Origin of the sequence: Bradyrhizobium sp. AZCC 2230 (assembly GCF_036924495.1) — a bacterium.
GTDB classification, from domain to species: Bacteria; Pseudomonadota; Alphaproteobacteria; order Rhizobiales; family Xanthobacteraceae; genus Bradyrhizobium; species Bradyrhizobium rifense.
This window is the reverse complement of record NZ_JAZHRS010000001.1, coordinates 5,805,618-5,860,537: the sequence shown is the minus strand read 5'-3', so window position 1 is coordinate 5,860,537 and position 54,920 is coordinate 5,805,618. Positions and strand designations below refer to the sequence as shown.

The 54,920-nt window shown below is 63.7% G+C and carries 60 protein-coding genes, 1 tRNA gene and 1 pseudogene (2 of these 62 cut by a window edge); 39 read left to right on the top strand and 23 right to left on the bottom strand.

Annotation, left to right across the window (positions count from 1 at the left end; genetic code table 11):
- Together V1280_RS28095 and V1280_RS28090 are read left to right on the top strand one after the other, a co-directional pair.
- Window positions 1-421, top strand: the final stretch of a protein-coding gene (locus V1280_RS28095) for a LysR substrate-binding domain-containing protein (RefSeq protein ID WP_334531774.1). 467 nt of this gene lie to the left of the window's left edge; the window shows 421 of its 888 coding nt (coding positions 468-888); the start codon falls outside the window, past its left edge; it ends in the stop codon at window positions 419-421.
- Between the two features lie 148 nt (window positions 422-569).
- Entirely contained in the window at window positions 570-845 is a 276-nt protein-coding gene (locus V1280_RS28090; RefSeq protein ID WP_334531771.1) for a hypothetical protein, read from the top strand.
- Window positions 846-972: 127 nt separating this feature from the next.
- On the opposite strand, the gene V1280_RS28085 is transcribed toward V1280_RS28090, so the two are convergent.
- Genes V1280_RS28085 through cyoA form a run of 7 tightly spaced genes read right to left on the bottom strand, consistent with a single transcriptional unit; the run spans window position 973 to window position 7,874 of the window.
- Window positions 973-1,506, bottom strand: coding sequence for a response regulator transcription factor (locus V1280_RS28085; protein WP_334531769.1), 534 nt, complete (start codon window positions 1,504-1,506; stop codon window positions 973-975).
- The gene (locus tag V1280_RS28080) at window positions 1,496-2,881 is read right to left on the bottom strand and encodes an ATP-binding protein (protein ID WP_334531766.1); all 1,386 of its coding nucleotides are present in this window, start codon (window positions 2,879-2,881) and stop codon (window positions 1,496-1,498) included. Before V1280_RS28080 ends, V1280_RS28085 begins: the two co-directional genes overlap by 11 nt.
- Complete coding sequence (locus V1280_RS28075) at window positions 2,853-3,701, bottom strand: SURF1 family protein (RefSeq protein ID WP_334531763.1); 849 nt, start codon at window positions 3,699-3,701, stop codon at window positions 2,853-2,855. Before V1280_RS28075 ends, V1280_RS28080 begins: the two co-directional genes overlap by 29 nt.
- Window positions 3,698-4,078: a cytochrome o ubiquinol oxidase subunit IV gene (cyoD, locus tag V1280_RS28070; RefSeq protein ID WP_334531760.1), complete on the bottom strand. Its 381-nt coding sequence runs from the start codon at window positions 4,076-4,078 to the stop codon at window positions 3,698-3,700. Before cyoD ends, V1280_RS28075 begins: the two co-directional genes overlap by 4 nt.
- Window positions 4,075-4,704, bottom strand: coding sequence for a cytochrome o ubiquinol oxidase subunit III (gene cyoC / locus V1280_RS28065; RefSeq protein ID WP_334531757.1), 630 nt, complete (start codon window positions 4,702-4,704; stop codon window positions 4,075-4,077). Before cyoC ends, cyoD begins: the two co-directional genes overlap by 4 nt.
- Window positions 4,705-6,702, bottom strand: coding sequence for a cytochrome o ubiquinol oxidase subunit I (gene cyoB / locus V1280_RS28060; RefSeq protein WP_334531755.1), 1,998 nt, complete (start codon window positions 6,700-6,702; stop codon window positions 4,705-4,707).
- Between the two features lie 8 nt (window positions 6,703-6,710).
- Window positions 6,711-7,874: a ubiquinol oxidase subunit II gene (cyoA, locus tag V1280_RS28055; RefSeq protein WP_334531752.1), complete on the bottom strand. Its 1,164-nt coding sequence runs from the start codon at window positions 7,872-7,874 to the stop codon at window positions 6,711-6,713.
- Window positions 7,875-8,056: 182 nt separating this feature from the next.
- Between cyoA and V1280_RS28050 the strand changes: the two genes are divergently transcribed.
- Both V1280_RS28050 and V1280_RS28045 read left to right on the top strand, forming a co-directional pair.
- Window positions 8,057-9,394, top strand: a complete 1,338-nt coding sequence (locus tag V1280_RS28050) for an MFS transporter (RefSeq protein WP_334531749.1) — start codon at window positions 8,057-8,059, stop codon at window positions 9,392-9,394.
- Window positions 9,395-9,449: 55 nt separating this feature from the next.
- Complete coding sequence (locus V1280_RS28045; RefSeq protein ID WP_148776094.1) at window positions 9,450-9,851, top strand: c-type cytochrome; 402 nt, start codon at window positions 9,450-9,452, stop codon at window positions 9,849-9,851.
- Between the two features lie 10 nt (window positions 9,852-9,861).
- Here the strand turns inward: V1280_RS28045 and V1280_RS28040 are convergent, their stop codons facing one another.
- From V1280_RS28040 to V1280_RS28030, 3 genes are all read right to left on the bottom strand, one after another.
- Window positions 9,862-11,253 (bottom strand): M48 family metalloprotease, encoded by a 1,392-nt coding sequence (locus V1280_RS28040; RefSeq protein ID WP_148776093.1) that lies wholly within the window; start codon window positions 11,251-11,253, stop codon window positions 9,862-9,864.
- A 133-nt stretch (window positions 11,254-11,386) separates the two neighbouring features.
- Window positions 11,387-12,241, bottom strand: a complete 855-nt coding sequence (locus V1280_RS28035; protein WP_334531742.1) for a thermonuclease family protein — start codon at window positions 12,239-12,241, stop codon at window positions 11,387-11,389.
- The gene (locus V1280_RS28030) at window positions 12,238-12,447 is read right to left on the bottom strand and encodes a hypothetical protein (protein ID WP_334531738.1); all 210 of its coding nucleotides are present in this window, start codon (window positions 12,445-12,447) and stop codon (window positions 12,238-12,240) included. Before V1280_RS28030 ends, V1280_RS28035 begins: the two co-directional genes overlap by 4 nt.
- Window positions 12,448-12,471: 24 nt before the next feature.
- Between V1280_RS28030 and V1280_RS28025 the strand changes: the two genes are divergently transcribed.
- From V1280_RS28025 to V1280_RS28015, 3 genes and pseudogenes are all read left to right on the top strand, one after another.
- Entirely contained in the window at window positions 12,472-13,677 is a 1,206-nt protein-coding gene (locus tag V1280_RS28025; RefSeq protein ID WP_334531735.1) for an ABC transporter substrate-binding protein, read from the top strand.
- 138 nt (window positions 13,678-13,815) lie between these two features.
- Window positions 13,816-14,604, top strand: coding sequence for an enoyl-CoA hydratase (locus V1280_RS28020; protein WP_334531732.1), 789 nt, complete (start codon window positions 13,816-13,818; stop codon window positions 14,602-14,604).
- A 2-nt stretch (window positions 14,605-14,606) separates the two neighbouring features.
- Window positions 14,607-15,354 (top strand): annotated as a pseudogene (locus tag V1280_RS28015) (hypothetical protein).
- A gap of 120 nt (window positions 15,355-15,474) precedes the next feature.
- On the opposite strand, the gene V1280_RS28010 reads toward V1280_RS28015, so the two are convergent.
- Genes V1280_RS28010 through V1280_RS28000 form a run of 3 tightly spaced genes read right to left on the bottom strand, consistent with a single transcriptional unit; the run spans window position 15,475 to window position 18,550 of the window.
- Entirely contained in the window at window positions 15,475-16,293 is an 819-nt protein-coding gene (locus V1280_RS28010) for an enoyl-CoA hydratase/isomerase family protein (protein WP_334531730.1), read from the bottom strand.
- A gap of 15 nt (window positions 16,294-16,308) precedes the next feature.
- The gene (locus V1280_RS28005) at window positions 16,309-17,469 is read right to left on the bottom strand and encodes an acyl-CoA dehydrogenase family protein (protein WP_334531728.1); all 1,161 of its coding nucleotides are present in this window, start codon (window positions 17,467-17,469) and stop codon (window positions 16,309-16,311) included.
- A 16-nt stretch (window positions 17,470-17,485) separates the two neighbouring features.
- Entirely contained in the window at window positions 17,486-18,550 is a 1,065-nt protein-coding gene (locus V1280_RS28000) for an acyl-CoA dehydrogenase family protein (RefSeq protein WP_334531726.1), read from the bottom strand.
- Window positions 18,551-18,811: 261 nt separating this feature from the next.
- Between V1280_RS28000 and V1280_RS27995 the strand changes: the two genes are divergently transcribed.
- Window positions 18,812-19,597, top strand: coding sequence for an SDR family NAD(P)-dependent oxidoreductase (locus tag V1280_RS27995; RefSeq protein ID WP_334531723.1), 786 nt, complete (start codon window positions 18,812-18,814; stop codon window positions 19,595-19,597).
- Between the two features lie 175 nt (window positions 19,598-19,772).
- On the opposite strand, the gene V1280_RS27990 is transcribed toward V1280_RS27995, so the two are convergent.
- Together V1280_RS27990 and V1280_RS27985 are read right to left on the bottom strand one after the other, a co-directional pair.
- The gene (locus tag V1280_RS27990) at window positions 19,773-20,045 is read right to left on the bottom strand and encodes a GlsB/YeaQ/YmgE family stress response membrane protein (protein WP_442895173.1); all 273 of its coding nucleotides are present in this window, start codon (window positions 20,043-20,045) and stop codon (window positions 19,773-19,775) included.
- A 28-nt stretch (window positions 20,046-20,073) separates the two neighbouring features.
- A complete protein-coding gene (locus tag V1280_RS27985; RefSeq protein WP_334531720.1) occupies window positions 20,074-20,685 on the bottom strand; it encodes a YidB family protein in 612 nt (203 codons plus the stop codon).
- A 145-nt stretch (window positions 20,686-20,830) separates the two neighbouring features.
- Between V1280_RS27985 and V1280_RS27980 the strand changes: the two genes are divergently transcribed.
- On the top strand, window positions 20,831-21,838 hold the full coding sequence (locus V1280_RS27980) for a 2-dehydropantoate 2-reductase (protein ID WP_334531717.1): 1,008 nt from the start codon (window positions 20,831-20,833) through the stop codon (window positions 21,836-21,838).
- A 16-nt stretch (window positions 21,839-21,854) separates the two neighbouring features.
- Window positions 21,855-22,070: a hypothetical protein gene (locus tag V1280_RS27975; RefSeq protein WP_334531714.1), complete on the top strand. Its 216-nt coding sequence runs from the start codon at window positions 21,855-21,857 to the stop codon at window positions 22,068-22,070.
- 12 nt (window positions 22,071-22,082) lie between these two features.
- On the opposite strand, the gene V1280_RS27970 is transcribed toward V1280_RS27975, so the two are convergent.
- On the bottom strand, window positions 22,083-22,691 hold the full coding sequence (locus V1280_RS27970; RefSeq protein WP_334531711.1) for a hypothetical protein: 609 nt from the start codon (window positions 22,689-22,691) through the stop codon (window positions 22,083-22,085).
- Window positions 22,692-22,900: 209 nt separating this feature from the next.
- Here V1280_RS27970 and V1280_RS27965 point away from each other — a divergent pair, with 209 nt between their 5' ends.
- The 6 genes from V1280_RS27965 to V1280_RS27940 all read left to right on the top strand — a co-directional run bounded on the left by V1280_RS27965 (window position 22,901) and on the right by V1280_RS27940 (window position 27,780).
- On the top strand, window positions 22,901-23,920 hold the full coding sequence (locus V1280_RS27965; protein ID WP_334531708.1) for an alpha/beta hydrolase: 1,020 nt from the start codon (window positions 22,901-22,903) through the stop codon (window positions 23,918-23,920).
- A 96-nt stretch (window positions 23,921-24,016) separates the two neighbouring features.
- Window positions 24,017-25,534: an AMP-binding protein gene (locus V1280_RS27960; RefSeq protein WP_334531706.1), complete on the top strand. Its 1,518-nt coding sequence runs from the start codon at window positions 24,017-24,019 to the stop codon at window positions 25,532-25,534.
- Window positions 25,535-25,558: 24 nt separating this feature from the next.
- On the top strand, window positions 25,559-26,197 hold the full coding sequence (locus tag V1280_RS27955; RefSeq protein WP_334531703.1) for an RraA family protein: 639 nt from the start codon (window positions 25,559-25,561) through the stop codon (window positions 26,195-26,197).
- A gap of 25 nt (window positions 26,198-26,222) precedes the next feature.
- On the top strand, window positions 26,223-26,594 hold the full coding sequence (locus tag V1280_RS27950; RefSeq protein WP_334531700.1) for a cupin domain-containing protein: 372 nt from the start codon (window positions 26,223-26,225) through the stop codon (window positions 26,592-26,594).
- 48 nt (window positions 26,595-26,642) lie between these two features.
- Complete coding sequence (locus V1280_RS27945; RefSeq protein ID WP_334531698.1) at window positions 26,643-27,599, top strand: tripartite tricarboxylate transporter substrate-binding protein; 957 nt, start codon at window positions 26,643-26,645, stop codon at window positions 27,597-27,599.
- Between the two features lie 104 nt (window positions 27,600-27,703).
- Window positions 27,704-27,780: transfer RNA gene (locus V1280_RS27940), tRNA-Arg, on the top strand.
- A gap of 161 nt (window positions 27,781-27,941) precedes the next feature.
- Here the strand turns inward: V1280_RS27940 and V1280_RS46895 are convergent.
- Entirely contained in the window at window positions 27,942-28,556 is a 615-nt protein-coding gene (locus V1280_RS46895; RefSeq protein ID WP_442895172.1) for a CGNR zinc finger domain-containing protein, read from the bottom strand.
- A 20-nt stretch (window positions 28,557-28,576) separates the two neighbouring features.
- On the opposite strand from V1280_RS46895, the gene V1280_RS27935 reads away from it, so the two are divergent.
- From V1280_RS27935 to V1280_RS27910, 7 genes are all read left to right on the top strand, one after another.
- A complete protein-coding gene (locus V1280_RS27935; protein WP_334531695.1) occupies window positions 28,577-29,296 on the top strand; it encodes an AzlC family ABC transporter permease in 720 nt (239 codons plus the stop codon).
- Window positions 29,286-29,651 carry an AzlD domain-containing protein gene (locus V1280_RS46890; protein ID WP_442895171.1) on the top strand — a complete coding sequence of 122 codons (366 nt, stop codon included), beginning with the start codon at window positions 29,286-29,288 and terminating at the stop codon, window positions 29,649-29,651. The genes V1280_RS27935 and V1280_RS46890 overlap by 11 nt, the downstream gene beginning before the upstream one ends.
- Window positions 29,652-29,800: 149 nt before the next feature.
- Window positions 29,801-30,142 (top strand): ArsR/SmtB family transcription factor, encoded by a 342-nt coding sequence (locus tag V1280_RS27930; RefSeq protein WP_334538440.1) that lies wholly within the window; start codon window positions 29,801-29,803, stop codon window positions 30,140-30,142.
- A gap of 57 nt (window positions 30,143-30,199) precedes the next feature.
- Window positions 30,200-30,679 (top strand): SRPBCC domain-containing protein, encoded by a 480-nt coding sequence (locus tag V1280_RS27925; protein ID WP_334531693.1) that lies wholly within the window; start codon window positions 30,200-30,202, stop codon window positions 30,677-30,679.
- Between the two features lie 67 nt (window positions 30,680-30,746).
- Entirely contained in the window at window positions 30,747-31,166 is a 420-nt protein-coding gene (locus tag V1280_RS27920) for a DoxX family protein (protein WP_334531690.1), read from the top strand.
- Window positions 31,163-31,972 carry an alpha/beta fold hydrolase gene (locus tag V1280_RS27915; protein ID WP_334531687.1) on the top strand — a complete coding sequence of 270 codons (810 nt, stop codon included), beginning with the start codon at window positions 31,163-31,165 and terminating at the stop codon, window positions 31,970-31,972. The genes V1280_RS27920 and V1280_RS27915 overlap by 4 nt, the downstream gene beginning before the upstream one ends.
- 72 nt (window positions 31,973-32,044) lie before the next feature.
- Window positions 32,045-32,614 (top strand): LabA-like NYN domain-containing protein, encoded by a 570-nt coding sequence (locus V1280_RS27910; protein ID WP_334531684.1) that lies wholly within the window; start codon window positions 32,045-32,047, stop codon window positions 32,612-32,614.
- Window positions 32,615-32,664: 50 nt separating this feature from the next.
- Here the strand turns inward: V1280_RS27910 and V1280_RS27905 are convergent, their stop codons facing one another.
- The gene (locus V1280_RS27905; RefSeq protein ID WP_334531681.1) at window positions 32,665-33,258 is read right to left on the bottom strand and encodes a helix-turn-helix domain-containing protein; all 594 of its coding nucleotides are present in this window, start codon (window positions 33,256-33,258) and stop codon (window positions 32,665-32,667) included.
- Window positions 33,259-33,462: 204 nt separating this feature from the next.
- On the opposite strand from V1280_RS27905, the gene V1280_RS27900 reads away from it, so the two are divergent.
- From V1280_RS27900 to V1280_RS27855, 10 genes are all read left to right on the top strand, one after another.
- Complete coding sequence (locus V1280_RS27900) at window positions 33,463-34,695, top strand: dienelactone hydrolase family protein (protein ID WP_334531678.1); 1,233 nt, start codon at window positions 33,463-33,465, stop codon at window positions 34,693-34,695.
- An 84-nt stretch (window positions 34,696-34,779) separates the two neighbouring features.
- A complete protein-coding gene (locus V1280_RS27895; RefSeq protein ID WP_334531675.1) occupies window positions 34,780-36,318 on the top strand; it encodes an ABC transporter substrate-binding protein in 1,539 nt (512 codons plus the stop codon).
- A 30-nt stretch (window positions 36,319-36,348) separates the two neighbouring features.
- Complete coding sequence (locus V1280_RS27890) at window positions 36,349-37,356, top strand: ABC transporter permease (RefSeq protein WP_334531672.1); 1,008 nt, start codon at window positions 36,349-36,351, stop codon at window positions 37,354-37,356.
- Entirely contained in the window at window positions 37,349-38,236 is an 888-nt protein-coding gene (locus V1280_RS27885) for an ABC transporter permease (protein WP_334531669.1), read from the top strand. Before V1280_RS27890 ends, V1280_RS27885 begins: the two co-directional genes overlap by 8 nt.
- Window positions 38,233-39,108 (top strand): ABC transporter ATP-binding protein, encoded by an 876-nt coding sequence (locus tag V1280_RS27880; protein WP_334531666.1) that lies wholly within the window; start codon window positions 38,233-38,235, stop codon window positions 39,106-39,108. Before V1280_RS27885 ends, V1280_RS27880 begins: the two co-directional genes overlap by 4 nt.
- Entirely contained in the window at window positions 39,105-39,959 is an 855-nt protein-coding gene (locus V1280_RS27875) for an ATP-binding cassette domain-containing protein (protein WP_334531663.1), read from the top strand. Before V1280_RS27880 ends, V1280_RS27875 begins: the two co-directional genes overlap by 4 nt.
- Window positions 39,956-40,675 (top strand): SDR family oxidoreductase, encoded by a 720-nt coding sequence (locus V1280_RS27870; RefSeq protein ID WP_334531660.1) that lies wholly within the window; start codon window positions 39,956-39,958, stop codon window positions 40,673-40,675. The genes V1280_RS27875 and V1280_RS27870 overlap by 4 nt, the downstream gene beginning before the upstream one ends.
- 46 nt (window positions 40,676-40,721) lie before the next feature.
- Window positions 40,722-41,324: a VOC family protein gene (locus V1280_RS27865; RefSeq protein WP_334531657.1), complete on the top strand. Its 603-nt coding sequence runs from the start codon at window positions 40,722-40,724 to the stop codon at window positions 41,322-41,324.
- Window positions 41,325-41,559: 235 nt separating this feature from the next.
- On the top strand, window positions 41,560-43,566 hold the full coding sequence (locus tag V1280_RS27860) for an SPFH domain-containing protein (RefSeq protein WP_334531655.1): 2,007 nt from the start codon (window positions 41,560-41,562) through the stop codon (window positions 43,564-43,566).
- A 104-nt stretch (window positions 43,567-43,670) separates the two neighbouring features.
- A complete protein-coding gene (locus V1280_RS27855; protein WP_334531652.1) occupies window positions 43,671-44,810 on the top strand; it encodes an amidohydrolase/deacetylase family metallohydrolase in 1,140 nt (379 codons plus the stop codon).
- A 39-nt stretch (window positions 44,811-44,849) separates the two neighbouring features.
- On the opposite strand, the gene V1280_RS27850 is transcribed toward V1280_RS27855, so the two are convergent.
- From V1280_RS27850 to V1280_RS27835, 4 genes are all read right to left on the bottom strand, one after another.
- Window positions 44,850-46,460: an ABC transporter substrate-binding protein gene (locus tag V1280_RS27850; RefSeq protein WP_334531649.1), complete on the bottom strand. Its 1,611-nt coding sequence runs from the start codon at window positions 46,458-46,460 to the stop codon at window positions 44,850-44,852.
- Window positions 46,461-46,625: 165 nt separating this feature from the next.
- Window positions 46,626-47,168, bottom strand: a complete 543-nt coding sequence (locus tag V1280_RS27845; protein WP_442895170.1) for a TlpA family protein disulfide reductase — start codon at window positions 47,166-47,168, stop codon at window positions 46,626-46,628.
- 34 nt (window positions 47,169-47,202) lie between these two features.
- The gene (locus V1280_RS27840) at window positions 47,203-47,664 is read right to left on the bottom strand and encodes a DsrE family protein (protein WP_334531643.1); all 462 of its coding nucleotides are present in this window, start codon (window positions 47,662-47,664) and stop codon (window positions 47,203-47,205) included.
- Between the two features lie 19 nt (window positions 47,665-47,683).
- Window positions 47,684-48,112, bottom strand: coding sequence for a DoxX family protein (locus tag V1280_RS27835; RefSeq protein WP_334531640.1), 429 nt, complete (start codon window positions 48,110-48,112; stop codon window positions 47,684-47,686).
- 102 nt (window positions 48,113-48,214) lie between these two features.
- Here V1280_RS27835 and V1280_RS27830 point away from each other — a divergent pair, with 102 nt between their 5' ends.
- On the top strand, window positions 48,215-49,099 hold the full coding sequence (locus V1280_RS27830) for a LysR family transcriptional regulator (RefSeq protein ID WP_334531637.1): 885 nt from the start codon (window positions 48,215-48,217) through the stop codon (window positions 49,097-49,099).
- Window positions 49,100-49,120: 21 nt separating this feature from the next.
- Here V1280_RS27830 and V1280_RS27825 read toward each other — a convergent pair whose 3' ends face one another.
- Window positions 49,121-49,846: an alpha/beta fold hydrolase gene (locus V1280_RS27825; RefSeq protein WP_334531634.1), complete on the bottom strand. Its 726-nt coding sequence runs from the start codon at window positions 49,844-49,846 to the stop codon at window positions 49,121-49,123.
- A 158-nt stretch (window positions 49,847-50,004) separates the two neighbouring features.
- Here V1280_RS27825 and V1280_RS27820 point away from each other — a divergent pair, with 158 nt between their 5' ends.
- From V1280_RS27820 to V1280_RS27800, 5 genes are all read left to right on the top strand, one after another.
- Window positions 50,005-50,985, top strand: a complete 981-nt coding sequence (locus tag V1280_RS27820) for a helix-turn-helix domain-containing protein (RefSeq protein WP_334531631.1) — start codon at window positions 50,005-50,007, stop codon at window positions 50,983-50,985.
- Between the two features lie 397 nt (window positions 50,986-51,382).
- Window positions 51,383-52,600, top strand: coding sequence for an ABC transporter substrate-binding protein (locus V1280_RS27815; RefSeq protein ID WP_334531628.1), 1,218 nt, complete (start codon window positions 51,383-51,385; stop codon window positions 52,598-52,600).
- 110 nt (window positions 52,601-52,710) lie between these two features.
- Window positions 52,711-53,322 carry a helix-turn-helix domain-containing protein gene (locus tag V1280_RS27810; RefSeq protein WP_334531626.1) on the top strand — a complete coding sequence of 204 codons (612 nt, stop codon included), beginning with the start codon at window positions 52,711-52,713 and terminating at the stop codon, window positions 53,320-53,322.
- Between the two features lie 128 nt (window positions 53,323-53,450).
- Window positions 53,451-54,551 carry an Ldh family oxidoreductase gene (locus V1280_RS27805; RefSeq protein ID WP_334531623.1) on the top strand — a complete coding sequence of 367 codons (1,101 nt, stop codon included), beginning with the start codon at window positions 53,451-53,453 and terminating at the stop codon, window positions 54,549-54,551.
- 10 nt (window positions 54,552-54,561) lie between these two features.
- Window positions 54,562-54,920, top strand: the 5' portion of a protein-coding gene (locus tag V1280_RS27800; RefSeq protein WP_334531620.1) for a pyridoxamine 5'-phosphate oxidase family protein. 298 nt of this gene lie beyond the right edge of the window; the window shows 359 of its 657 coding nt (coding positions 1-359); its start codon is at window positions 54,562-54,564; the stop codon falls past the right edge of the window.

Genomic DNA, 54,920 nt, shown 5'->3' with positions numbered 1-54,920 from the left:
GGCCTGCCGGCGCGTGCGAACCGACCCGTTGGTCTTCGTCTTTCCAAGGGATCATCGCCTGGCTTCGCGGACCCATGTGGCGCCGGAGGAGGTTGCGGAAGAGACGTTCTATCTTCCGTCGAAATCTGCGCCGGCGGTGCGCCGTATCGTTCTGGAATATTTCAACCGGGCCGGCATCGACCTCAAGCCCGACCGCGAAGTCCACAACGTCGTCCATGCGATCTCGATGATCGCATCGACGCGCGGCGTCATGATGCTGCCGGCCTACACGAAGCGATATTTGCCGGAGACGATCACGACCCGGCCGGTGCAGGGAGAGGCTCCGGTGATCGACCTCGTCGTCGCCTATCACAAGGCGAACAAGTCGCCGATCGTGAAGCTGCTTCTCTCGGAGGTCGGCAAGCTCGTGTCGTCGTCCTGAATTCTTGCGAGACGTGCCGCAAGCAGGCGCGCATTTCACTTTGTAGTGACGGAGACGGTTGTAATTGTCGTGTGAAGCCCAGGTTGTGCTATGGCTTGTAACGCTACAGGGAGGGGAAGAAACTAAGAAAATCTCAAGGGAGCCAACCATGACAAGAAAACTATTCGTCGCTCCTGCAATCCTTTCTCTCTCGGCTTCTGCGGCTTCTGCGGCTTCTGCGGCTTCTGCCGCTTCGGCAGCGCATCGTCATCACCACGCCCTGAACGCACAGGCTGGCGTTCCGGATCCTGCTTCTCCGCCTCCAACGGGTTGGACGGGTGGTCCGAACAGCAGCGATCACGCCACCTATCTCAAAAATTTGCACGATTCCGGCTACAACCCGAAGAACGATTTCGACGCCAACGGGCACATCGCGGGCCAATAGCTATTGCTTGAACAGCGAAGGCGGAAGCGCGACCACAGGCTTGCATTCCTCGTGGATAGCAGGCGGCGCGCTTCCGCTGCCGCGTATGCGTGAGATTGTCGTCGGCCGATCTGCCCGGCGAGAGTGCCTATTTCACCGGCCGCTTCTCGAGCTTCCGTGCCAGCGTGCGCCTATGCATGCCCAGCCGCCTTGCCGCTTCCGAGATGTTGAAATCCGTCTCGATCAGCGTCTGGTGGATGCGCTCCCATTCCAGCGTCTTGATCGATGTCGGCCGCACGTCCAGCGCGACGTCGGCGTTGCCTTCGGCCTTGTTGAAGGCGGCTTCGATGTCGTCGGTGTTGGAGGGCTTTGCGAGGTAGTGGCAGGCGCCGAGCTTGATGGCCTCGACGGCGGTCGAGATGCTGGCAAAACCCGTCAGCACCACGATCAGCATCTCCTCGTCATGGGTGTGCAGCAGCTCGACGCAGGCAAGGCCAGAGGCGCCACCGAGCTTGAGATCGACCACGGCATAGCCAAAGGATCGATCCTCTAGAACCGTCCGAACCTCGTCGATCGAGGCGGCGAGCACGACCTCGTAGCCGCGGCGCTCGAACGAACGCTTCAGCGTGCGCGCAAAACCTTCATCGTCCTCGACGACGATGAGCGAACGGTCAGGCGTCAAAGCTGCCTCCGATCGCGAGCGTGGCGAGCGGCAGCGTCAGGCGCACGGTGGCGCCGCGCTTCCTGTGGTTCTCGGCCGTCACGCTTCCCCCCAGCTTGCGCACCACGTTCACCACCAGGAACAGGCCGAGCCCGCCGCCGGCGCGGCCCTTGCTCGACTGATAGGGCTTTCCGAGCTGCGCCAGCATTTCCGGCGCGAAGCCCGGGCCGCGATCGCTGATCGACAGCACCAGATTGTCGCCCTCGCGCTCGGCGACCAGCTCGACCCACTCGCGCGAGACTTCATAGGCGTTGTCGAGCACGTTGAAGATCACCTGCTTCAGCGCGATGTCCGAGACGATCGCGACGTCCTCGCCAAAGGTGTTGACGAAATACAGTGTGCGCGCCGAGCGGGCGTCGCGCCATTCCTCGACCAGCGCGGTGACGAAGGCGGTCACCGTTGTCGGCGAGGATCCCTCGCCGCGGGCTTCGCCGGCCGACACCAGAATGCCCGTCACGATGGTCTTGCAGCGCTGCAACGAGGTTTCCATCTCGGTGAGGTCCTCGGCGAGCTCCTGATCGGCGGCGAGATCCGGCATGCGGCGCCAGTCGCTGAGGATCACCGAGAGCGAGGCGAGTGGCGTGCCGAGCTCATGTGCCGCGCCGGAGGCGAGCAGCCCCATGCGGACGATGTGGTCCTGCTCGGCGGCGTGCTGGCGCAGCGCCGCCAGATGCGCATCGCGCTCGCGCAAATTCCTGTTGATGCGGGTGACGAACACGACCAGCAGCACGGCGTTGAGGATGAAGCCCAGCAGCATGCCGGTGACGGTGAGCGTGTAGGTCTCGCTCAGCGGATTCGGCGGCAGGTCGAGCGGCCGGTAGGCCATCGTCAGCCACACGAAGCTGGCGCAGCTCAGCGCCACCAGCGACCAGGTCGAGCGGGCATCGAGCAGCACCGCGCCGAGCGTGACCTGGAGCAGGAACAGCGAGGTGAAGGGATTGGTGGCACCGCCGCTCAGGTAAAGTTGCGCGGTCAGTGCGGCGACATCCAGCATCAGCGCGACCAGGAGCTCGTTGTTGGTGATCGCGGCGCGATGGCGCACCCAGACCAGGCTCGAGACATTGAGCAGCACCAGCGCGCCGATCACCGCGCCCATGCGGGTCAGGGGCAGGGGAATGCCGAGCCAGAAATGCACGCCGCCGATGGTCACGATCTGGCCGACCACCGCGGTCCAGCGCAGCTGGATCAGCAGCGCCATGTTCTTGCGGTTGGTCTCGTCGTCGGTGGGGGCCGCGCCGACCAGCTCGCTGCGCGCGTCCGCCTGCGATTGCAGGGTGACGGCCAGCTCGCCGTAAGTGTTCCCGTCGTCAGGTTGATTCGACGATCGTTCCAGCATCTGATCCCGCCCTGCGGGCGGAGGCATCCGAGCCGCCGGCCGGTTCGTGGACGAAGCGATTGCGGCGGAACAGCCCGCCGCCGAATGTGACGAGAAGTCTACCGGCCAGCATGAAAGCCAGGGCAAACCACGTCAGCGCGTAGATCAGGTGGTTATTGGGAAAGCGGATCACGGTCAATCCGCCGATTGGACCGCCGCCGGATTGTGATCCGGCATCGGCATCGACGAAGAAGGGCGCGACGTTCTGGAGATCGCGCGCGGCCGCGATCGCGGCGACATCGCGCGAATACCAGCGGTTGTGCTGGGGCACGTTGTCCCTGAGAAATCCGCCTTTCGGCGCGGTGATGCGCAGGAGGCCGGTGATTTCGACCTGGCCGTCCGGATTGCCGGCCTGGCGCGTCGATGGGTCGCGCAGCTCGGACGGCACGAAGCCGCGATTGATCAGGACAAGCGTGCCGTCGCTGCGTTGGAGCGGCGTCAGCACCCAATAGCCGGGGCCTTCCTCGGTGACGGCCTGAACCAGCGTCTCGCGGTCGTGCAGGAAACGGCCGGAGACGCTGACATGCCGGTATTCGTCGGTTGCGGCCGAGACTGCGGGCCAAGCTGCGCGCGAGGGGATCGGCTGTGCCGGAGCATGAACGCGCTGCTCGACGCGGTCGATCAAGGCGAGCTTCCAGGCGCGGCGTTCGACCTGCCAGACGCCGAGGGCGATCAGGACAACGAAGGCGGCGAGTGAGAGAACCGTGAGCCACAGGGACGGCCGCGCAGCCCTGGCGGGGCTGCGCGGTTCATCGTCCTCGGGGCTCACGAGATCGCTCACTTCATTCCCGTCATCTCGTGGATCGGCATCATGTTGCTGTTGAGGTGGTTCATCACCCACAGCGAACCGGACAGCGCGATCACCACCATGACGATGGTGAAGATCAGCGCCATCATGCTCCAGCCGTTCTCGGATTTGGGGCTCATGTGCAGGAAGTAGATCATGTGCACGACGATCTGCACGACGGCGAAGGCCATGATGACCAGCGCGGTGATCTGCTTGCTCGGCAGCGTGCCGCTCATCACCAGCCAGAACGGGATCGCGGTGAGCACCACCGAGAGCACAAAACCGAGCATGTAGCCCGAGAACGTGCTGTGGGCATGGCCGTCGTCGTGGTGATGGTCGCCCACGTGGGCGGCGTGGGTGTCGGTGTTCATCGCAGAACTCCCAGGAGATAGACGAAGGTGAAGACGCCGATCCAGACCACGTCGAGGAAGTGCCAGAACATCGACAGGCACATCAGGCGACGGCGGTTGGCCTCGATCAGGCCGAAACGCCAGACCTGCACCATCAGGGTCACCAGCCAGATCAGGCCGCAGGAGACGTGCAGGCCGTGGGTGCCGACCAGGGTGAAGAAGGAGGACAGGAAGGCGCTGCGCTGCGGCGTGGCGCCTTCATGGATCATGTGGGCGAACTCGGTGAGCTCGATGCTGATGAAGGCGACGCCGAACAGGCCGGTGATCGCAAGCCACATCTGCGTCTGCGCGATCTTGTTCTGCTGCATCGTCAGCATCGCAAAACCATAGGTGATCGACGACAGCAGCAGCATCGAGGTGTTGACCGCGACCAGGTTGAGGTCGAACAGATCCTTCGGCGCGGGCCCGGCGGCGTAGTTGGCGCCGAGCACGCCGAAGGCGGCGAACAGCATCGCGAAGATGAGGCAGTCGCTCATCAGGTAGATCCAGAAGCCGAGCGAAGTGCTGTAGCCTTCGGGATGCGGGTGTTCGTCGGCGACGTAGAAGATCGGCTCGCCGGTTTGCGAGGGATTGACAGCGACAGTCATTTACTTGGCTCCGGCGAGCAGTTTGGTGCGCGCGTCCTCGGTCCGGATGACGTCGTCAGCCGGAATGTCGAAGTCGCGGTGATAGTTAAAGGTGTGACCGATCCCGACGGCGAGCATCGCCATGAAGCTCGCAGCCGCCAGCCACCAGATGTACCAGATCAGGCCGAATCCCATTGCTGTGGCGAAGCCGGCGAGGATGACGCCGGTGCCGGTGCTGCTGGGCATATGGATCGGCTTGAACCCGATGAGCGGACGCTGATAACCGCGCTTCTTCATGTCCCACCACGCGTCATTGTCGTGAACGACGGGGGTGAAAGCGAAGTTGTAGTCGGGCGGGGGCGAGGAGGTCGCCCATTCCAGCGTGCGCGCATCCCAGGGGTCGCCGGTGACGTCCTTGAGTTGCTCGCGCTTGATGAACGAGACCGCGAACTGCATCAGCATGCTGAGGATGCCGAGGAAGACGAGGCCGGCGCCGATCGCGGCGATGACGAACCAGATCTGAAGCGAAGGATCGTCGAACACGCGCAGGCGGCGGGTCACGCCCATCAGGCCGAGCACATAGAGCGGCATGAAGGCCATGTAGAAGCCGGTGACCCAGAACCAGAACGACAGCTTGCCCCAGAACGGATCGAGCTTGAAGCCGAACGCCTTCGGGAACCAGTAGTTGATGCCGGCGAAAGCGCCGAACACGACGCCGCCGATGATCACGTTGTGGAAGTGCGCGATCAGGAACAGGCTGTTGTGCAGGACGAAGTCGGCCGGTGGCACTGCGAGCAGCACGCCGGTCATGCCGCCGAGCACGAAGGTCAGCATGAAGGCGATCGTCCACAGCATCGGCAGCTCGAAGCGGATGCGGCCGCGATACATCGTGAACAGCCAGTTGAACATCTTCGCGCCCGTCGGGATCGAGATGATCATCGTGGTGATGCCGAAGAACGAGTTGACGCTGGCGCCCGAGCCCATCGTGAAGAAGTGGTGCAGCCAGACCAGATACGACAGGATGGTGATGACCACCGTGGCGTAGACCATCGAGGTGTAGCCGAACAGCCGCTTGCCGGAGAAGGTCGAGGTCACTTCCGAGAAGATGCCGAAGGCGGGGAGAACCAGGATGTAGACCTCGGGATGACCCCAGATCCAGATCAGGTTCACGTACATCATCGGGCTGCCGCCGAAATCGTTCGTGAAGAAGTTGGTGCCGACGTAGCGATCGAGCGAGAGCAGCGCGAGCACGACGGTCAGAACGGGGAACGAGGCGACGATCAGGATGTTGGTGCAGAGCGCGGTCCAGGTGAACACCGGCATCCTCATCATGGTCATGCCGGGGCAGCGCAGCTTGACGATGGTGCAGATCAGGTTGATGCCGGACAGTGTCGTTCCGACGCCGGCGACCTGCAGCGCCCAGATGTAATAGTCGACACCGACGTCAGGACTGTAGCCGATGTTCGACAGCGGCGGATAAGCCAGCCAGCCGGTGCGGGCGAATTCGCCGATGAACAGCGAGGCCATCACCAGCACCGCGCCGCCGACCGTCATCCAGAAGCTGAAATTGTTCAGGAACGGGAACGACACGTCGCGCGCGCCGATCTGCAGCGGCACGACGTAGTTCATCAGACCCGTGACCAGCGGCATCGCCACGAAGAAGATCATGATCACGCCGTGGGCTGTGAAGACCTGGTCGTAGTGATGGGCGGGAAGGAAGCCTTCGGAGCCGCCGAATGCGAGCGCCTGTTGCGCGCGCATCATGAGCGCGTCGGCGAAGCCGCGCAGCAGCATCACGATGCCGAGGATCATGTACATGATGCCGATGCGCTTGTGGTCGACGGTGGTGAACCACTCGCGCCACAGATAGCCCCAGAGGCGGAAATAGGTGACGCCGGCGAACAACGCGCCGCCGCCGAGCGCGACCATCACGAAGGTGCCGACCAGGATCGGCTCGTGCAGCGGCAGCGAATCGAGGCCGAGACGGCCGAAGATGAGCTTGAGAAGATCAGGAGACATGCGAGCTCTCAGGAATCTGACTTGGGACGTTGTCCGAGGAAGAAGGACGAGGACTTCAGCGGCGTGAAGGTCGGCCGCTTCAGGCCAGCGCCGGTAAGTGGCGCGGTGTCGAGCGGCGCCTTGATCGCGGCCGTCGTCGCGACGCCTTGCGGCGCATCCGGCGTACAGGTGCCGGCGACGAAGGTCGGCTCGGGCCCGAGCACGGTGCCGCGGCGTGCGTATTTGTCGTAAGCCAGCGGCAGGGTGTTGTTCAGGCCCTCATGGCCGAGACCGCCCTTGGCGTCGATCGCCATCATCTCGCTCTGGCACATCTTGCCGGTCTCGACGCACATGTTGAGGATCAGGCGGTAGAGATCGGCATCGACCGTGCCCCAGCGGCGCACCGGCTCGTTCTCGCTCGGCTTTTCGAGCTGGAGATATTCGGCGCGGCCGAGCGAGCCGCCGGCCGTTTTGGCCTGCGCGATCCAGGCGTCAAAGCCCTTGTCGTCGAGGCCGTGGAAGGTGAAGTGCATGCCGGAGAAACCGGCGCCGCTGTAGTTTGCCGAGAAGCCCTTGTAGGCGCCGGCGTGGTTGATCACGGCGTGGAGCGACGTCTCCATGCCCGGCATCGCGTATATCTGGCCGGCGAGTGCGGGGATGTAGAACGAGTTCATCACCGAGGAGGCAGTGATGTGGAAGTTGATCGGGCGGTCGACCGGCGCGGCGAGCTCGTTGACGGTGGCGATGCCGTAATCGGGATAGATAAAGAGCCATTTCCAGTCGAGCGCGACGACATCGACGTCGAGTGGAGCCTTGGACTGGTCCACGGCACGTTCCGCATGGATGCGGCCGATGTTGCGATAGGGGTCGAGCAGATGCGTCCCCATCCAGGTCAGCGCGCCCAGGCAGACGATAATCAGAAGCGGCGCCGACCAGATCACCAGCTCGAGCTTGGTCGAGTGGTCCCAATCCGGCTCGTAACGGGCCGAAGTGTTGGACTGGCGATAGCGCCAGGCGAACAGCACCGTCAGGGCCATCACGGGGACGACGATCAGGAGCATCAGGACGGTGGAGATGATGACGAGGTCGCGCTGTTGCGCCGCGATATCGCCGGCTGGCGCCAGCACGACGTAGTTGCAGCCGCTGAGCGCAGCTGCCAGGGATAGCAGCGCCAGGATCTTGAGACGGGACACGGGCCGAGCCTTTGGGAATGAGTTTCTTTTGCGGGGCCAATGGGTAGCTGCGGCGCAGCAATCCGGACATTGGACAATTTGTCCAATGTTGCAGTGCAAGATGATGGGTCAGACAGGGAGCGGACTGCCCGGCGCCCGCCGGGGGAGTCGGCTTTGGTTTTCAGGACGTTAAGGGCGCACGCATGGCGACGGCACAGACTCCCGCAATGGCAGACCTCCACTCGGGCGAACACGGCCACGACCTGGCCAGTCCCGGCGAGATCGCCATCGGCGTCATCATCGGCCGCACCTCGGAATTCTTCGACTTCTTCGTCTACGCGATCGCCTCGGTGATCGTGTTTCCGCGCCTGGTGTTTCCTTTCACGAGCGAACTGACCGGCACCCTCTATTCCTTCATGATTTTCGCGCTGGCCTTCATTGCCCGGCCGATCGGAACCGTCATTTTCATGACGGTCGACCGGGAGTACGGCAAAACGGCCAAGCTGGTCTCGGCGCTGTTCCTGCTCGGCACCGCCACCGTGGCGCTCGCGTTCCTGCCCGGCTATCACGACATCGGCGTCGCCGCGATCTGGCTGCTGGCGCTGGCGCGTATTGCCCAGGGTCTGGCCTGGGGTGGCGCCTGGGACGGCATGGCCTCGCTGCTGGCGCTGAACGCGCCGGCCTCGCAGCGCGGCTGGTACGCGATGGTGCCGCAGCTTGGCGCTCCGCTCGGGCTGATCGTGGCGAGCGCGCTGTTCGCCTATTTCGCCGGCAATCTCTCGGCTGACGATTTCTTCGACTGGGGCTGGCGCTATCCGTTCTTCGTCGCCTTCGCCATCAACGTCGTGGCGCTGTTCGCGCGCCTGCGCATGGTGACGACCGAGGAATATGCCTCGTTGTTCGAGACCCGCGAACTGCAGCCCTCGCGCATCTCCGACACGGTTGCGCGCGAAGGCCACAACATCATGCTCGGTGCGTTTGCGCCGCTGGCAAGCTTCGCGCTGTTCCACATGGTCACGGTGTTTCCGCTGTCCTGGGTGTTCCTGTTCACCCGCGAAAGCCCGGTGCGCTTCCTGATCATCGAGATCGTCGCCGCCGTGTTCGGCGTCGCCGCGATCGTGGCCTCCGGCATCATCGCCGACCGGGTCGGCCGCAAGTCGCTGCTGATGGGATCGGCGATCGCGATCGCGATCTACAGTGGCTTCGCGCCGCAGCTGCTCGATGCCGGCGCGTTCGGCGAGACCATCTACATGGTGATCGGCTTCATCCTGCTCGGCCTCTCCTTCGGCCAGTCCTCGGGCGCGATCGCCTCGAACTTCAAGCAGATGTATCGCTACACGGCGTCCGCGCTGACTTCGGACATGGCCTGGCTGTTCGGCGCCGGATTCGCTCCGCTGGTCGCGCTGCTGCTCGCCACCAATCTCGGCGTCATCGCCTCGGGTGCCTATCTGCTCTCCGGCGCGTTCTGGACCCTGCTCGCGCTCTGGCTCAGCGGCCAGCGCGAGGTGGGTGACATGGACGCGGGCGAATCGTCGAACTGACGGGAATAAAACGCGGGCCGGACGATCCTGTTTGCTGCCGCAAACAGGAGATCACATGAACGTCCGGTCGAATTCCGTCCTTCCGCGAAACACGACAAGCCCGGCTCTCGCGACAATCGCGATTGCGCTTCTGTGCGCAGCCGGCCCCGCCGGCGCCACCGGCAATGCCGCGCGCGGCCAGACGCTCTACAAGGGCTGCGCCGATTGTCACTCGATCACCGAGAACAATGTCGGCCCGATGCACAAGGGCGTCGTTGGGCGCAAGGCGGGCAGCGTTCCCGGCTATGACTATTCGCCCGATCTGAAGAACTCGGGGATCGTCTGGACCGAGGACAATCTCGACAAATGGCTGGCCGGACCGCAGGCCATGGTGCCGGAAACCAAGATGTTCTTCGATGTGCCGGACGCGCAGGACCGCGCGGATATTATCGCGTTCTTGAAGGAGAAGGCGAAGTAGCGACGGCGTCTCAGTCCGTCACGATCTTCACGCGGTCACGCACCTTCACCTGCGCGGTGCGATCGAGGCCGTTCAGCACGCGAAATCGCTCGGCCGGGTGATCGACGCCGGCCATGCGGTGGGACAGCGATTCCACCGTGTCGCCGGGCTGCACGGTGATGACCTTGATGCGCAGCGGACGCGCGGCCTGGATCTCCTCGAGGGTCAGGCGGCGGAACGAATTGACGGTCTCGCGCGCATTGCGCTCGCTCTCGGTCGACTTCTGCCGCGTGGCGAAGATGAAGCGATAGACGTCGCTGCCGAAGCGCAGTGCATAGACCTTGAACTGCCACTGGTCGCCCTTGGCGGTGGCAGACGCGGCCGGAAAGCCGTTGATGGTGATGTCCTCGGTGGACGCTTTCTCGACGCCTTCCATCCAGCCGGAATTGAGGTAGTCGCCGAGCGACTGCTCGGCCGGCACACGCACGACGTCGAAGCGCATCGCCTGCGCGCCGCCCTCGCGCACGCCGATCACTGCCTGGGCGGTGTTGTCGAGCGTGAAATTATCCGGCGCCTGGAAGGTGAAGCCGAGTTTGGGATGCAGGAAACGCCGGCCGCGGACAAAGCCTTCGCTGGGGTCCTCGCCATAGACGAGGTTGTCGATCGCGGCGAGATAGCTCTCGCGGTCGCGCTCGCCGCCTTCCGGGGCAACGTATTGCCGCGCGATGGTCTGCGCATTCTGCACGCGCTCGGGCGTGGCCGGATGCGACGAGGTGAAATCCTGCGCGCGCGGATCGAGCGAACTTTTGCCCGCCTTCAGCTCCGCATTGCGCTCCATCGCGGAGAGAAAGCGGGCGGCGCCATACGGGTCGAAATGTGCCTTGGCGGAGATGCCGACGCCGATGCCGTCAGCCTCGAACTCCTGGTTGCGCGAAAAGCTCGCCATGGTCAGCTTGGTCTTGGCGAGTGCGAGCGCGGTGAGGTCGGGATCGGTGCTCATGTCGGTGACAACACGCGTGACGATCGCAGCCTGGCGCGCCTGGTCCTCGCGCATCGCGGCGTGCTTGGACAGCACATGCGCCATCTCATGGCTGAGCACGGAGGACAATTCGGACGTGTCACTGGCCAGCGCGAGCAGGCCGCGGGTGACATAGAGCTGGCCGTTCGGCAGCGCGAAAGCGTTCACCGCGCCGGAATTGAGAATGGTGACCTTGTAGCCCTGGTCGGGGCGATCTGAGGCGGCAACGAGGCGGTCGACGGTCTTGCTGACGAGCGATTCGAGCCTGGGGTCGTCGTAGGTGCCGCCATAGCTCGCCAGGATGCGCTCGTGCTCTTTCTCGGTGGCGGGGGTCTGGGCGACGGCCGGCTTCGGCTTGGGCAACGCGACGGTCGGCGGGGCCGCCGCGGTCTGGAACCGGCCCATATCGCCGCAACCCGCGAGGGCTGTGCCCAGAACGAGGCAAAGCGCGGCCGGCGCAGCCCGACGGCGGCGTCCTTCGCCCTTTTTGTGCTGTTCTAGCACCCCATTCACGTCGTTTAACCCGTGCCCGGCCCTTTTAAGGCCTTACCCCAATAGGCTCGTTTGCGCCCAGCAATTCAACCTGTCCCAAGAGACGCACATCGATACGCGGCCCAGTAGTCCCCTCAACCCAGCCTCGGATACGAATACGACGATTTTCCAAGGACTTAAGGGTCATTCCGGCGCTTTCAAACGCCGGCAGCGTGCGCTTTGAAATAGTCGCCGCAAAGCCGCGTGTCCAGTTTCGTCCGAAGTTGAGGTAGGTCATTGCCCCAGCTTGCCGGACCGACAGGACTTTGCCCTCGACCACCATAAAGCGCCCGATCCCGGCCAAAATATCGTCCGGACTTTCCGCGTTTTTTATGGCCGACGGGTCAGCCCAGCTGCCCTTTTTTTGGCGCCTCGCTTCGGCCTCTGACGACATCAGGGCGGTGGCGCACGCCTTGTCCGTGATCTCGGCCGAGACGAGGGCGTCGCCTTGGGCGAGCAGCATGGTCTGTACCGAGGTGTCGCTATCGCCGATGAATAGCAGCGCGCCCTGGCGGCCGTAGCGGTCGGGTGTGTCGTCAGGGCTGCGCAGCGTCACGTCGCGGCCGGCGAGCAACGACGTCAGCGCCTGCTTCGTCGCAACAGTCGCCTCAATCCCGGTGAGGCGCACCTCGCGACCGTCGTCGAGCCGTACGCTGCGCGCATCGACGATTCCCGCCACGCGGCCTTCGCCCTGTGCTTCGAACTGGCACGGCGCCGCGAACGCAGTGTGACCCGCGGCGAGAACAAATGCGACGATGAGGTGAAGCCGTTGCGTCACGAGACCCGGAGAGGTGGTTGCGTTACGCTTCAACTCTAACTCATGCGTGGTGGGTCGCGAAGGGGCTTCCTCACACTCCGTCATTGCGAGACTTCCTCCGCGGAAAGATTCTGGATTGCTTCGCTGCGCTCGCAATGACGACGCGGAAACATCTCGCGTCTTCCGACCATTCCGCTTTGCGGAAAACATAAGACCGTCGCGAGATGCGCATCGCGCTTCTGCTTGCTGCGCTCTCGCGTATGCGGCATGATTGCGGCAACATCAATAATCAAGCCGCCAGTCAGAGCCATGCGATCAAGGGAGGTTCTTTTTCAATGAAGCATATTTTGTCGGGCATTTTGGCCGCCGCGTTGGCTCTCAGCGCGAGTGTTGCGCAGGCCCAGGACAAGCCACCCCTGAAGATCGGCGGCATCCTCGACATGTCGAGCCTCTATGCCGACATCACCGGTCCCGGCAGCGAGACCGCGGCCAAGATGGCCGCTGAGGATTTTGGCGGCGAGGTGCTAGGCCGCAAGATCCAGGTGCTGGCGGCCGACCATCTCAACAAGGCCGACCTCTCCGCCAACATCGCCCGCGACATGCTCGACAACCAGGGCGTCGAAATGATCTACGACGTCGCGGCCTCCGCCACCGCGCTTGCCGCCGGCGAGATCGCGAAGGCGCGCAACAAGATCATCATGTTCAACGGCCCGGGCTCGATCCGTCTCAGCAACGAGGCCTGCGGTCCCTACACCATCCACTACGTGTTCGACACCTACGGCCAGGCCAACGTCACCGGTCTTGCCGCCGTGAAGTCGGGCCTCGACACCTGGTTCTTCCTCACCGCCGACTACGCCTTCGGCCAGGATCTGGAAAAGGACACCAGCGCCGTCGTGACCAAGACCGGCGGTAAGGTGCTCGGCGGCGTGCGTCATCCGCTCAACACGTCGGATTTCTCGTCGTTCCTGCTCCAGGCGCAGGCGTCGAAAGCCAAGGTGATCGGGCTCGCGAATGCCGGCGGCGACACCGTCAATGCCATCAAGCAATCGGCCGAGTTCGGCATCATGAAGGGTGGCCAGAAGGTCTCCCCGTTGCTGGCCTTCGTTACCGACATCGACTCGATTGGGCTCGAGACCGCGCAGGGTCTGCTGCTGGCGGAAGCCTTCTACTGGGACATGAACGACGAGACGCGTGCTTTCTCGAAGCGCTTTCAGGAACGCGTCAAGCGGCCGCCGACCTCGGCGCAGGCCGGCGTCTATTCCTCCGTCATGCACTATCTCAAAGCTGTCAAGGCTGCCGGCACGACCGATGCGGCTGCGGTCATCAAGGTGATGAAGGACACGCCGATCAACGACTTCTTCGCTCACAACGGCAAAATCCGCGAGGACGGCCGCATGGTGCACGACATGTACCTGTTCGAGGTCAAGAAGCCGTCAGAGTCGAAGGGGCGCTGGGACGATTACAAGTTGCTGGCGACCGTGCCGGGCAGCGAAGCGTTCCAGTCGCTCGAGCAGTCGCGCTGCCCGCTGGTGAAGAAATGACGCGCGTCATCCCGGGGCTCGCGTAGCGAGAGCCCGGGATCCATCGGGCGGCAGTGACGGTTGAGAAATGGATTCCGGGCTCGCGACTTCGTCGCGCCCCGGAATGACAGAACCAAACAACAACAAGGGAGACGTCCCATGAACGACATGGTCCTGCAAAAGCTCGAAGGCGGACTGCTCACCATCACCATGAACCGGCCCGAGCGAAAGAACGCGCTCAACCCCGAGATGGTCGCCGGACTGGTCGAAGCGGCGCGGCGCGCGGCCGATGATCCGGATGTGCGCGCGGTGTTATTCAAGGGCGCCGGCGGCTCGTTCTGCGTCGGCGGCGACGTCAAGTCGATGGCAGCCGGCCGCGCGCCGCTGCCGTTCGAGGTGAAGATGGCGAACCTCCGCCGCGGCATGGAGGTCTCGCGCATCCTGCATCAGATGCCGAAGCCCGTGGTCGCGCAGCTCGATGGCGCCGCGGCCGGCGCCGGTCTTTCGATGGCGTTGTCATGCGATCTCCGTGTAGCCTCGGAATCCTGCAAGATCACCACCGCCTTTGCCAAGGTCGGCTTCTCCGGCGATTACGGCGGCACCTATTTTCTCACCCAGCTGCTCGGCAGCGCGCGGGCGCGCGAACTCTATCTGACCTCGCCGGTGCTCACCGCCAAGGAAGCGCATGCGATCGGCATGGTGACCAAGGTCGTGCCCGATGCCGAGATCGACGCTGCCGCGCACGAGCTGGCGCTATCGCTGGCGCAGGGGCCGTCCATCGCGCTCGGCTACATCAAGCGTAACATCAACAATGCAGAGCACCTGCCGCTGGAAGATTGCTTCGATGGTGAGGCGATCCACCACACCCGCTGCAGCGACACCGAGGATCACAAGGAGGCCGCGAAGGCTTTCGTCGAGAAGCGGAAGCCGGCCTTCAGGGGCGCATGACGATGGCGCCCTATATGCGGCTGCGGCAGATTTGTCTCGTCGCGCCGCAGCTCGCGCCTGTCATCTCCGATATCGTCGAGATCATGGGCCTCGCCGTCTGCTACCGCGACGGCAATGTTGCCAAATATGGCCTGGAGAACGCGCTGCTCCCTGTCGACACGATCATGCTCGAGGTCGTCGCGCCCTTCAAGAACGGCACCACGGCCGGTCGCTTCATCGAGAAGACCGGTGGCCGCGGCGGCTACATGGCGATCTTCTGCTGCAACGATCCGGATGAGCGCGGCAAAAATGCCAATGCGTTGGGTGTACGCACGGCGAACGTGATCGACCACGCGCCCTATCACGGCGTCCAGCTCCACCCCCGCGACTGCCGCGCCGCCTTCATCGAGTTCAATCACACCGAAGGCAGCGACGATAGTTTTGGGAGCGTATCCGCCCGCAGGGCCGGACTGGCAGAAGTTCATCCGCAAGGAGGTGACGCAGGCGCTGACGGGCGTGGAGATGCAGAGCCCGGACCCGCAGGGGTTGGCGGCGCATTGGGGCAAGATCATCGGCGTCGCGGCTGACAGCTCTGAATTGAAGCTGCCCAACGCGACCTTCCGTTTCGTCGAGGGCGCCAGCGAGATCATGAGTGCGCTGGAGTTTCGCGTGGCTGATGCCGCGCACGTGTTGCATGTGGCGAGGTCGAAGGGGCTCGCGGTTGCCGGGAATGAGTTTTTGCTGGGCGGTGTAACGTTCCGCGTCAGTTGATTGTTTGGTAGTGATCCGTCACCCTGAGGTGCTCGCCTCTTCGGCGAGCCTCGAAGGGCGACGGCCACTAGCGGGGCCGCTGTGGAAGCATCAGAGTGACACGGCGAAACGCCGCCCCGCTCACCTTCCCTTGAAATTCGCCACGCGCCGCTCTTCGGTCGCCTTCACGCCTTCCTTGAAATCTTCCGTCGCGCGCAGGCGGGCCTGCTCGGTGAGCTCGTGATTGGTCGCGGCCATGACGCGATCGGCCAATCCGGCGCGCATCGTGGCGCGGGTGGAGACGAGGCCGAGCGGGGAGCATTCGGCGATCTCGCCGGCGAGCTTCATCGCCTCCGCCTTCACCTGATCCTGCGGCACCAGCACATTGGCGAGGCCCCACTTATACGCCTCCTCGCCGGTGACGCGGCGGCTGGTGTAGAACATCAGCTCGGCGTTGTTCTTGCCGATCAGCTCGGGCAGTGTCGTCGTCAGGCCGAAGCCGGGATGGAAGCCGAGCTTGGTGAAGTTCGCGGAGAAGCGCGCTTCGGGACAGGTGACGCGGAAATCCGCCGACACCGCGAGACCCAAGCCGCCGCCAATGGCGGCGCCCTGCACGGCGGCGACGATCGGCTTCTTGGCGCGGAAGATGCGCACGGCCTGAATGTAGAGATGGTTGATCGGGCCGAGATTATCGGCGGGATCGCCCTTTGTCTTTTTCTCAGCCTCCTGCGCTTCCTGCGCCTGCCGCGCGGGATCGCCGAAATTCGCGCCGGCGCAGAACGCCTTGCCTTGCGCCGAGAGAACAGAGGCGCGGATCTCGATGTCGCGATCGAACTCGTCGAGCGCATCCGCGATCTGGTTGATCAGCGAGATGTCGAAGAAGTTGAGCGGCGGCCTGCGGATCTCGATGGTGCCGACGTGCCCGACTTTTTCGACGCCGATATCTTTGTAGGTGCTCATGATGTCCTCAAAAAGTTAGCGCAGGCCCAATCCGCGGGCGATGATGCCGCGCAGCACTTCCGTGGTGCCGCCCTGGATGGTGAGTTTCGGTGCGGTCTTGATGGCGAAGTCGAGCTGCCGCTCGAGCGTCTCGCGATTGGTCGCGGTCTCCTCGACGAAGGCGGCGAGATCGCGCACGCGGTGCGGAAGCTGCTGCTCCCAGACGGTGCCGATGTCCTTGACGATGGACGCTTCCACCACCGGCTCCTTGCCGGCGTGCAGCATGCCGGCGACCGAGACCGACATGCGCCGCATGGTGTGGAGCTGCGCGACCAGGCGGCCGATGCCTTCGGCGCTGCGCGTATCCGGATTGGGACCGACCGCGCGGACCAACTCGGTGAGCACGTAATAGGTCTCGAGGAAGCGCTCGGGACCGGAACGCTCATAGGCGAGCTCTGACGTCGCCTGTTTCCAGGCGCCGTCGACCTCGCCGAGCACGTGATCGTCGGGCACGAAGAAGTCGGTGAAGACGACCTCGTTGAACTCGTACTGGCCGGTGATCTGGCCGATCGGGTTCACCTTGATGCCCGGCTGCTTCATCTTGACCAGGAACTGTGTCAGGCCGTGACGGCGGTTTTCCTTGGTCGGCGGCGAGGTCCGGAAGATCGCGATCATGTAGTCGGCGATATGCGCCGACGAGGTCCAGATCTTGGTGCCGTTGATGAGATAGCCGCCCTCGGTCTTGGTCGCGCGCGTTTTCGCCGCGAACAGATCCGAGCCGGAGTTCGGCTCGCTCATGCCGATCGCAAAGCAGATCTCGCCGCGGCAGATGCGCGGCAGGATGTCCATCTTGATGTTTTCAGGCGCGTACTTCAGTAGCACGGGCCCGCTCTGGCGGTCGGCGACGAAGAAACGCCGCGTCGGCGCGTTGGCGACGCGCATCTCCTCGGTCACCACGTAGCGCTCGAGGAAGGAGCGCTCCTGGCCGCCATATTTCTTCGGCCAGGTCATCCCCAGCCAGCCCTTGGCGCCGACCCGGCGGGAGAATTCCGGCGCGTCGGTGTCCTCGCGGTTGGGCTTGTGCGGATCGAAGGTGCCGGCGGCGATTTCCTCGGCGAGGAAGGCGCGCACTTCCTTGCGCAGTTGCTCGCACTTCTCAGGTAAGCGGATCGGATCGAAACGGAGGGCAGCGGTCATGTGTTTCGTCTCCCGATCAACGCGAAGCCACGAGCGGCCACAATTCGTCGGCGCCACGTTTGGCGACAAGCTTGCCGAGCTCGACGGCCCAGTAGCTCTCAGAGCCGAAATCGTCGCGCCAGGCTAGCGCCCGCAGCGAGTAGCGGTGCAGGATGTGCTCGATGGTGAAGCCGATGGCACCATGGACCTGATGCGCAATGCCGCCGCCTTTTTCTGCGGCTTCAGCGCAGCGGATCTTTGCCGAGGCGGCTTCGAGGTAGACCTCATCATTGAACGATTTGGCGTTCGCGATCGCATCGGCGGCCGACGTTGCGGCCGCAAGCGCCGCGGCGGATTCGCCAGCGAGACGTGCGAGATTGTGCTGCACGGCCTGGAATTTCGAAATCTTCTTCTCGAAGGCGACGCGCTCGTTGGAATAGCGCACGGAGATGTCGAGCATGGACTCCAGCGCACCGGCGATCTGGAGGCTGCGCGCGACGCCGCCCATCAGCATCAGCGTAGTCTGGTCAATGCTCTTCGGTGCGGCCTTGATGGTGACAGGCTGGACCTTGTCGAGCGTCACGGTATCGCTGTGGTCGTAGCCGACATTAAGCCCGGATTCGATCCGGCCCTTGCTTGCATCGACCAGCGCAATCGAGACGCCATCCTTGCCATGCGCCAGCACTGCAAAATGTTTTGCCGCCTTCGCAAACGGCACGCCACGGCAGCGGCCCGAGAGCGCGCCGTCGGCATCCAGCGTGATGCGGTCCCTCGGGCTTGCCGGCAGCACCGTCATCTCGCCTTCGGGCGAAGCGATCTTCGCCTGCGCCAGCAGCCAGCCGGCGAGCATGGTCTCGGCCAGGGGAACCGCGATTGCAAATCGTCCGGCGGCGTTGAGAAGCGCAAAACCGTCGGCAAGGCTTGCGCCGGAGCCGCCGAGATCGTCGGGCACCCAGGACAAAGGCAAGCCGGCTTCGCTCAGCGCCTGCCACAGCGGTGCCTGCCACGAATCCTTTTTGTCGTTGTTGATGGTTTGCGGATCGGCGAGATCGGCGAAGATCTTCTCCGCGGTCTCGACGACGATATTGTCACTCTCCGCCACAGCGTTCCTCGTGTTTTGCCATTGGCGCGTCCTGCCCGGTGGGTGTGGTGCGCGGTCTCTTCTTGCGCCCGATGATCCGAAAAAGCCATGGCCCTGACAAGCGTTGATCGCAGGCCCATCTGCGGCGCCAGCATGGGGGCAAGAAACAGCCTGAGACCCGGTCTGGACTAATTCCGCTTAGCGGAGTTTGCTCGATTTGCAGGGCGCGGCAAACTCGCTAAACAAGGCGCCAGCAACTCGGTGACGGGGAAGGAAATCCGGATGGCAAAAGACAGTTTGTGCGCAATCGTGACGGGGTCCGCATCCGGGCTCGGTGCTGCGACCGCGGAAATTCTCGCGCGGAGCGGGGCGCGGCTCGTCATCAACTATTCGTCGAGTCAGAAGGAAGCCGAGGCCACGGCAGAGCTCTGCCGCAAGGCCGGCGCCGCGGAAGTGCTGGTCGCGCAGGGCGACGTCTCGAAGGACGACGATTGCCGCAAGATCGTCGCGGCCGCGAGCGGCTGGGGCCGGCTCGACATTCTCGTCAACAATGCCGGCATCACCAAGCACGTCGTCCATGCCGATCTCGACGGATTGTCAGCTGAAGATTTCCAGCGCCTCTACGGAGTCAACACCATCGGCCCGTTCCAGATGGTGCGCGCGGCGCGCAGCCTGCTCGAAGCCGGGTCGAAGGTATCGGAGCGGGCGTCCGCCGTGGTCAACGTGTCGTCAGTCGCCGGCATCAGCGGCGTCGGTTCGTCGATCGCCTATGCCGCGAGCAAGGGCGCGCTCAACACCATGACGCTGTCGCTGTCGCGCGCACTGGCGCCGCTGATCCGCGTCAACACGGTATGCCCCGGCTATATCGATACGCCCTGGTTCACCAAGGGCCGTGGCGAAGCCGGCGCCAAGCAGGTGCGCGACAGCGTGGTGGCGAAGGTGCCGCTCAAGGTCGCCTCATCGGCCGAGGACATCGCGCAGCTGGTCTGCTTCCTGGCGATGCCGGCCTCGAGCAACATGACCGGCGAGGTCGTGCGCATGGATGCCGGAATGCATTTGATTACGTGAGATCGCGTCCCTCGCGTCAAACGCAGCTGTCGTCCCCGCGGAACGCGGGGACCCATAGCCACAGGGAGTAGTTTGGCGCGAACTGGCAACCACGAGTCTTCGCCAAACTACTCCCTGTGGTTATGGGTCCCGGATCGGCGCGCGCTTGACGCGCGCTTGTCCGGGACGACAAGGGTCACCCCTTGATCACGCCGCTCGCGACCAGCCGGTGCCAGATGAACAGCACCACCACGGCGCCGATCGTGGCCATGATGAATCCCGCGCCTTGATCCGGACCGTAATGGCCGATGGCCTGGCCGATGAAGGTCGCGAGAAACGCACCGACGATGCCGAGGATGGTGGTGAGGATGAAACCACTCGGGTTGTTCGGTCCCGGCGACAGAAAACGCGCGATGAGGCCGGCGACGAAGCCGACGACGATGATCCACAAGATGCCGCCCATGCTCATGTCAGTGCTCCCCTCGGTTTGACTAAAATCAGACTCTGTCCGAGATCTCGTTCTCGGTCGGCAGCCGTCCGTCCGGCGTCAAATGGTCGATCACTTGCGGCAGATACTGGCTGAGGCCGGAGAGTAGCTCGTCGCGCGAGAGCCCGCTCTGGGCCGACAGGCTCTGGATCTGGTCGGCGCCGAGTGCATTGGCGAGATCGCCGGGGGCGATAGGCTTGTTCTCGCCTTTGCCGACCCAGGTGCTCGCGGTCTCGCCGTGGCCGCCCTGCTGAAGCTGGTTGAGGAGATCGCCAAGCCCGCCGCTCAGCACGGAGCCCGCCGCACCACCCGCGAGCAGGCCACCGAGGCCGCCCTTGAGGACATCGCCGAGGCCGCCACCCCCGCCGAGAGCACCGCCAAGCGCGCCACCCAGGCCTCCGCCCGCGCCCGCATTCACCGGCGGCGGCACAGAGGTCGGCGCCGTCTGCGGCGCGGCGCCCGGCTGGCCTGCCGTCATATGCTTGAATGCCTTCCAGGCGAGCAGACCCAGGATCGCCATGGTCATCGGCGACATGCCGCCGCTGGATGAGGATTGTGAACTCGGCGCGCTCGGGCCGCGCGGGCCGTTCTGCATGCCGTTGAGGACGTCGAGCAAACCCATGGCGTTCTCCTGCCGGTAACAAGCCCCTTTCGAAAACATATGAGGCTCTCATGACGGTTACAAGGCGATTGCGCCGCAACCGGACGATGGGCAGCCGGCCTCCCCTCTGCTATCGAGGGCCGGAGCATTTTAGGAGCGGGGCCGAGTGAATACGGATCGACCGATCGTGGTGGCCGGCGCCGGCGCCATCGGCTGTTTTGTCGGAGGCCAGCTGGCGGCCGCCGACCGTCGGGTCGCACTGCTGGTGCGGCCGCGGGTCAAGACCGAGATCGAGCGGTTCGGCCTGCGGCTGACGGATTTCGGCGGCGCCGAGAAGAAGCTGGATGCGGGCCGGCTCGCGCTGTCGGAAGATCCCGCGATCTTCCACAGCGCCGGCATCGTGCTGGTCACGGTCAAGAGCGCCGACACGGCGGATGTCGCGGACCAGATCGCGCAGCACGCGCCTCAGGATGCCGTCATCGTGTCGTTGCAGAACGGCGTCGGCAATGTCGCCGTGCTGCAAGAGCGGCTCGGCGGCCGGCGCGTGCTCGCCGGTATGGTCCCCTTCAATGTGGTCGCAATGGGTGAAGGACGTTTCCACCGTTCGACCTCCGGCGACATCACTGTCGGCGAAGATGCTGACAACACGGCGGCGGCGCTCTCGGTGCCGGGGCTTAATTTGCGCGCAAGCCGCGACATCGCCGGCGTGCAATGGGGCAAGCTGATCATCAACCTGAACAACGCGCTCAGCGCACTGTCCGACATGCCGCTCGCCGCGCAATTGGCGAACCGCGACTGGCGAAGACTGTTTGCCGACCAGATGGCGGAAGGTCTGGCCGCGCTAAGGGCCGCCGGCATCACGCCGGCCTCGGCAACGCCCATCCCGCCGAACTGGACGCCGACCTTGCTGAGATTGCCCGACATGATCTTCAACGCGATCCTGGGGCGGACGATGAAGATCGATCCCGAGGCGCGCTCCTCGATGTGGCAGGATTTGAAGCAGGGCCGCAGGACCGAGATCGACTATCTCCAGGGCGCGGTCATTGCGCTGGCCGAGCAGAACAGTGTCGATGCGCCGCTGATGCGCCGCATTGTTGCGCTGATCAAGCAGGCCGAGACGGCCGGCAAGGGCCCGCCGGGGCTTTCGCCGCAGCAAATCCGCGGTGTGAGTTGAGCGCGAGGAGGAGCGGATGAAAAATTCTGCGATGATCGGGCTGGCACTGGCCGTGCTCTGCAGCGCGTCGACGCAGGCCCACGCCCGGCCGCCGACCGTCATGAACTCGCCCGGCTATGACGCGCGATTGCAGGAGAGCCGCAAGGCGTTGAGCAATTCACAGACGGTAACGACGCCATCGGATGCTCCAGCGACCAAGCCGAAGCGCAGCAAGAAGAAGCCCGCGAACTAGTTGCGCCTCAACTCAGCCCTTCTTCGCCGGCTTGCTCGGCGTCGGGCTGAACAGCTTCTTGAATTCGCTCAAGCTTTCCGACAGCCGCGGCCATTCGCAGGAGAACGAGCCCTTGGTACAGGGCGCGTTCTTCTGTCGCAACACCTTCGGCCGTTCCACGGGCACAGGCACACGCTCGACCTCGGTTCGCAGTGCGACCTGCTGAAGCTGCTGCACCTGTTGTTCCTGCTGCTCGCGCTGCTGCCGTGCCGTGGCCTGGGCCGCTTCATTGCTGCGGCGCTGATTGGCGAGATAGGCGGTGTAGGATTCGTCGATCTTCTTCTGCTCGTCCGGCGTCGGGTTCGGCCCGGCGATGTCGAAGGTGCGATCCTGGAGGAAGTCGTAATAGCTGTAGCCGCCGCCCGCCTTGCGCCGGCCGGCGAATTTTGCGTTGCAGTCCGCAAGGGCTGCGGTCTTTTCGGCCTTGGTCGCGGATTTTTCGGCGGCGTCGGCGCATTCCTCGAAGTCGACCGGCGTGCGCTTCCACCATTGCGCGTGGGCATGCGACGACGTCAGCAGAAAAACTCCTGCTGCGGCAATGAGAAGCGGCGCCGCACGACGCGATGCAACTACGTCCGACATTCTACGAGAGCATTCCTTGCAAAACTCAACCCCAACTGAGTCGAGCCTGATTTTTGCTCCATTATCGCCGCCTTGTCACCCGTGGAACCCGGGAATTTCATGGCTGGGTTGCTGACATTTTTTGCTTGACGTGGCGCAGGAGTCACAGCCGCGCAGCACAGGATGCGTTTAGAGTTTTATCGGTTCGAATCTGAGGGGAAATATTGGTCATGAAAGCGCTGAGCTGTCTCGCCGCCATCGCGTTGACGCTGGTTTGCGGCCGCGCGCTCGCCGCAGAGGACGATGCGCCCAACAACAAGCCGGTGAAGGTCGTGGCCGACGCGCGGCTGTCGGTCGGCGGCCAGGGCACCTTGCCGCTCTATCTCTCCAGCGACTGGTCGATGCCGCTGCCTGCGATCTCGCGCGCGATCATCGTGCTGCACGGACGTCTGCGCAATGCCGACGAATATTACATCTCGGCCCACACCGCGCAGGTCGCGGCCGGTGACGACGGCAAGAGCGCGCTCATGATCGTGCCGCAGTATCTCGCAGAGGTCGATATCGAAGCGCACAAGCTGCCCGCCGATACGCTGCGCTGGTCGCTGGTGGGATGGGAGGGCGGCGATGCCGCGCTTGCACCAAATCCGGTCTCCTCCTTCGAGGCGCTCGACGCGATCCTGGCAAAACTCTCCGACCGGCGCATCTTCCCGAACCTGAAACAGGTCGTGGTCGCCGGCCATTCCGGCGGCGGCCAGGTCGTGCAGCGCTATGCCATCGCCGGCAAGGGCGAGGCGGCGTTGTCGCGCCAGCACATCGACATCCGCTACGTCGTCGCCAATCCGTCGTCTTATGCCTATTTCAGCAAAGAGCGGCCCGTGCCGGCGATTGCCGCGTCCTGCGCGGGCTACGACAATTGGAAATACGGCATGGACGGGCGGCCGCCTTATCTTGCGGACGTAGCGCCAGCGGCGCTGGAGCAACGTTATGTCGACCGCGACGTGATCTATCTGCTCGGCACGCTCGACACCAAGCCCGCGGCGGACAAGAGTTGCATGGGCGAGGCGCAGGGCCCAAGTCGCTACGCCCGCGGCCACGCCTATGCGGACGCGATGGCGAAACGCAATCAGGGCACGCCCAATCACCGGGTGTGGGACGTCGCCGGTGTCGGCCATGACGGCGACAAGATGCTGACCTCGAAATGCGGCCTTGCGGCACTGTTCGATAGTCCGGGCTGCGGCGCGGAGCGCTGATGCGAGCGCTTTGAAGGTCCAGCTGCGGCTGTTACACTTCGTCCCGCGGGCGCCTCATTCGGAGGCGACGCCAAGAAGACGAAGTGGAAACGCCTGATGCTGCTGCCCCTGTCCGATGTGCCGCGCTGGTACGCTCAACGCAAACCCGAAGGCACAATCGCCGTCCAGCATGGGCAGGATCAACTGACATGGGACCAGCTCGAGCGTGGTGCCAATCGGCGCGCGCGGGCCTTTGCAGCGAAGGGCGTCAAGCCCGGCGATTTCGTCGCGATTGGTTTGCCCAACGGCAATGCGTTCTTCGAGACCACATTTGCGGTGTGGAAATGCGGCGCGACGCCGACCTCGCTGTCATGGCGGTTGCCGCGCGGTGAAGCTGCGGCCGTGCTTGAGATTCTCAAGCCTGCGCTGGTGATCGGCGGCGAGGCCGACTGGAATGCGCAGAACCGGCTGCCGGCGGATTTCGTGCCGGAAGGATTTTCCGACGAGCAGATCGACCCGCCGGTGGCGCGCTACTGGAAGGCCATGACCAGCGGCGGCTCGACCGGCCGTCCCAAGGTGATCCTCGATCACAACCCCGCGGTCGTCGACACGGTCGCACCGCCGCCGCTCAACATGCCGTTCGGCGCCTCGCTGCTGAATCCGGGTCCGCTCTACCACAATGCACCGTTCATCGTGTCGCATTATGCGCTGTTCTACGGCGGCAAGCTCACCGGCCTCGTCAAGTTCGACGCCGAGGAGACGCTGCGGCAGATCGAGCGCGAGCGCGTGCAATGGGTCAATTTCGTGCCGACCATGATGCATCGGATCTGGGCGCTGCCGGAGAATGTTCGCAACGCTTACGACGTGTCGAGCCTGCAGACCGTCTTCCACATGGCGGCGCCGATGCCGCCCTGGCTCAAGGAGAACTGGATCGCCTGGCTCGGATCGGAGCGGGTCTGGGAGCTCTATGGCGGTACCGAGCGACAGGGGGCCTGTATCATCTCCGGCACGGAGTGGCTGACGCACAAGGGCTCGGTCGGCAAGATCGGCGAGACGGCGAAGCTCCGCATCATCGGTGAGGACGGCAACGACGTCGCGCCAGGCGAGACCGGCGAGATCTACTTCCTCAACAATGACGGCAAGGACGCCACCTATCACTATCTCGGCGCCGAGCCGAAGCGTCGTGCCGACGGCTGGGAATCGCTCGGCGATATCGGCAGGCTGGATGCCGAAGGCTACCTCTATCTCGGTGACCGCCTCGCCGACATGGTGCTGCGCGGCGGCGCCAACATCTATCCCGCCGAGGTCGAGGCCGCCGTCTCCGAATGTCCCGGCGTGCGCTCCTGCGTGGTGGTGGGCTTGCCGGATCCGGAATTGGGCCAGCGCGTGCACGCCATCATCGAGCTGGAGGCGAACGCGGACGGTCAGGCGATTGCCAATAACATGGCGGACTTCCTGAAAGACAGGCTCAGCCGCTACAAGCATCCCGAGAGTTTCGAGATCGTCAGCACGCCGCCGCGCGACGATTCCGGAAAGGTTCGCCGCACGTTGCTGCGCGACGAGCGCGCCGCGTGGATGAAGGAGGGTCGTGCCTTCCGGATCATGCCCGCGAAGGCGCGGGCGCACGTCGAATAAGACTTCACAGAAGGACTGAATTTGATGACGATTACGATCGCCGCAAACAGCGTGCCGAAGCCGCCGGCCGATATCATCGAGGGCTTCAGGAATGCGCCGACCTCGATCATCTCAGACAATCTCGGCCGGCTGCCGGGCGCGGTCGGGCTCAAACCCTATCACCGCAGCGGCAGGCTGATCGGCGCGGCCTTCACGGTGCGCACCCGGCCCGGCGACAATCTCGCCATCCACCGCGCGCTCGAGCTGGTCGGTCCCGGCGATGTCATCGTGGTCGACGGCGGCGGCGACGAGACCCGGGCGCTGGTTGGCGAGATCATGAAAAACATCGCGCAGTGGCGCAAGGCGGAAGGCTACGTGATCGACGGCGCGATCCGCGATGTCGCAGCCTTCGCCGGCGACGACTTCCCCTGCTTCGCCCGCGCCGTGATCCATCGCGGCCCCTACAAGAATGGTCCGGGTGAGATCAACGTGCCTGTTACGATCGGCGGCAGCGTGATCTCGCCCGGCGACATCGTGGTCGGCGACGAGGATGGCGTGGTGTCGTTTCCTGCCGCGGGTGCGGCGGCGCTGCTGGAGGCAGTGCGTGTCCAGATCAAGCGCGAGGACGAGACGCTGAAGGCGATCCGCGAGGGCCGCTATCAGGGCTCCTACGGCAAGTCGTAAATCACAGCAGGGCAGGGAGATCAGCGTGAGCCAAAAGGAAGAATTCCACAATCTCGACAATGCCGCCGACGGGCTGTTTCGCGAGCTGGCGGCGGGAGTGACCACGCGCATCTTCTCCGGTGAGCAGGCGATGCTGTCGGTGGTGACGCTGGCGCCGCATGCGCAAGGTACGCTGCATCACCATCCCGAGGAGCAATGGGGCGTGCTGCTCGACGGCTCAGCCATCCGCGTCCAGGGCGGCGAGGAAATTCCGGTGAAGAAGGGCGATTTCTGGCGTACGCCCGGCAACGTGCCGCACACCATGCGCGCCGGCCCCGACGGTGCCCGCGTGCTGGACATCTTTAGTCCGCCACGGCCAGAATACAAAAAAGCAGGGTCGGGTTTCGGGACGACCTAGGCGCCAAAGAGCAAAAGCCAGGCGCAGAACAAATAAAGGGAGGAAACGATGACGATCACACGACGAGCGCTGCTGGCAGCGCCCGCTATTCTCGCACTCACGCCAGCGGCGGCGCAGGCCGGCAAGATCACCCTCGTCGTGCCGTTTCCGCCGGGCGGATCGACGGATGCGATGGCGCGGCTGCTGCAGAGCAATCTGCAGACAAAGCTCAACCGCATCGTCGTGGTCGAGAACAAGTCGGGCGCGGCGGGCGCGCTCGGCGCGGCGCAGGTCGCCAAGAGCCCGGCGGACGGCTCGTCGTTCCTCGTCACCTTCGATTCCCACGCGGTGATCCCGTTGATTCTCGACAAGCCGCCGGTCGATGTCGAACGCGAGCTGATGCCGGTCTTCCTGGTCGGCACCGCGCCTTACGTGATCGCGGCCGGCGCCGGTCGCCCCTACAAGAGTTTTGCCGACGTGGTCGCTGCCTGCAAGGCGACGCCCGGCGCGGTGAAATATGCCTCGGTCGGCATCGGGACGCTCGGCCATCTCGCGATGACCGTGCTCGGCAACAAGGCCGGTGTCGAGATCACCCACGTGCCCTATCGCGGCGGCGGCCCGGCCATGAACGACGTGCTCGGCGGCCATGTCGATCTCATCGCGGGATCGGCGGCGCTGGTCGCGGCCCAGCTCGGCACCAATCTGCTGCGTCCGATCCTGCATCTCGGCCGCGAACGGCTGCCGGCGCTGCCGGACACGCCGACCGCGATCGAGGCCGGCTTTCCGGACTTCGAGACGCTCGCCTGGTGGGGCGTCTTCGCACCCGCAGGCACGCCGCCCGATATCGTCTCCGCCATGGCGACGGCGTCAAAGGAGATCCTGAGCGAGCCCGCGACCGCCGCCCAACTCAAGGACACCCAGCAGATGACGCTGCTGCTCGAGGACGGGCCCGCTTTCAAGAGCTTCTTCGACAAGCAGGTCGCTTATTGGGGCAAGGTGGTCAAGGACAACAATATCAAGGCCTGATGAGGGCCAGTGGCTCTCCTATTTGCCAAGACGAGGGCTTCCGGTCCTGCCACTGCTTTGATATGTAAACCTCCAGGCAACCCGCCCTCACCGGCAGGTTCCGCGGTCCCGTAGCTCAGCCGGATAGAGCGGCGGTTTCCTAAACCGTAGGTCGCATGTTCGAGTCATGCCGGGATCGCCATTCGTCCCCATTCGCCCTCGCTCAGGTCAATATCCTGGGGATGCTCTATCCGATCCGCGCTGCGTAGCCGGCGATGAAGCGGCAGGGGTCCTCGTGATCAAGTCGTTCGGAACGCCGGTGGCTCGTGATCGGCATCCTAACGTAATTTCATCCGGTAATTCCTATGGGGAGCGCACCGGTCGGCGCTTCGAATAGGCTCGTCGTGCGCGCTCCCGGTTGCCGCAGACCTCGCTGGAACACCAGGCTCGTGAATGGTTTGGACTCTCATCGACGAAAAACCAGCCGCAGCCCTGCGCTTGGCAACAACCCAATCGAGCTGCGTCCTTCGATGAAAGAAGTGCCGTCAGTGACCAGAGGACTGGCCATAGCGGCTCCTCAGGATCGGCGCCCCGCAAATCGTGAACGTATCCCGCTCCATCCCTGACCAGTCCCGGCTGCGCCGGCAACGCTGCGAGCAATCGGTTAAACGGCGCAAGGCGCACGGATTTTCCGCCGCACAACGCATCCGCGGCCTCCCATATTTCGCCTCGCAAGGCGCGCGCGTCTCGCATGATGGCTTCTACTGCTGTTGGTTTTCGCGCGCCCAACACTCTCAGCCTTGCGACCGTTTTTGAAGCCAACGTACCGCGCGCGTTACTCCACGAAAGAAACGCGGCGTAGTCGGGGATCAATTCCTGTGGGGCATCGGAGGTGCGCCAGTCCATCGTATTGGCGAAGTCGAGGCAGACGCGACCTCCAAAGAACTGTGTCGCTGCACGTGCGGGATCCCTTGACATGGCCTACTCCGCGCAATCTAATGGTTATGACCATGAGAAACGCAAATTCATTCGCATCCAATTGCACCGCTGCTGCTTTCCGGCAGGGGTTCTTCGCGGCTCTTCCCTTTATAGCCAGCAATGGAATAGCGGGTATAGCCATGGGAGTTGCCTATCGAGGCCTGGAACTTGGCTTCGTGCCGGCTGTGCTGTTCAGTCTGGTCGTATACTCGGCCACGGCCCAGGCTGTAACACTGGGACTGTGGACATTGCCGCCTCCAGTCGCCGCATTGATGCTTGCCTGCGTAGCGACGAACGTCCGTTATCTGGTGATGGGAGCACAGCTCCGCTTGCTATTTCCGGATATTTCCCGACGCGCAATGCTTCCGATCCTGTTCCTGCTCGCTGACGCATCGTGGCTGATGACGGTGGCCGAGGCTGAACGAGGACGACGCGATGCCGGCTATCTGCTCGGGTGCAGCTTGCCCATGGCTATCGGCTGGATCGGCGGCACAGCGCTCGGCTATGCGTTGCCGCTAAGGCCGCACGGACCGTTTGCGATTGCGGCCGCGTTCCTACCACTTGCGTTCGTCGCTGCCCTTCTACCCACGCAGTGGCGCGGCTGGACAAGCCTGCTGCCGTGGACGGTGTCAGCGGCAGTAGGGATTGCCGTGGCCAGCAAGCTTGACCAGAGCTGGGCGATGTTGATCGGCGGCGGCGCAGGCATGTTCGTCAACCTGCTGTGTGGCGATGATGCTTGAGTGGCAGATTATCGCCGCGGTGTTCGCGGTCGGAGCAGCGAGTTACGCAATGCGCTCTGGAGGCTATCTTGCGGCAGGCGTTCTCCCGCAGACCGGCGTCTCGCCGAGGCTCTTGCGTTACGCGCCCGGCAACCTGTTTGTCGCGTTCGTTGCTGCAGGTATTGTCGAGGGCGGATGGCCAAGCCTCTTCAGCTGCCTCGGCGCCGTGACAACAATGCTAGTCACGAAGCGCGAGTGGGCAGCCTTTGGGGGTTGGGTTCTCCTTGGCTGCATTGATCGCGGCCCTGCGGTGATCGCAGGTTTGTACTGGAGAGCGGCGCCAACGGTAAATGCCGCGATGGTTCGTGAAAACTGAGGCCGGGTAGGCTCTGCGCGACTCCAACGGTTGAATTTCGGAAAAAATGTCCCGGGCGGACTGAAATTTCGGATTTTTGCCCTTGCGAAGCGCAAAGACGCCCTTTATTAAACCAATAGGTTATCAACTTATTGGTTTAATACATGCCGGTGGACCCACTCAGCGCGACCCTTTTTGCACTCTCCGATGCCACACGGCGGGGCCTCCTCGCCCGTTTGGCGACAGGCGACACAACCGTGAGTGAGTTGGCCAAGCCCTACGACATGAGCCTCGCGGCTATCTCAAAGCATCTCAAAGTACTCGAAACCGCGGGCCTGATTTCGCGAGGCCGGGATGCCCAGTGGCGGCCTTGTCACCTCGAGGCCGCGCCGCTTCGAGATGTTTTCGAATGGCTCGATAGCTACCGACGCTTTTGGGACAACAGCCTCGATAGCCTGGCTGAGTATTTAACGGTCATGCAGAAGCAGGGCTCCAGTGACCCCGGACCCTAGGTTCGGGGGAATTTGCGAGCCGACAATCTCAACGCGAGATAACGAAGGAAGATTTCAGTGACATCAATAGTCGACGCCAGTTCGCTCAGCGAGCCCGCGGTTATCGTCACCCGCATGTTCGATGCGTCGCGCAATCTGGTCTGGAGTGCCATTACAGATCCAAAACATGTCGCGCATTGGTACGGTGGTCCGGGATTTACCAGCCCGGTATGTGAGATGGACGTAAAGCCGGGCGGAATCTGGCGGCATATAATGCAAGCCCCCAATGGTGCTCAGTTCGCGATTAACAGTGTGTTTCTTGAGGTCGTCGAACCCGAACGGCTCGTCTGGAAAACCATTAAGGACGAAAATCGCAAGCCGCCTCCGCCGACGGCGGTCAACACGGTCACTTTGGAAGAGCAGGGCGCTCAGACGAAGTGGACACTCGTCGCGCGCTTCGATTCGATCTCCGACCGCGACATCTCTGCAGGAATGGGCTTCGGTAAGATGATCGGCATGGGAGCGGATCGCCTTGCAGAGCACCTCGCGACGATGTGAGGCGGCGAACGCCGACAGTCATTTTTATCGCCGGCATCGACCGTCAACTACGCAAGGGGCAATTTGCATGAGTGCAGAATCCAAGTTGATAACCACTTCAAGATCGAAGGTCTGGATAGGGTGGATCATAAGCGGCCTTGTGGTGCTGTTTCTTCTCTTCGACGGCATCACCAAGCTGATAATGATCGATCCGGTGGTGGATGCGACGATACGAATCGGATTTCCGCTGGATCTGATACGACCACTTGGAATCGTTTGTCTTGCCTGCGCCATTTTGTACGCGATTCCACGCACGTCCATTCTCGGTGCGATCCTTCTTACGGGTTTTCTGGGCGGCGCTGTTGCGAGCAAAGTACGACTGGAGGATCCGCTCTTCAGCCAAGTTCTCTTCGGCGTCTATGTCGGCATCCTCGCCTGGGGCGGGCTCTATCTGCGCGATGACCGATTGCGCTCTCTTATCCCCTTTCGACGCGGCTCGACACCATGAGCCCCGGCAACAAAGACGTGCAAAAAGTACTTTCGAAAGACGGCACCGCAATTGCCTTTGACCGGTCAGGGGAGGGACCCCCGATTATCCTGGTTGACGGCGCGTTATGCAGCCGATCCTTCGGACCGACTCCGAAATTGGCTCCGCTGCTCTCAAAGCACTTCACAGTATTCACCTATGATCGCCGTGGCCGGGGCGATAGCGGCGACACCGCGCCGTATTCGAAAGAACGCGAGGTCGAAGATATCGATGCCATGATCGGGCAGGCCGGCGGATCAGCGTTCGTGATGGGCATATCTTCCGGAGCGGCTCTTGCGCTGCTCGCGGCTACGAGCAGTCTCAACATTACGAAACTCGCGCTCTACGAGCCGCCGTTTATGGTCTCCAACGAGGGCCGCAAACCGCCTGCGGACCACGAAGCGCGTCTCAGAGAGCTAATCCACGGCGGGCACCGAGGTGGCGCGGTGCGGTTCTTCATGAAAGATGTTGTGGGCATGCCCGTGGTGTTCGTCGCCGCAATGCGGTTGATGTTTCCGATTTGGTCGAAGCTCGAGGCTGTCGCGCACACGCTACCCTACGATGCAGCAGTCATGGGTGACTATGCATTGCCGACCGAACGGATTTCTTCAATCACGATACCGCTGCTTGTGATGGATGGTGAGAAGAGTGATGTACGGCTCCGCCATGCGGTGCGGGCAGTTGTCGAAGCTCTACCTAATGCGGAGCGCCTAACCCTCAAAGGTCAGACCCACAACGTCTCTGCGGCAGCCCTTACTCCCGTGTTGGTGGAGTTCTTCGTCGGGTGAAAACTGCTTCTTTCCACGATGTGGGCTGCCACGATCGAAGCTTGAGCTTCCAATTTCGACGACGAGCAGGGAATGACGAGTGGCGAGAATAGGATTGCGCTTTTTATCGATGGCGCCAACCTCTATCCAGCTGCCAAGACGCTCGGCTTCGACATCGATTACAGCCGCCTGCTGAAGGAATTTCAGAGCCGCGGGACGTTGGTGCGCGCATTTGATTATACGGTGATCATCGAGGATCAGGAATTTTCCTCGGTCCGGCCTTTGCTCGATTGGCTGGATTACAACGGCTTTACGAAACCAGCAAAGGAGTTCGAGGACGGACAGGGCCGCCGCAAGGTGAGGGGCAACATGGATATCGAGCTCGCGGTCGGTGCGATGGAACTCGCCAAGCACGTCAATCAGATCGTGCTGTTTTCCGGCGACGGCGATTTCCGTCCATTGGTCGAAGCGGTGCAACGCCGCGGCGTCAAGGCTACCGTGGTCTCGACGATTTCGAGCCGGCCGCCGATGATCGCTGACGAACTGCGACGTCGGGCCGACGTCTTCCTCGACTTGGCGGAGCTGCACCCCGCATCGTGCGCCGCTCGGACTCGCGATCCTCGCTGGAACAATAGCGGTCCGAATGCGTGGGTGGAAGCTTAGACTTCTTGGCCTCAGCGCATTCGCGCATCCCACGCAAAAGTCGCGCAGCCTCAGGGCTGATGCCGCCGCGTGATCGCGACCTGGGCGGCCTGCGTATAGAGGCTCGATACCAGTTCGAGATGGGAGCCCGCGGCCTCCGACTTTTCAGCCCAGCCGTCCAGCGCTTCCAGCATCGGCGGGAGCGTTGCAGCGCGCAAGGCCGCATAGGCTTCGGTGACGTCGTGGCCCCGCTCGGTCGCGCGGTAGCGCGTCTCCTTGCGCGACGATGAGCCCTCGGTCTCGATCAGGCCGGCCTTCACCAGCTTGCGGGTTGCGTATTGCAGATTGGGGACATCGACGCGGTTGAGCAACTGGCCGATCTCCGAGAGCCGCTTCGGCTCGTCGCCCATGCGCACCACGTTGAGCACGGCGACGTCGTCGCCAGTCAGCGGCACATCGCAGACGGCGGCAAGGCAGGCAGCCTTCCAGCGGTAATAGGCCTGCGCCAGCCGCTCCAGCCTGAACTCGAACTCTGAGAGGCGTTTTTCGGTCTCGGTGCGCGCCAGGTGCCATGAGCCTGTCCGTTCGGCGGCGGCCGGCCGCTGCTTGTCTCTCGCGGCCGTGCCTGTTCGTCGCGCGGCCGCCTTCTGCGTCTTCCTCAACATCGTCTCCTGATTCCCGCCCTCGCTCACGGCCTGGGCAGGCTGTGCCCAATCTATGCTATTTACAAGTTCGATTCTTACATTAAAAATTCAATTAAGAAAGCATGATGAAAAGGCAGCGCCCTCGCCTCGTGCCGGACGCGTCAAACAGACGCGCCGAAATGGGCGAGGGCTCCAAGGGCTCAACGACGAGAGGGGACGATCACGATGGCCGGACAGTGGATCGACATCGCTGCCAAGGATGGCGGCACGTTCAAGGGGTATCTCGCGGTCCCTGCCTCGGGCTCCGGTCCCGGCATCCTGCTGTTGCAGGAGATCTTCGGCGTCAACAAATCGATGCGTGAGGTTGCCGACCACTATGCCGAGGAAGGCTATGTGGTGCTGGCGCCCGACCTGTTCTGGCGCATGGAGCCTGGCATCGAGCTCGGCTACACCGAGGCCGATTTCGGCAAGGCGATGGGCTATTACCAGCGCTTCGATGCCAATCAGTCGATCAAGGATGCCGCCGACGCGCTGAAGGTGCTGCGCGCGCGTCCCGAATGCAAAGGCAAGGTCGGCGCGCTCGGCTTCTGTCTCGGCGGCAAGCTCGCTTATCTCGTCGCCGCGCGCACGGATGTCGACTGCGCCGTCAGCTATTACGGCGTCGGCATCGAGGCCGATCTCGGCGAAGCCGGCGATGTCAAATGTCCGGTGGTCTTCCATTTCGCCGAGCTCGACCGCTTTGCGCCGGCCGAGGCGCGTGCGCAGATCGAGGCGGCGTTCAAGGGCCGACCCGAGATCGAGTCTTATCTCTACCCCGGCTGCGACCACGCCTTCGCCGCGCCGGAACGTACCAGCTTCAACAAGCCCGCGACTCTGATGGCGTATACGCGCTCGATCGCGGCGTTCCGAAAGGCGCTGGGCCCGCACTACGATCTCTCGGCGCTTTGGGACAGGCACACCGAGCTCGAATTCGCGACGCGTTCGGCCGAGCAGACCATGACGACCATGGTTGCCGAGCCCTATGTCAACCACATCCCGACCATGACCGGCGGCGTCGGCTATCGCGACCTGCTGCGCTTCTACAAGAACCACTTCATTCCGAAGACGCCGCAGGATACCAAGCTGGTGCCGATCTCGCGCACCATCGGCTCCGACCGTATCGTCGACGAGATGCTGTTCTGCTTCACCCACGACATCGAGATCGACTGGATGCTGCCCGGCGTGCCGCCAACCGGCAAATATGTCGAGATCCCGCTGGTTGCGATCGTGCGCTTCCGCGGCGACAAGCTCTACAACGAGCACATCTATTGGGACCAGGCGTCCGTGCTGGTGCAGATCGGGCTCCTGGATCCGAAGAAGTTACCTGTCGCCGGCGTCGAGACAGCGAAGAAGCTGGTCGATGAATCGCTGCCATCCAACACGCTGATGGCGCGCTGGTCCGAGAGCGCCGGGAAATAACCAGACCTGATCGACGGCGCCGCTCGCGGCGCCGCTTTCGCAACTGCTCGCAATCTCTCGTTCATCGTGTTGAGGGTCATGAACATGTCGTCGCTCTCTCGTCGCTCGCTTCTCCAGCTCGCCGGCGGCGCCGCCGCGCTGCCGCTCGCCTCTGGTCTTAACGGTGGTGCGCTCGCCGCTACGCCGGGCACGCTGACCATTGCCTACAATGTCAATTTGCCGTCGTTCGATCCGACCGTCGGCCTCTCGGCCGTCAACCCGACCATCCAGTCGATCTATCAGGCGGTGTTCGATCCCTTCATCGGCCAGGCGCCCGATCTGTCGTTCAAGCCGGGTATTCTGACGAAATGGGGCTGGAACGAGGATCGCAGCAAGATCACGCTGGACGTGCGGAAGGGCGCAACCTGGCATGACGGCTCGCCGGTGACGCCGGAAGACGTGGTGTGGTCGCTCACCCGCGCCGCGGATCCGAAGGGCGGCAATCCCATCCAGTTCGTCTGGTCCAAGGTCGGCAATTACAAGATCGACGGCAACACCATCACCGGTGACGTGCTGGAGTTCGAGCCGACGCTGTTCAAATGGATGGCGTTCCTCACCGGCTACATCCTGCCCAAGGCCTATTACGAGAAGGTCGGCGCGGAAGGGTTCGAGAAGGCGCCGATCGGTTCGGGCCCCTACAAGGTCGATGCCTTCGAGCGCAACGCGTTCCTCAGGCTGAAGGCGCATTCCGGCTATTGGGGGCCCAAGCCCGCCTTCGAGACCGTGGTGTTCAAGTTCATCACCGATTCCACCAGCCGCGTCGCGGAGATGGAATCCGGCGGCTCCGATCTCACCTTCGAGATTCCCTACGAGGAGTTCGACCGGTTAAAGGCCAAGCCTGGCCTTGCCGGCCAGACCAAGCCGGTCTCCGACATCGCGATGATCTTCCTCACCGACATCGATCCGATGCTCGACCGCAATGTACGGCTCGCGGCAAATCACGCCATCGACAAGAAGGCGATCGTCGACCGGCTGCTCAAGGGCTATGGCGTGCCGATCGCGACGCTGGAGGCGCCGGGCTATGCGGCCTTCGATCCCTCGATCAAGGTCGCCTACGATCCGGAGCTTGCCAAGAGCCTGCTCGCCAAGAGTGGTTACTCGCCCGAGAAGCCGGTCAAGTTCACGATCCAGACCACGCGCGGCTTCAAGCCGAAGGACTATGAGATGATCCAGGCGATCGTCGGCATGTGGCGCAAGGTCGGCATCGACGCCAGCATCGAGGTCTACGAGATCGCAAAGCATTTCGAGCTGCGTGCGCGCCACGCACTGGCTCCGGCCGCCTTCTACAATTGGGGCAACGCGATCGGCGATCCCTCGACCTCGACCGGCTTTGCGATGTTCGGGCCCTCGCCGCACTGCGCCTGGAAGGGCAAGGACCTCGTCGAGCGCATCGGGCCGCTGTGGGGCGAGAAGGACGAAGCCAAGCGCATCGCCGGTTACAAGGCGGTCGACAAATACATCGCCGAGGAAGGCGAGGTGATCCCGCTGTTCCAGTATGTGCAGCCGATCATCCACAAGAAGGGCCTCAAGGTCGTGTCGCAGTCCAACGGCATGATCCTTCCGCAGCTCGTCACGCCGGCTTAGGCCGCGGTTTCAGGGAAGGGCGACACCAGGATGCGATGGGGCGAGCTGATCAGGCGACTCGTCCTCGTGCCACCCACGCTGTTCGGTGTGGCGGTGATCGTCTTCGTGCTGCTGCGCGTCGTGCCCGGCGATCCCATCGCCATGATGATCCCACCCGGCGCCTCTGAGGCCGACATCGGCCGGCTGCGCGCGCTCTACGGCCTCGACCAGCCGATCCTCCAGCAATTTGCGACCTGGCTCGGCCAGGTCGCAAGCGGCGATTTCGGCCGCTCCATCAGCGTGCGGCAGAGCGTGCTGGAATTGTTGCTGGCGCGGCTGCCGGCCACGATCGAGCTTGCGCTGCTCGCAACGATGATTGCCGTTGTGCTCGGCGTGGTCGCAGCGCTCGCCGGTATTTTGCTGCGCGGCCGGCGCGCGGAATGGGTCGTCGATGGCGGCATCGGCATGCTGCTGGCGATTCCGGATTTCCTCTGGGCGCTGATCCTGCTGCTGCTGTTCGGTGTGCTGATTCCGCTGCTGCCGATCTCCGGCCGGATCGATCCGGAGATCGACCTCAGCCTGCGCAGCAATTTCTACCTGATCGAGAGCGTTCTGACCGGCCGCTTCGACATCGCCTTCGCGCTCCTGCACCACATGATCCTTCCGGCGCTGGCGCTGGCGCTGCCGTTTGCAGCCCTGGTGGCGCGCTTGCTGAAGGCGTCGCTGGCGGAGGCGGAGGACCAGGATTATGCGCAGATCGCGCGCGCTCGCGGCTATTCGCGCCCGAATATCCTGCTGCACGAGGTGTTTCCCAACGCGCTGATCCCGACGGTCGCGCTCGGCGGCGTCCAGGTGACGCTACTGCTCGGCGGCACCGTGCTGGTCGAGCGCATCTTCTCCTATGAAGGCATCGGCAACATGGCGATCGACGCGGTGATCAACCGCGACTTTCCGCTGATCCAGGGCCTGGTGCTGACCTTTGCGGTGTTGTTCATCGCGCTCAATCTCGTCGTCGATCTCGTGGTCACCATGCTGGATCCGAGGCTGCGCCATGGCTGACATCGCAGTCACCTCCGTCGCCGCGCCGCCGTCGCGTCTGCTTGCGGGTCTGAAGCGAGGCGGTCCGCGTCTCTGGCTCGGCGCAGCACTGGTCGCCCTGTTGGTGCTGGCTGCAATCTTTGCACCCGTGCTCGCGCCGCACGATCCGCTCGAGCAGGACCTGATGTCGGCACAATTGCCGCCGGCCTGGATGACCGGCGGCGAGCCCGCCTATCTTCTCGGCACCGACAGCCTCGGCCGCTGTGTGCTGTCGCGCCTGATCTATTCGGCGCAGACCGCGGTGATGGTTGGACTGATCGCGGCAACGCTTGCCGCGGCGATCGGCGTCGCGCTCGGCCTGTTTGCGGGGAGTTTTGGCGGCTGGGTCGACCAGTTCATCTCGCGGCTGATCGACGTCTGGATGGCGTTTCCGCCCGTGCTGCTGTCGATCGTGCTGGCCGCGGTGATCGGCGCCGGCCTGACCTCGGTGATCGCGGCGATCGTGGTGGTCGACTGGACGCGCTTTGCCCGCGTGATCCGCGCCGAGACCATGGTGCAGCTCACGCGCGACTATGCCGCCGCCGCGCGGGTGATCGGCTTGAGCCGGGTGAAGCTGTTGCGGCTGGAGATATTGCCCAACCTCGTTCCGCTACTGGTGACGCTGCTCGCCGTCGAGATGGGCATTGCGATCCTGGTCGAGGTCATCCTGTCCTTTGTCGGCATCTCCGTGGCCGGCGATACGCCGACATGGGGCAGCATGATCGCCGAGGGACATCAGATCGTCTATCAGGCGCCGTGGATCATGGCGCTGCCGATCGTCTGTATCATCACCAGCGTGATCGGCCTCAATCTGTTCGGCGACGGTCTCCGCCTCGCGCTCGATCCGGTACAACGCTCATGACGGCGACGCTCACTGTCGAAGGGCTGAAGGTCGCGATCGGCGCCGCCAATGTGCTGCGCGGTGTCAGCCTCGAGGTGCAGCCCGGTGAAGTCCGCGGGCTGGTCGGCGAATCCGGCGCCGGCAAGTCCATGCTCGGCCGCGCCGTGCTCGGACTGTTGCCGTCGAACGCGACCGTTACCGCAGGCCACATCGCCTTCGAGGGCCGCGATCTCCTGGCCATGGCCGAGGCAGAGCGCCGCCGCTTGCTGGGTCGCCGCATCGCTCTGATCCCGCAGGACCCGATGACCTCGCTCAATCCGGTCAAACGCATCGGAGCGCAGATCGGCAATTTGCTGCGGCATCATCTCGACCTGTCGAAGCGCACGGCGCTGGCGCGCGCCGCCGAGCTTCTGACCGAGGTCGCGATCCGCGAGCCCGAACGGGTGCTCGCGCTCTATCCGCACGAAATCTCCGGCGGCATGCGCCAGCGCGTGCTGATCGCGATGGCTTTTGCCTGCGACCCCGCCCTCGTCATTGCCGACGAGCCGACCACGGCCCTCGACGTTACCGTGCAGCGTCAGGTGCTTCAGCTCGTCGAGCGGCTGCGCTTGCGCCACGGCAGCGCCGTGCTGTTCGTGACCCACGATCTCGGCGTGGTCGCAAAGATCTGCCGCAGCATGACCGTGCTGCATGCCGGCCGCGTGCTGGAGGAGGGCGAGACAGCCAACGTGCTGACGCGACCGCGCCATGCCTATACCCGCGCGCTGCTCGCCGCGACGCCGCGCGCCGACCGGCCGGCCGAAGCGCTGCGCCCGGTGCCGCCAGCCCTGATCGAGCAATTGTGGTCGGAGGCGCACCGGCTCGATGACGTTGCAGCGGTGGGCGCAGCATGAGCGACATCCTGCTCAGTACCGGCAATCTCGGCTTCGGCTATCCGCAGCGCAACGGTCTGTTCGGCAAGCCGACCTTGCGCGAGGTGATCAAGGGCGTCGATCTCGCCGTGCCGCGCGGCTCGGTGCTGGGTCTCGTCGGGGAATCCGGCTCCGGCAAGACCACGCTCGGCCGCCTGCTGGTGCGGCTGTTGAAGCCGACCTCCGGCGGCATCCAGTTCGACGGTGTCGAGATCGGCCAGCTCGACGAAGCTGCGCTGCGCCCCCTGCGGGCGCGCATCCAGATGATTTTTCAGGATCCGCAATCCTCACTCAATCCGCGGCTGCGGCTCGGCACGACGCTGACGCGTCCGCTCGGCGTGCATGGGCGGCTGAAAGGCAAACGCGACCAGCGCGAGCGCGCGGCGGCGCTGCTCGATCTGGTCGGACTGCCGGGCGAATTCGCCGACCGCTACCCGCACGAATTGTCCGGCGGACAGCGCCAGCGCGCCGGCATTGCGCGGGCGCTTGCGCTCGAGCCCGATTTCATCGTCGCCGATGAGATCGTGTCGGGCCTCGACGTCTCGACCCAGGCGCACATCCTGCTGCTGCTGAAGGAGCTGCGCGCGCGGCTCGGTCTCACCATGGTCTTCATCAGCCACGACCTCTCGGTGGTACGCGTGCTCTGCGACGACGTCGCGATCCTGCATCATGGCGAGGTGGTTGAATTCGGCCCCGTCGCGCGCGTGTTCGGCGCGCCGCAGCACGCTTATACGCAGCAATTGCTCGCCGCCATCCCGTTGCCTGATGTCGAGCCGGGCTGGCTCGACGAAGCCGCGGTCGCTACTCCGCAACAACAAGGATCTGCCGCATGACCGAGACAATCAAGGGTTCCGTCATCCTCGTCACCGGTGCCGCCGGTGCGATCGCGCAAGCGCTTATCGCCGAGCTCAAGGCGCGCGGGGCGGCGAAAATCTACGCCGCTGCGCGCGATGCTTCCGCTCTCGCCGCCTCTGACGGCGTCGTGCCGGTCAAGATGGATGTCACAAGCGATGACGATGTCGCGAAGGCAGCAGGCGCTCTCGGCGACGTCACGGTGCTGATCAACAATGCCGGAATCAACCACAATACCGGCTTCATGGCCGCGCCCGATCTTGTGATCGCGCGCGAGGAGATCGAGATCAATTATCTCGCGCCCCTGCGGGTGACAAAGGCCTTCGCACCGACGCTGATCAAGAACAAGGGGGCGGTGCTCAACATCCTCACCATCCTGGCGCGCGTCAACCTGCCGTTCATGGGATCCTACTGCGCCTCCAAGGCGGCGGGTCTCAGCCTGACGCAGGGATTGCGCGGCGATCTCGGCCCGAAAGGCGTGCGTATCGCCGCCGCACTTCCCGGTGCGATCGACACCCGCATGACCGCGATGCTGACCATCCCGAAGATGACGACCGCCGATGCGGCAAAGGAAATCCTCGACGGTTTCGAGGCCGGCGAGGAGGAAATCTATGTCGGCGAGATGGCGCGTGGCCTTGCGCAGGGCCTCGCGCACGATCCCAAGGGGGTCGAGCGCCAGTTGGCGTCGCCGGGCTGAGTTTCAAATCGGATGTTGTGTTGCTGTGAACCAAAAGGAAGCGATCATGATCCCGTTGCGAGTACTGCTTGCCTCCGCCGCGCTGTCGCTCGGCGCCTCGATCCTGCCGGCTTCGGCGGATTCCATTCCCGGCCTGCGCGGCCACGATCACACCGGCATCACCGTGCCGGACGTGAAGGCGGCGACCGCCTTCTTCACCGACGTGCTCGGCTGCTCGCATGCGATGTCGTTCGGACCGTTCATGGACGACAAGGGCACGTTCATGCAGGACGTCGTCAATGTGAACCCGCGCGCCGTCATTGACGAGATCAGCATGGTTCGCTGCGGTTATGGCTCCAACATCGAGCTGTTCCAATATCAGTCGCCCGACCAGGCCAAGACGCTGCCGAAGAACAGCGACATCGGCGGCCACCACATCGCGCTCTATGTCGACGACATCGCAAAGGCCGCCGAGTATCTGCGGTCGAAGAACGTCAAGACCATGCAGGGCCCGATCCCGGTGAACGAAGGGCCGGCGGCGGGTCAATCCATCCTGTACTTCCTGACGCCATGGGGGATGCAGATGGAGCTGATCAGCTATCCCAAGGGCATGGCCTATGAGAAGAGCGCCAAGACCGTGCTGTGGTCGACGACCGAGCCGACGAAGTGACACTCGTCACAGACGAATTCGCGACTCGGATTTTTGAGCCGCCGAGCGGATCCTGACGGTCTGCTCGGCCGCGCAAATTCAGTTTCCGTCAAGTCCCCAATAAAAAAAGATTGGCACTGCTCCGCGCGACATCGTGCTTGCGGAGCAGGGGCCGTATTCACATCTCCGCTCCCGCAATTCTGGGGTGTGGCCTTGGTTAACACGGCTGCCCAGTTGCGAATTGTGGAGAAGAGCTATGGACCTCAATGGTTTCAATGGCGCCTGGCTGATCCAGCCGGCGCTTTGGGCCGCGGCGGCGATCGCGCTCGTGATCCTGCTGCGCGCTTCGAACATCTTTCGTTACATTCCGAACAATCAGGTCGGCATCGTCGAGAAGCTGTGGTCGACGAGCGGATCGATCGAGGGCGGATTCATCGCGCTGAACGGTGAAGCTGGTTACGAGCCGGACGTGCTGCGCGGCGGCCTGCACGTGTTCTTTCCGTTCATGTACCGGATCCACAAATCGGATCTAGTCACGGTCGGACAGGGCAAGATCGCCTATGTGTTCGCGCGCGACGGCGCGCCGCTTGGCGCATCGCAGGTGCTCGGCGCCAACGACACCCAGGACAGGGCGGATTTCCAGGATGTGCGGCGATTCCTGCTCGGCGGCGGCCAGAAGGGGCCGCAGCGCAAGATCCTGCGCGAAGGCACCTATGCAATCAACACGACGCAATTCGCGATCATCACCGACGAACGCGTCTACGGTCATGCCCTCAGCGGGCAAGAGCGTGGCGTGCTCGACGCCATGCAACTCACGATCGCCGAACGCTGGGGCTTTACGCCCGTCGTGCTTGCGGCCGATCACGATCTGGTCGGCGTCGTCACCGTGCATGACGGCCCGTCGCTGCCGTCAGGCGAGATCATCGCGCCCGAGGTCGGCACGGACCTCCGCGACGACGAGATCTTTCACAACAATTTCCAGGAGTCCGAGAAGTTCTTGGCGGCCGGCGGCTACCGCGGCCGGCAATTGCAGGTCATCGTCGAGGGCACCTGGTACATCAACCGCCTGTTCGCGACCGTCGAGGCGGTGCCGAAGACGGTAATCCCGGTCGGCAATGTCGGCGTCGTCATCTTCTATACCGGCCCGCATAGCGACGACGTGTCGGGCGAGCAATATCGCCACGGCGAGCTGGTTCTCAACGGCGGCCGCGGCGTCTGGAAGGATCCGTTGCTGCCCGGCAAATACGCGTTCAACACCTATGCCGGCAAGATCGAGATCATCCCGACCGTCAACTTCATCCTGAAATGGGTGCGCGGCGAGGTCGGTGCGATGAAGCTGGATGAGAACCTGTCGGAGATCTCGCTGATCACCCGCGATGCGTTCGAGCCGACGCTGCCGCTCTCGGTGGTCATGCATATCGACTACAAGAAGGCGCCGATGATCATCCAGCGTTTCGGCGACGTGAAGAAGCTCGTCGAGCAGACGCTCGACCCGATGGTGAGCGCGTTCTTCAAGAACATCGCGCAGAAAATGACCCTGATCGAGCTGCTGCAGAACCGGGCACAGATCCAGGAGGAATCGGCAGCGCAAATGAAGGCGAAGTTCGAGAGCTATTCGCTCGACCTCCAGGAAGTCCTGATTGGAACGCCGCGGGCCGCGGCCGGCGACCACACCATCGAGAACATCCTGATCCAGCTCCGCTCGCGCCAGATCGCGCGCGAGCAGATCGAGACCTATCAGGAGCAGGAGAAGGCCGCCGTGCAGGAGCGCGCGCTCAACGAGGCCAAGGCGACGGCTGCGGCACAGACGGCGCTGACGCAGTCGCTCATCCAGATCAAGGTGAACGAGAACGAAGGCGCCGCGGCGTTCGCCCGCGCGCAGAAGGATGCGGAGACCCGAAAAGTGACGGCGGCCGCGGTCGGCGAGCAGTCACGGCTCGAGGGCCAGGGCGAGGCCGATCGTGTGCTGGCGGTGGGTACTGCCAACGCTCAGTCGACGAAGCTCTCGGTCGACGCTTACGGCGGGCCGGAGTTCAGGCTGGCCGAGCAGAACTTTGCGAAGTTCGCGGAAGCCCTGACCAAGATCAACCAGCCCTTGGTGCCGCAATTCCTGATGTCCGGCGCGCAGGGGCAGGAAAGCAACAATGCGGGCCTGATCCCGACCGCGATGCTGAGCTCGATGTTCGGCCGCATGATGCCCGATGCGCTCGAGCGGCTGAAAGAGGAGGCGCCACGCGCGGATCGCAGGACGAACGGGCACTAAGCGCAGTTGATTTGCGTCGCTGGTGTGAAAATTGCTAACAGAGGCGGCCGGGCTGGAAGTATGCCTTCCAGCCCGGTCCATGTTTGCCTGATCCGGAGATGATGATGCCTTTCGACTTGATCCTGCGCGGCGGACGGGTGATCGACCCATCCCAGAAGCTCGACGCTGTGACCGATGTTGCCTTTGCCGGCGGCAAGGTGGCGGCGGTGGGCAGTGGGCTGAAGGCGGATCCGTCGACCCAGGTGCGCGACGTCTCGCAGCTCATCGTGACGCCGGGGCTGATTGATCTCCACACCCACGTCTATTGGGGCGGCACCTCGCTCGGCATCGATGCCGAGGAATTCTGCCGCGCCTCGGGCGTCACCACCTCGGTCGACACCGGCAGCGCCGGCCCCGGCAATTTCGCGGGCTTCCGCAAGCATGTGATCGAGCCGAGCCAGGTCCGCATCCTCGCTTATCTCCACGTCTCCCATGCCGGCATTTTCGGCTTCTCGCACCGGATCATGGTCGGCGAGAGCGAGGAGTTGCGGCTGATGAATCCGATCGAAGCGGCCAAGGTCGCGGATGCCAATCGCGACCTCATCGTCGGCATCAAGGTGCGCGTCGGCCTGCACTCCTCGGGCACCTCGGGCGCCGTGCCGCTCGATATCGCGCTCCAGGTCGCCGACGAGGTCGGCATGCCCCTGATGGCGCATATCGATCATCCGCCCCCGACCTATGAAGAGGTGCTGGCCCGCCTGCGTCCCGGCGACGTGCTGACCCATGCGTTCCGCCCGTTCCCGAACACGCCCGCGACCGCGCAGGGCACGGTGAAGAAAGCGGTGCTGGATGCGCGCGAGCGCGGCGTGCTGTTCGATATCGGCCACGGCAAGGGCTCGTTCGCGTTCAAGACCGCGCGCGCGATGCTCGCGAACGGCTTCTATCCGGACACCATTTCGTCCGACATCCATCAGCTCTGCATCGACGGCCCGGCCTTCGACCAGGTGACGACCATGTCGAAATTCCTCTGCATGGGCATGTCGCTGTCGGACGTGATCGCGGCGTCGACGGAGAATGCCGCGATGGCACTGCGGCGGCCCGAGCTCGGCAGCCTCAAGCCGGGCAGCGTCGGCGACGCCACGCTGATCTCGGTGAAGCAAGGCCAGTTCGACTATGAGGACGTGGTCGGCGAGCACCTGATCGGCGATCGCAAGATCGTCTCCGAAGGCGTCGTCATCGGCGGCCGATGGTGGCATCCGAATTAGGGCTTTGCCTCTCGCCGCTTGTGGGAAGAGGTCGGAGGCCTATTCGTTCTTGTCCACATTCCAGAACATCGGCGTCGCCGGGCCGTCGATCACGCCGGTGAGCGATTTGCGCCATGCACTCGGCGCCTGGAACTGGCCGAGCGGGACGTAGATCACCTGATCGTAGGCCTCCTTCTGCACGTCGAAGGCGATCTTCTTCCGCTCTTCCGGTGAGGCGGCGCGGGCAAAGGCGTCGCGCAGCTCTTCGAGCTTGGGGTCCTCGGACCAGCCGAACCAGCCGCCCTCCTTACCCTTGCCGACCATCGCGCCATTGACGAGCGGGTTCATCGAATCGGCGGCGCCCTGGTAAGTGAAGAACATGTTCCAGCCGCCTTCCTTCGGCGGCTTCTGGTTGGCGCGGCGGGTCACCACAGTCTGCCAGTCCATCGCCTGAAGGTCGACCTTGAAGCCGGCCTCGCGCAGGAGCTGCGCGACCACGATCGGCTGCGCCTTCAGCAGGATCTGGTCGCCTGGCGCCAGGATCACCACGGGCGTGCCGTCATAACCGGCCTCAGCCAGCGCCTTCTTGGCGTCCGCCATGCCGTTGCCCTTGATCAGGGTCTCGCCGCCGGCGTCGCTGGCCAGCGGCGTATCGCAGATGAAGAATGCGCCGCAGAGCTTGTAGTATTTGGGATTGCCAATCTGGGCGTCGAGCACGTCCTTCTGGTTGATCGCGAGCAGCGCGGCGCGGCGAATCTTCACATTGTCGAACGGCGGGTGCAGGAAGTTCATCCGGCCGAACGATTGGAAGCCGAACTTGTTCAGGATGGTCACGTTGACATCCGGATTGGACTCGAGCGCGGGCAACATGTCGAACGGCGGCGTTTCGACGAAATCGACATCACCCGATTGCAGCGCGTTGAGCGCGGTCTGCGCGTCCGGCATTGTCAGCCACTCGACACGGTCGACCTTGACCACCTTGCCGCCCGACGTCCATTCGGCCGGCTCCTTGCGCGGTACATAGTCGGTGTTCTTCTCATAAACGGCTTTCACGCCGGGCTGGAATTCGCCCGCCACGAATTTGAACGGGCCGGAGCCGATCTGCTCCGGAATCTGTTTGCTGATCGGGGTCTCCGCAAGCCGCTTGGGCATCATGAAGGCGCAGATCGACGATGGCTTGGCGATCGTCTCCAGCACCAGGCCATAGGGCTCCTTCAGCTTGAGGACGATCGTCTTGGCGTCCGCGGCTTCGATGCCCGCCGTGAAATCCATCAGCTTGCGCGCCATGCCGTCGACGCTCGTGCCCCAGCGCTTCAGCGAGGCGACGCAATCCTCCGCCGTCACCGGCGCGCCGTCATGCCACTTCAGGCCGTCGCGAAGGGTGAAGGTGTAGGTCAGCCTGTCCGCGGACACCGTCCAGTCGGCCATCTGCGGCTGCACCTTGAAGCTGGAATCGATGCCGAGCAGCGTATCGTAGACCATATAGCCATGGTCGCGGGTGATGATGGCCGTCGTGAAGCCGGGGTCGGTGACGCGAAGGTCCGATTGCATCACCGCAGTCAGGATCTTCTTTCCGGTCGCAGCCGATGCAGCCGACGTCCAGGCAGCGGTAAGTGCCGATGGTGCAACAGCCGCAAGCTGAAGCAGTTTCCGTCGCGAGACGTGAACCATTCGCAATTCTCCCGATGCAAGCGAGACCAGACGGCGGCTGCCGATGGCGGGCAGCGTATGGTTTGCCGCCGTACCTTGCAATGACGGTTGTCGCGCAAATCCGACTTCGTTTGCGGTCGAGCAGGGGCCATCGGAACCGGTGGCGCGACGGCAGGCTGCCTCGGTCTAGGCTTGCTCGCGATAGAATTGCAGCAGGCGCGCGCCTGCGGGCGAGAGCCACTCGGGCGCGCCTGCGATGTATCCCTCGACATGGCCGCTCGTCCCGACCAGATAGGTGATGGGCATGCCGACGATTGAGAACATCTCGGTCGATGCTTGCGCCGCTGCGCCGTAGGCATCGACATAGCAGGCGAGGTTTTGCACGGCGAGGCCGCCGACAAATGCGCGGATCTTGCGCAGATCCTTGGTGTCGGTGCAGATCGCGACGATGTCGAGCCGATCGGGCCGCGATCCTGCAAGGCGCGCCAGCGTCGGCAAATCGAGCCGGCAGGCTGCGCACCAGGTGGCCCAGAAATTGACCAAGGTGATGCGGCCCGGCTTCGCAGTCACCACGGCATCCCGGCCGTTCGGGTCCTGAAGCCTGAGTTGTGGCATCGCCGCCCGCGGCCGCACGACTGTGAATTGACTGCGCCCGACCTCGAACACTGGCGGCCAGCTTTCCTGCGCACGGATCGCGTGCGCAGAAGCGAGAACCGCCGGCGCGGCCATCAGGAGCGATCGCCGGGACAACGTACGAGGCGTTTCACGCATGGATATAGGCAAAACCCTTGAGTTGCAGATCGACCACGCGTCCGATGCCGAAGGGGACGAGGCTCGCGCCCGATATCAGCGGAATCGAGACCTGCTCCTTGGCTTCCGCGATCGCCTTCGACGATGCGCACATGCTGTAGGTAAGATTGGGCAGCGACTGCCGCAGCGTCGCCAGTGGCTCGATCAGCGGCGTCCTGTCGGCGCGAAACACGTCGATGCCCTTGCCATTGGCGACGACCTCGATCGGCAACCGTGCGCCTCTGTCGGCAAAATGCTTTGCGAGGTTGGCGGAGTAGCTGATCGCATGTCCCATCGCGTAAGGCTCGTTGCTGTCGATCAGGATCACGACGCCGTCAGCGAGACGATCCTCCTTGGCCGCGGCTGAGCCGCCGGCCGCGAGAATCGATGCGCCGGCGAGCAGGCCCCTGCGGGACCATCCATTGGCAGAGATCATGGCGGCGCTGTCCCGCCGGTCAGAATTGCCGCGGCGCGATCGGCGCCTTGCGGCCGCGTCCCCACAGCACGAACACGGCGAGTGCCAGCAGAACCAGATTGAGCGGCGTGACCGCGGCCTCGCCGCGCGAGACATGGAACGTGATCGCAAACACCTGCAACACCGAGCAGCCGAGCGCAGCCAGCACCGTCAGCTGCGGCAGGATCCGCGTCAGGGCCGGCAGCAGGATGCCGATGCCGCCGGCGATGTCGATCAGGCCGATGATGCGGACGAAGGCTTCGGAGTGCTCGCCGGTCCAGGGCATCATCGCGGCCAGCTGCGGAATGGGCGTGAGCAGCTTGACCAGTCCCGCGGCGGCGAAGACGAAGAAGATGGCGCCTTGCGCGACCCACAGGCCGATGCGAAGGGGGCGGCCGGGCGTGGCGGTCTCAATGGCAGTGGTGGACATGGTGGTCTCCGAACATTTGAGGTTGCCACCATTTGATGGTTTCTCCATTTTTGATCATTATGTGTTTCGGGAGTGGTTCTTTTCCTGGATGTTGATGATCTCATGGATTCCCTGGTCAGCATGCGGGTGTTTTGCCTGGTCGCGGAGCTGAAGAGCTTTGCGGCCGCAGCCGAGCGCCTGCGCATCTCGCCCGCCATGGCGAGCAAGCATGTGATGCAGCTTGAGAAGCGGCTGGGCACGCGGCTCCTCAACCGGACCAGCCGGCGCGTCAGCCTGAGCGAGAGCGGTACGCTCTATTTCGAGCAGGCGCGGCAGATGCTGGACTCGCTCGACGAGGTCGAAGCCGCCGTCAGCAAGGCGACCGTCGTTCCCCGCGGCACGCTGCGGCTGACGGCGCCGGTGTGGATGGCGAACACGATGTTCGCGCGCATCCTCGTCGACTATCAGGCGCGCTATCCGGAGGTGTGCCTGGACGTCGATCTCAGCGGCAGGCTGGTCAATCTGGTCGAGGAGGGATTCGATCTCGCCTTGCGCGCGACCGGCGAGCCCGACGAGGCGCTGATCGCGCGTCCCATCACCAGGGTCGCGTTCCACATGGTTGCCGCATCCGCTTATCTCGATCGCATCGGGCACCCGACCAAGCCGGCTGATCTCGCCGGCAAGGCCCTGCTGCACTATGCGCTCTATCCCGGAGAAACCTTCTCTTTGAATAGAAATGGCACCGTCGAGACGGTCAGGCTCAATCCGGTTCTGCGCAGCGGCAACGAGACGCTACTCCACATGGCCGCGCTGGAAGGGATGGGTTTCGCCTTCCTGCCGAAATGGTTGGTCGCGGACGACATCGCCGCCGGCCGCCTCGTGCACATCCTGCCCGACGACGTCGTATTCGACGGGCGTCTATTTGCGGTCTATCCGAGCCGCAAATATCTCTCTGCCAAGGTGAGGACCTTCATCGACTTCGTCGCCGCCGACAAGCGGATGAGATAGCCAACGCCTGAAGCGTGTGCGCTAGTCGCGTCCCGCCTCCATGATCGCCCTGGCAAGGCGCGCCGGATCGGAGAAGCACAGTTCGTGGCTTCCCGGCACCTGCACCAGGCGGAACAGGCCGAGCTTCTCCGACAGCCGCGGATGCCAGGAGTAGCTGTGCGGCAGCGCGGTGTCTTCGGTGCAGTTGATGTAGGATTTTGCCAGCTGCATCTCGGCTGGATTGGCCTTGAGCGCGATCTTGTCGGCGAAGGTCGCCAGCGGATGCGGATTGAGCACGTCATAGGCGCGCTGCGCCGTCTCGGCGTCGGCATCGTTGATGAAAGCTTCGCGCCAGATCGGGAATGGCAACACCACCGAGCCGTCGCCGCGCTCGGCCGCGATCGCGTCGAACAGCCCGATATAGTGCGGCGGCACCATGTCGTTGAGCGACTCGCCATTGTTGGGGACGAAGGCGTTCCAGTAGACCAGCCGGCGGATGCGCTCGGGCGCGAGGTCGGCGACGCCGGTGATGATCATGCCGCCATAGGAATGGCCGAGCAGGACGACGTCCTTGAGATTGTTCTCGGCGAGATAGTCGGCGATCGACTGGATCGCTTCCTTCAGCCCCGTTGTCTTGGCGTCGCCCGGGCGGTTGCCCTTGATGGTCGGGAGGTAGACCTGATGGCCGGCGGCGCGGATTGGAGCCGCGACAGGCTCGAGCTCGGCACCGGTGTGCCAGGCGCCGTGGACGAGAACGTAGGTCGACATGTTGTGGCTCCTCCGCAGGATGTGGTTAGATCGGCATCAATTGGGTCCTTTGCGGCGCTCGCGAGGCGCGGCGGACAATTCTTGTTGTGCGAAGTGTGAACCGGCGGGCCATTTTCCGCTTGGCTGGGAGTGAACCGGATTGGTCTCGGAGTGAACCGATGCAGCAGGTCAATTCCACAAGCCGGCCGCGGCACGTCGTCTGGAACACCGCGGAGACGCGGCTGGACGAGCAGTTTTCCTATTACCGCGAGGCGATCTGCCAGGCCTTCATGAACCTGACGCCGGAATCGGCGACGACGTCACGCTTCCCGGCCAAGGTGGAGACGATCGGGCTCGGCGCCGGCGCGATCAACCGGGTGATGTTTCCCGAGCACACCGTGAATCGTTCACGTGCCGACATCGCGGCGTCGCGCGAGAGCTGCTTCTATCTCAACTTCAAGCTCGCCGGGCGATGCCGCATGCTCCAGGATGGCCGCGAGGTCAGCCTGTCGCGGGGCCAGGTCGGCATCGTCGACAGCGACCGCGAGGTGACGTTGTTGCACGATCGCGGTCCGACGCTGGAGGTCGCTTCGTTCTGGGTGCCGTCGCGCGCCTTGCGCGACCGGCTGCCGGCCTCGTTCGATTTCAGGGCCGAGCGGGTGTCCGATGATCCTCATGTCGGTCATCTCATCGTCGAGACCGCACGCTCCCTGAATGCCGGCGCATTGCGGATGGCGGAGGAGGACAGCATTCGGCTGTTCGACGTGCTGCTCGATCTCGTGGCGCTCAGCCTGTCGCGCCGCTCGCGCGCGCAGACGGCGGAAGCCGCAAGCTTCGCGGATGCCACCGTACTGGCGCTGCGCCGCGCGATTCACGAGCGGTTGCGCGAGCCGGGGTTGACGGTCGCAGCGGTCGCGGGCGCGGTCGGCATCAGCGAGCGCTATGTCCACAAGCTGTTCGAGCGCTCCGGCACGACGTTTTCGGACTATGTGATGGATCGCCGCCTCGTGGGCGCGGCGGCCGACCTGAAGGATCCGGCGCTGGGCGGCCGCGGGATCGGCGCCATCGCGTTCGACTGGGGCTTCTCGGACCTCTCGCATTTCACGCGACGCTTCAAGCAACGTTTTGGTTGCCGCCCGCGGGATTGGCGCGCGCGGTGAGGCGCGGGTCAGCGCCTGCCTCGTCATCAAGTGCGATGAGATCGGGCCGAATCGTCATCGCGTTTTCGTCGCGGCCGACACACGGATGAGTTAGCCGCTCACAGCGATCTCGCATGCAGGCGCGGGACGTGAACCATTCGCTTGCTTCCTGACCTGACGCAGACGAAGCCCGATCGAGGCAATGTGCTGGCCGGAGGACCATTCAGATCCGGACCGTACCGGGTCCATGCCTTTGAAATCTGCGCGAGCCGCCGATGCGGCGCGCCCCCGCCGTCAAATCCTGCCCATCGCCATATCTTTGGACAAGCCCGCCCAAAATATATCCTTTGTGCAATAATGCATATAGTGCAAATTTGCATCTCAGGTGTTATGCAACGGGACGGAAAGGGATTGATCCATGTTCAGAACGAATTTCGCCCTTGGCGGGGCCTTCGGAGGGGTGTTTCTGGTCCTGTCGGCCCTTTCGGCGGCGGCGGGGCCGAATATCTCCGACGATGCTGTCAAGATCGGCATTTTGAACGACCAGTCAGGGCCTTACGCCGATCTTTCCGGGCAAGGGTCGGTGGCGGCTGCCCAGATGGCCATCGACGAATTCGGCGGAACGGTCCTTGGCAAGAAGATCGAGCTGGTGTCTGCCGATCACCAGAACAAGGCTGACATCGGGCTGGCGAAGGCACGCGAGTGGTTCGACCGGGGCGGCGTCGACATGATCGCCGATTTTTCCAATTCGTCCGTAGGCTTTGCGGTTCAATCGCTGGCCAAGGAACGCGACAAGGTCACCCTGATCGCGGCGGCCTCGTCGGACTTCACCGGCAAGGCCTGCTCGGCGACATCCGCCCAATGGGTCTACACCAGCTACTCGAACGGATACGGGCTGGCGAAGGCCCTGGTGAAATCGGGTTACAGCAGCTGGTTCCTGGTCACCGTGGATTACGCCTTCGGACAGGCGTTCGCCGCCGATATCCGCAAGGCCGTTTCGGAAGGCAAAGGGCAGGTCCTGGGCGAAGTCCGGCACCCGCTCAATACGTCCGACATGAGTTCGTACCTGCTCCAGGCGCAATCATCGAAGGCAAAGGTCATCGCTCTGGCGAGCGCGGGCGCGGACATGGCCACCGGCATCAAGCAGGCCGCCGAGTTCGGAATCACCGACCAATCACTCGTTGCGCCGATCGTGTTCATCACCGACGTCCATTCGCTGGGCCTGGCAGCCGCCAAAGGCCTCAAATTTGTGACGGCGTTCTACTGGGATCGCGACGAGGAGACGCGGGCGTGGTCCTGGAAATTCTTTGCGAAGCGGAATGCCATGCCGACCATGACTCAGGCCGGCGTGTACTCGGCGGTGCGGCACTATCTGCGGGCGGTCGAGGCGGCGCAGACCGACGAGGGGCGGGCCGTGATGAACAAGATGAAGGAGCTTCCCGTCGACGACATCTTTTCGCGCAACGGCAAAGTCAGGGAGGACGGGCTGATGCTGCACGACATGTATCTGGCGGAGGTCAAGCAGCCGTCGGAATCCAAGGCGCCGTGGGACTATTACAAGATCCTGGCGACCATTCCCGCAGACCAGGCGTTTCCGAGCCTGGAGCAGAGCGAGTGTCCGCTGGTCCGGAAATAGCGGGGGCGCGCTGCCTGGGTCCACGGTCCGGAAAACCATCTCCATAGTTGCATGTCCCGCAAATTGCCTCTAGAGCCAACCTCGAAACATTCGAGGCTAGGGAGCACGTGTTGGACCAGGCGCGATTTGTCGCGCGTCAGCTCGGACTTCGAATCCGGGCGGCGCGCCAACTTCGTAAACTCACGTTGCAGCAATTGGGGACCGCCACCAACCTGTCGGCCGCCTATCTCTCCCGAATCGAAAGAGGTGAGACCGCGACCTCCATCGCGAATCTCATCTCGATCGCGACGCGGTTGAACATTCCCCTGCGGGACCTCTTCGAGGACACCAACGAGGCCTACGTTCCGAAGCATTATTCGGTGTCGAGGAAGCAGGACCGCAACGATTCCGAGCAGATGTCGGCCAACGGCTACGACTACCACTGGCTTTCGGGCGATCTGACGGAGCCCAAGCTCAACGCCTTTCTGCTCGAGTTTCCGGTTACGTCGGAGATCGACGTCAAGCTCCTCTCGCATGAAGGCGAGGAGGTGCTCTATATCCTCGAGGGCCGCATCGAATTCCAGATCGGATCCGACCGGCTGACGCTGGATGCTGGCGATTGCGTCCATCTGCTCGGCGACAAGCCTCACATGGGCAGGAATGTCGGCAAGAAGCCGGCCAGGATGCTCATGGTGGTGACCCCGTCGGACGTCATCGACATGGCTCCCAGCAAGTCCTCCTGATCATCGCCGATTTAAGCGCCGCCCCGCGGGCGCAAATTGCCGTGAGAATGAATTTGCATATCATGCAAATTTGTGAATAGTGACTTTTGCCGCCGGGTGGCTCTCCGGCCGTCACATGGAGCAGGCTCATGCAAAATTTCGTTCAGATGTCGCTTGGCGAGGTCCACCGCTCGGCCAAGGCGGCTTTGCTGTCGCAGGGATTCAACGAGATCCACGCCCAAGCCATCGCCAACACCGTCACCGCGGCGGAACGAGATGAATGCCGTCACCACGGTCTGTTCAGGCTGCCGTTCTACATGAATGGTTTGCAATCGGGGCAGGCTTCCGGGGATGCGGAGCCGTCACTCGTCGAACTGACGCCCAGTGTGATCAAGGTCGATGCGAAATACGGTTTTTCCCCGTTGGCACTCGAACGCGGTGACCAGCCCTTGGCCGATAGGGCGAAGGAGCACGGAATTGCCGTGCTCGCGGTGACGAACGCGCTCAACGTTGCCGCGCTATGGCCGGAAGTCGAGCGGCTGGCCGAACGCGGGCTCGTCGGCTTCGCGTTTGTCGCGGCAAGTCCCTACGTAGCGCCCGCGGGCGGGACGAAGCCGTTGTTCGGAACCAATCCGATGGCGTTCGCCTGGCCGCGTCACGACAAGCCGCCGGTGGTCTTCGACCAAGCGTCGAGCGCCTCTGCACGGGGTGAGATCCAGCTTCGATTGCGTGACGGGAAAGCTCTGCCGGAAGGATGGGCCATCGGCCCCGACGGCAAGCCCACGACCGATCCGGCTCAGGCACTTGCAGGAGCCCAACTTCCCTTCGGCGGCTTCAAGGGCTCGAACATTGCCATGATGGTCGAGCTGCTGGCCGGCCCGCTGATCGGAGACGTGCTCAGCTTCGAGGCCGGCGAGCGCGACAAGGCGAACACCGGCGCTCCCTGCGGTGGTGAATTGATCATCGCCATCGACCCGGTCCGATGCGTCGAAAACGGCGACCGTGTCGCGCAGCTCAAGCATTCGGAGATGCTGTTCTCGCGCATGCTGGAGCAGGACGGAGCCCGCCTTCCCTCCGATCGCCGATATGAGGCGCGTGAGCGAACTGCAAAGGAGGGCGTCAAGGTGCCGGTGTCGCTCCACGAAAGGATTCAGGCCTATATCGCTGGAAGGCGCGTCGACGAGCGCAACGATTACGAAGGCGATCACCTCACGCACAACAAGCCCGTGATGGCGCATCAGTCCGCGTAGGAGATCTGTCGTGACGACCATCGCCCCCACGGAAAAGACACGCGTGCGCCGGCGTCCCGAGCGCGCGGCGTATGACCTGCACGTCATTCACGACATTCTCGACGAAGCGTTGGTGTGCCACATCGGCGTCGCTACTGAGAGCGGACCGCGCGTCATTCCGACGGCGATCATTCGTGTCGGCGAGCATGTGTATGTTCACGGCAGTCCGAATAACCAGCTTCTGACCGCCCTGGCTGACGGTGCGTCGGCCTGTATCACCGTCACGCTGGTCGATTCGGTCGTGGCCGGCAGGTCCGGGTTCGGAATGAGCATGGATTATCGATCCGTGATGATCTTCGGCACGGCGGAGAAGATCATGGATCCCGACGA

Bases quoted from the DNA above. Each gene is read 5' to 3' on its own strand.
- V1280_RS28090 (WP_334531771.1), top strand. From the start codon at position 570: ATGACAAGAAAACTATTCGTCGCTCCTGCAATCCTTTCTCTCTCGGCT.
- V1280_RS28080 (WP_334531766.1), bottom strand. From the start codon at position 2,881: ATGCTGGAACGATCGTCGAATCAACCTGACGACGGGAACACTTACGGC.
- cyoD (WP_334531760.1), bottom strand. From the start codon at position 4,078: ATGAACACCGACACCCACGCCGCCCACGTGGGCGACCATCACCACGAC.
- cyoC (WP_334531757.1), bottom strand. From the start codon at position 4,704: ATGACTGTCGCTGTCAATCCCTCGCAAACCGGCGAGCCGATCTTCTAC.
- cyoB (WP_334531755.1), bottom strand. From the start codon at position 6,702: ATGTCTCCTGATCTTCTCAAGCTCATCTTCGGCCGTCTCGGCCTCGAT.
- V1280_RS28050 (WP_334531749.1), top strand. From the start codon at position 8,057: ATGGCGACGGCACAGACTCCCGCAATGGCAGACCTCCACTCGGGCGAA.
- V1280_RS28045 (WP_148776094.1), top strand. From the start codon at position 9,450: ATGAACGTCCGGTCGAATTCCGTCCTTCCGCGAAACACGACAAGCCCG.
- V1280_RS28040 (WP_148776093.1), bottom strand. From the start codon at position 11,253: ATGGGCCGGTTCCAGACCGCGGCGGCCCCGCCGACCGTCGCGTTGCCC.
- V1280_RS28035 (WP_334531742.1), bottom strand. From the start codon at position 12,241: ATGACGGAGTGTGAGGAAGCCCCTTCGCGACCCACCACGCATGAGTTA.
- V1280_RS28030 (WP_334531738.1), bottom strand. From the start codon at position 12,447: ATGGCTCTGACTGGCGGCTTGATTATTGATGTTGCCGCAATCATGCCG.
- V1280_RS28025 (WP_334531735.1), top strand. From the start codon at position 12,472: ATGAAGCATATTTTGTCGGGCATTTTGGCCGCCGCGTTGGCTCTCAGC.
- V1280_RS28020 (WP_334531732.1), top strand. From the start codon at position 13,816: ATGAACGACATGGTCCTGCAAAAGCTCGAAGGCGGACTGCTCACCATC.
- V1280_RS28010 (WP_334531730.1), bottom strand. From the start codon at position 16,293: ATGAGCACCTACAAAGATATCGGCGTCGAAAAAGTCGGGCACGTCGGC.
- V1280_RS28005 (WP_334531728.1), bottom strand. From the start codon at position 17,469: ATGACCGCTGCCCTCCGTTTCGATCCGATCCGCTTACCTGAGAAGTGC.
- V1280_RS27995 (WP_334531723.1), top strand. From the start codon at position 18,812: ATGGCAAAAGACAGTTTGTGCGCAATCGTGACGGGGTCCGCATCCGGG.
- V1280_RS27990 (WP_442895173.1), bottom strand. From the start codon at position 20,045: ATGAGCATGGGCGGCATCTTGTGGATCATCGTCGTCGGCTTCGTCGCC.
- V1280_RS27985 (WP_334531720.1), bottom strand. From the start codon at position 20,685: ATGGGTTTGCTCGACGTCCTCAACGGCATGCAGAACGGCCCGCGCGGC.
- V1280_RS27975 (WP_334531714.1), top strand. From the start codon at position 21,855: ATGAAAAATTCTGCGATGATCGGGCTGGCACTGGCCGTGCTCTGCAGC.
- V1280_RS27970 (WP_334531711.1), bottom strand. From the start codon at position 22,691: ATGTCGGACGTAGTTGCATCGCGTCGTGCGGCGCCGCTTCTCATTGCC.
- V1280_RS27965 (WP_334531708.1), top strand. From the start codon at position 22,901: ATGAAAGCGCTGAGCTGTCTCGCCGCCATCGCGTTGACGCTGGTTTGC.
- V1280_RS27960 (WP_334531706.1), top strand. From the start codon at position 24,017: ATGCTGCTGCCCCTGTCCGATGTGCCGCGCTGGTACGCTCAACGCAAA.
- V1280_RS27955 (WP_334531703.1), top strand. From the start codon at position 25,559: ATGACGATTACGATCGCCGCAAACAGCGTGCCGAAGCCGCCGGCCGAT.
- V1280_RS27945 (WP_334531698.1), top strand. From the start codon at position 26,643: ATGACGATCACACGACGAGCGCTGCTGGCAGCGCCCGCTATTCTCGCA.
- V1280_RS46895 (WP_442895172.1), bottom strand. From the start codon at position 28,556: ATGTCAAGGGATCCCGCACGTGCAGCGACACAGTTCTTTGGAGGTCGC.
- V1280_RS27935 (WP_334531695.1), top strand. From the start codon at position 28,577: ATGGTTATGACCATGAGAAACGCAAATTCATTCGCATCCAATTGCACC.
- V1280_RS46890 (WP_442895171.1), top strand. From the start codon at position 29,286: ATGATGCTTGAGTGGCAGATTATCGCCGCGGTGTTCGCGGTCGGAGCA.
- V1280_RS27920 (WP_334531690.1), top strand. From the start codon at position 30,747: ATGAGTGCAGAATCCAAGTTGATAACCACTTCAAGATCGAAGGTCTGG.
- V1280_RS27915 (WP_334531687.1), top strand. From the start codon at position 31,163: ATGAGCCCCGGCAACAAAGACGTGCAAAAAGTACTTTCGAAAGACGGC.
- V1280_RS27910 (WP_334531684.1), top strand. From the start codon at position 32,045: ATGACGAGTGGCGAGAATAGGATTGCGCTTTTTATCGATGGCGCCAAC.
- V1280_RS27905 (WP_334531681.1), bottom strand. From the start codon at position 33,258: ATGTTGAGGAAGACGCAGAAGGCGGCCGCGCGACGAACAGGCACGGCC.
- V1280_RS27900 (WP_334531678.1), top strand. From the start codon at position 33,463: ATGGCCGGACAGTGGATCGACATCGCTGCCAAGGATGGCGGCACGTTC.
- V1280_RS27895 (WP_334531675.1), top strand. From the start codon at position 34,780: ATGTCGTCGCTCTCTCGTCGCTCGCTTCTCCAGCTCGCCGGCGGCGCC.
- V1280_RS27890 (WP_334531672.1), top strand. From the start codon at position 36,349: ATGCGATGGGGCGAGCTGATCAGGCGACTCGTCCTCGTGCCACCCACG.
- V1280_RS27885 (WP_334531669.1), top strand. From the start codon at position 37,349: ATGGCTGACATCGCAGTCACCTCCGTCGCCGCGCCGCCGTCGCGTCTG.
- V1280_RS27880 (WP_334531666.1), top strand. From the start codon at position 38,233: ATGACGGCGACGCTCACTGTCGAAGGGCTGAAGGTCGCGATCGGCGCC.
- V1280_RS27875 (WP_334531663.1), top strand. From the start codon at position 39,105: ATGAGCGACATCCTGCTCAGTACCGGCAATCTCGGCTTCGGCTATCCG.
- V1280_RS27870 (WP_334531660.1), top strand. From the start codon at position 39,956: ATGACCGAGACAATCAAGGGTTCCGTCATCCTCGTCACCGGTGCCGCC.
- V1280_RS27865 (WP_334531657.1), top strand. From the start codon at position 40,722: ATGATCCCGTTGCGAGTACTGCTTGCCTCCGCCGCGCTGTCGCTCGGC.
- V1280_RS27860 (WP_334531655.1), top strand. From the start codon at position 41,560: ATGGACCTCAATGGTTTCAATGGCGCCTGGCTGATCCAGCCGGCGCTT.
- V1280_RS27855 (WP_334531652.1), top strand. From the start codon at position 43,671: ATGCCTTTCGACTTGATCCTGCGCGGCGGACGGGTGATCGACCCATCC.
- V1280_RS27850 (WP_334531649.1), bottom strand. From the start codon at position 46,460: ATGGTTCACGTCTCGCGACGGAAACTGCTTCAGCTTGCGGCTGTTGCA.
- V1280_RS27845 (WP_442895170.1), bottom strand. From the start codon at position 47,168: ATGGCCGCGCCGGCGGTTCTCGCTTCTGCGCACGCGATCCGTGCGCAG.
- V1280_RS27840 (WP_334531643.1), bottom strand. From the start codon at position 47,664: ATGATCTCTGCCAATGGATGGTCCCGCAGGGGCCTGCTCGCCGGCGCA.
- V1280_RS27835 (WP_334531640.1), bottom strand. From the start codon at position 48,112: ATGTCCACCACTGCCATTGAGACCGCCACGCCCGGCCGCCCCCTTCGC.
- V1280_RS27830 (WP_334531637.1), top strand. From the start codon at position 48,215: ATGGATTCCCTGGTCAGCATGCGGGTGTTTTGCCTGGTCGCGGAGCTG.
- V1280_RS27825 (WP_334531634.1), bottom strand. From the start codon at position 49,846: ATGTCGACCTACGTTCTCGTCCACGGCGCCTGGCACACCGGTGCCGAG.
- V1280_RS27820 (WP_334531631.1), top strand. From the start codon at position 50,005: ATGCAGCAGGTCAATTCCACAAGCCGGCCGCGGCACGTCGTCTGGAAC.
- V1280_RS27815 (WP_334531628.1), top strand. From the start codon at position 51,383: ATGTTCAGAACGAATTTCGCCCTTGGCGGGGCCTTCGGAGGGGTGTTT.
- V1280_RS27805 (WP_334531623.1), top strand. From the start codon at position 53,451: ATGCAAAATTTCGTTCAGATGTCGCTTGGCGAGGTCCACCGCTCGGCC.